Origin of the sequence: Halarcobacter bivalviorum, from assembly GCF_003346815.1 — a bacterium.
In the GTDB taxonomy this organism is placed as follows: Bacteria; Campylobacterota; Campylobacteria; order Campylobacterales; family Arcobacteraceae; genus Halarcobacter; species Halarcobacter bivalviorum.
The window spans coordinates 288,358-346,028 of record NZ_CP031217.1 but is presented as its reverse complement, the minus strand read 5'-3'; the positions used below and the strand labels follow the sequence as shown (position 1 = coordinate 346,028).

The window sequence follows — 57,671 nt, the reverse complement described above, 5'->3', positions numbered from 1 at the left end:
GACATTGTCCTGAATGAGGATAACTCATCCCAGTTAGTAACTCAAATATTCAAGGGTGGTATCTCAAGGATGGCTCCACTAGTACTGGCGTCCTAGTATCAAAGCCTCCCACCTATCCTGCACATGAATATCCAAGCTACAGTGTCAAGCTGTAGTAAAGGTGCACGGGGTCTTTCCGTCTTTCCGCGGGTAGGAGGAATTTTCACCTCCACTACAATTTCACTGGATCCCTGGTTGAGACAGCTCCCATCTCGTTACGCCATTCATGCAGGTCGGTATTTAACCGACAAGGAATTTCGCTACCTTAGGACCGTTATAGTTACGGCCGCCGTTTACTCGGGCTTCAATCAAATGCTTCGCTTACGCTAACATCATCAGTTAACCTTCGAGCACCGGGCAGGCGTCACACCTTATACATCCACTTACGTGTTAGCAAAGTGCTGTGTTTTTGGTAAACAGTCGGGAGGGACTCTTTGTTGCAACCTCTTCCGCTTTTGAGAGCAAGTCTCTATACAGAAGTAGGCACACCTTATACCGAAGATACGGTGCTAGTTTGCAGAGTTCCTTAACCAGGGTTCTTCCACGCGCCTTAGAATACTCATCCCACCCACCTGTGTCGGTTTACGGTACGGGCAACATATAATATACTTAGTGGCTTTTCTTGGCACGACAGTATCATCGATTCCGAATCTTCCCCGGAGGGCGTCAACGGCCTGTAAGATCTCGGTCTAACGTTACCCGGATTTGCCTAAGTAACAACCTACGTCCTTCGACCCACTATTCCATCAGTGAGCTCGATTAACTCTATGCGTCCCCACATCGCGCTTATATGTTGGTATTGGAATATTAACCAATTTGCCATCGTCTACCCCTTTCGGACTCGACTTAGGACCCGACTAACCCTACGATGACGAGCATCGCGTAGGAAACCTTGGGTTTTCGGCGAAGAGGATTCTCACCTCTTTTCTCGCTACTCATGCCTGCATGCTCACTTCTATCCGCTCCAACGCTCCTTACCGGTACATCTTCAACGCTGAATAGAACGCTCTCCTACCACTCAATAAATTGAGTCTAAAGCTTCGGTGTACATCTTAGCCCCGTTATATTTTCCGCGCAGAATCACTAGACCAGTGAGCTGTTACGCTTTCTTTAAAGGGTGGCTGCTTCTAAGCCAACCTCCTGGTTGTCACAGTAACTCCACATCGTTTTCCACTTAGATGTAACTTTGGGACCTTAGCTGTTAGTCTGGGTTGTTCCCCTCTCGACGGTGGATTTTATCACCCATCGCCTGACTCCCTAGATTACACATGTAGTATTCGAAGTTTGATAGGGTTTGGTACCGCGGTGAGCAGCCCTAGCCCAGTCAGAGCTCTACCCCTACATGCTACTACTAGAGGCTATACCTAAATATATTTCGGAGAGAACCAGCTATCACGAAGTTTGATTGGCCTTTCACCCCTATCCACAGGTCATCCGAAGACTTTTCAACGCCTACCGGTTCGGTCCTCCACTGGCTCTTACACCAGCTTCAACCTGCCCATGGATAGATCACTTCGTTTCGGGTCTGCAGCATCTGACTAATTCGCCCTATTAAGACTCGCTTTCGCTACGGCTTCGTACTTGACTTAACCTTGCCAGACACCACAACTCGCAGGCTCATTATGCAAAAGGCAGTCCGTCACCCTGATAAATCATAGGGCTCCGAATGATTGTAAGCTAATGGTTTCAGGTTCTATTTCACTCCCCTCACTGGGGTACTTTTCACCTTTCCCTCACGGTACTTGTTCACTATCGATCTGTAAGTAGTATTTAGGGTTGGAGGGTGGTCCCCCCGGATTCAGACAAAATATCACGTGTTCCGTCCTACTCAGGATACCATTAGAGCTATTGAAAATTTCGATTACAGGAGTATCACCTTCTATGCTGTAGCTTTCCAACTACTTCATCTATCTTCTTTAGTCTCATGTTATGGTCCTACAACCCCCTATGCAAGCATAGGGTTTGCCCTAATCCGCGTTCGCTCGCCGCTACTAACGGAATCTCATTTGATTTCTCTTCCTCTGGTTACTGAGATGTTTCACTTCACCAGGTTCGCCCACTTTCGTGTAACATATATCTCTATATGCTGGGTTGTCCCATTCGGAAATCTCTGGATCAATGCCTCTTGGCGGCTCCCCAAAGCTTATCGCAGCCTAGTACGTCCTTCATCGCCTCTTACAGTCAAGGCATCCACCATTAGCCCTTAATAGCTTATTTATTTGAGATAAAGTAATTTCTTACTTTAACCTTTTTGAATAATTATTCCTTGGCTACTATCTTATTAAATACTTCTGTATTAAATAAGTTAGTTGTGTCTATCTATTTTATTAGATATGAAATTTTTTGTTTTTTAAATCATCTTCATACGAAAGATATTGATTTAAACGAAAAAATTAAAGACTTTAACATTAAATTTTTAAATATCATGCTATCTTAAAAAAATTCTCATTTTTTCAAGGTAACGCATTTTGGTTGTATAAAACCAAATATAAATTCAATCTCTTTTGAACTTATATTTAGCTTTTTAATAGATGGTGGAGATAAGCGGGATCGAACCGCTGACCTCCTGCGTGCAAGGCAGGCGCTCTCCCAGCTGAGCTATATCCCCAACATTTAACCTATAACTTTAACAGATTATTTATAATGGTGGGCCTACCAGGACTTGAACCTGGGACCTCACGATTATCAGTCGAGCGCTCTAGCCAGCTGAGCTATAGGCCCATTTGTCACCTATTTTAAATAACCTTTATAAACCGAACATGAATTACTGCTATCTTTGATAGCTTTGGAAGTTAGAAACGAATCTAACTTCTCTTCTCTGAAAGGAGGTGATCCAACCGCAGGTTCACCTACGGTTACCTTGTTACGACTTCACCCCAGTCGCTGAATCCACTGTGGAGGGTAGCTATCTTAGCATCCCCGCTTCGAATGAGTTCAACTCCCATGGTGTGACGGGCGGTGAGTACAAGACCCGGGAACGTATTCACCGTAGCGTTGCTGATCTACGATTACTAGCGATTCCAACTTCATGCACTCGAGTTGCAGAGTACAATCCGAACTGGGAGATATTTTTGAGATTTGCTCCACCTCGCGGTATTGCGGCTCTTTGTATACCCCATTGTAGCACGTGTGTAGCCCTGGACGTAAGGGCCATGATGACTTGACGTCGTCCACACCTTCCTCCTGGTTGCCCAGGCAGTCTCGTTAGAGTTCTCAGCCGAACTGTTAGCAACTAACGACGTGGGTTGCGCTCGTTGCGGGACTTAACCCAACATCTCACGACACGAGCTGACGACAGCCGTGCAGCACCTGTCCTACAGTTTCTGCAAGCAGACACCAATCAATCTCTTGAAAGTTCTGTAAATGTCAAGTCCAGGTAAGGTTCTTCGCGTATCGTCGAATTAAACCACATGCTCCACCGCTTGTGCGGGTCCCCGTCTATTCCTTTGAGTTTTAATCTTGCGACCGTACTCCCCAGGCGGTACACTTAATGTGTTAACTGCATTACTGCCATGTCTAGCATGGCAACAACTAGTGTACATCGTTTAGGGCGTGGACTACCAGGGTATCTAATCCTGTTTGCTCCCCACGCTTTCGCGTCTCAGCGTCAGTAATGTTCCAGTAGATCGCCTTCGCAATCGGTATTCCTTCTGATCTCTACGGATTTTACCCCTACACCAGAAATTCCATCTACCTCTCCCATACTCTAGGTTACCAGTTTCAAAAGCAGTTCTATGGTTGAGCCATAGGATTTCACTTCTGACTTAATAACCCGCCTACACGCTCTTTACGCCCAGTGATTCCGAGTAACGCTTGCACCCTCCGTATTACCGCGGCTGCTGGCACGGAGTTAGCCGGTGCTTATTCATATAGTACCGTCATTATCTTCCTATATAAAAGGAGTTTACGCTCCGAAAAGTGTCATCCTCCACGCGGCGTTGCTGCATCAGAGTTTCCTCCATTGTGCAATATTCCCCACTGCTGCCTCCCGTAGGAGTCTGGACCGTGTCTCAGTTCCAGTGTGACTGATCATCCTCTCAAACCAGTTAGGCGTCATTGACTTGGTGAGCCATTACCTCACCAACTATCTGATACCATACAGTCCCATCCTCGAGCACTAAAGCATTTCCCCAGCATACTTATGTATTATGGGCATATAGGGCATTAGCAGACGTTTCCATCTGTTATTCCTTTCTCGAGGGCAGGTTAACTATACATTACTCACCCGTGCGCCACTTAGCTGACAACTTAAGCAAGCTTAAGTCCGTTCTCGTTCGACTTGCATGTGTTAGGCACGCCGCCAGCGTTCACTCTGAGCCAGGATCAAACTCTCCATAAAAAAAAGTTTAATTCTCTGACTATTTAGTAACTCTTCAGTTACAAAATAAATCTCATTGTAAAGCATTAGCTTTGTTATTAAGCTCTCTTCGATAATTAATTATCTTAGATTACTTGTTAAATAGACAAGGATATATTTACATATATTCTTGTTTGTTGTAATTTCATATTCGGTTTATAAAAGTTATTCATAAACCTTCTAAATTGTTAAAGATCTCCCATCTCTTCGAAACTCTAGTGACTCTCTTTTTGAGTCGTTCCTCTGAAATTGGACGGGAATTATAATAGATTTTTTTCCCTTTGTCAAGGCTTTTTTCTAAAAGTTTCCTTAAATTTTGAAATTCTTCGGCTTTTACTGTTTTTTTACTATTGTTTTGCCTTATTTAGCCCTATAAAGCCACTTTTTGCTTCTATAAAAATTGTTTTTTCTTTTAAATTTTTATCAATTAGTTTAATTTCACATCTCTTTTTTAATTCAAATTCATTAAAACTATTATCTTTTGTACTTAATTTTGTATAAACTTTTCCATCACTACCAAAAGATATTTGTCCTAAACTATCTGTTGAATTACAACTTATATCTACTTTTACAATATCAAACTCTTTTGTAAGTAATACATATTTGCTTCTTTTACTATTATATTCACAACTGTTTGTTGCATAAACTCTTTTTTTTGTTAAAGGATCTAGTAAACTTTCATTTTCATTTGGATGACCTAATTTATTTGTATCACTATATATAACATAATAAAGTCCACTATTGTTACTACATCTAAAAAACTTCATTGTCCATCTTTGTTTATGCCATTGATTATCACTAAGATTTTTTTTATCATCAATTAGAGCTTGATATCTTGTTTGTTTTAAATATAGTTCTATTCTTTTTGTAGCTTCTTGAAGTTTATTGTTTGTTGGGGTAAAATAAAAATATGAGGAAATTAATATTAATAAGAAGATGGCAAAGATTAACTCTAAAAGAGAAAAACTATTTTTCATCTTCTTTTATTATGTATGCTGTTAATAAAACTTTACTGAAATATTCAACATCTAGTTTTAAATCATAATAATATTGTTCTCTTGTAGTAAGATAATATTCATTACCTGACTCAATACCATAATATCTCAATCTTAATAGAAGTTCTTTATCTTCTGAGTCAATATAATTGATATTTCTACTCTTTAATAAAGAAGCTAACTCTTTTGCACAATTATAATCATAGGCAAAATGTTTTTTTGGTTCTTCTATTAATAGATATAGTGGTTTATAAAATAGTGTTAAACTTACATTTAATACTAATACGAATAATGTTGCAAAAGTTAAGTAATAGTGTTTGATTCTAAATTGAGGAAGTCTTATTCTTAAATTATGAAAAAATAGTTTTACCATATATGGTAAAAAGATTACAACAAAGGGTGCATAATCTTCTATATATATTCTTTGTCTAAATGATAATAATAAAGAGAAAAATAAAGAAGTTGTAGAAACATACCATGTTAGTGTTTTATTCTCTTTTATTCCTGTTCTATATATAGAGTAGAAAAAGAAGATAAAAAGTAAAGGAGAAAAAATAGAAGCATAGATTGCAAAAGTATCAATTAAGAACCCTTTAGGTTTTCCTCCTGTGTCAAAACCATATATCCCCATTGAAAGACCAAAAAGTAATAAAGAAACAATAAGTAGATTGTTATCTTTCTTTTTTAATGAATAAAAAAACAGTGCTAAAAAGAAAATCGCATATGAGTTATCTAAAAATAAAAATAAAAATAGAAGTATATATGAGTGTTTACTTGTTACTTTATAAATGTATATATATAAAAGAGTAAAGAAAGTAACTATCACTGCACTATTTACAAGAAGTGAAGCACTTAAAAGACCAGGTAAGATAGAAAAAATTGCTAAGTTTATATATCTATCTGACTCTCTTTTAAAAAAGCCTTCAGTAATTTTATACATTAATACTACTGATAAGATATAAAGTAGTAAAAAAGGAAATCTTAATGCAAAATCACTTTGTCCTAAGATTGTTGTTGAAGCATTTGTAATAATAGACAATAAAGAGTTGTTTACAAAAAAGTTCAATGCCTCTTTATATGAGATACTAAGAGTTGAAATATTATAAGCTAGTGCACTTAATACTAAAAAGAAAAAAAGTAAGAATATATATTTATATGCACTAGTCAGAGTTTTCATATTTTCAAGAAGTTATCTATAATCTTATGTCCATGTTCACTCATGATTGATTCAGGGTGAAATTGTACTCCATAAATCTCTTTACCTTTAATTTCTAAAGACATAATCTCTTCATCATCTGTACTATAAGAAGTTGGTACAATAATATTAGGTAAATCATCTTTTTCAACAGTTAATGAATGGTATCTTGTTTGAATAAATTCTTCAGGTAAATCTTTAAAAATTTTAGTCTCTTTTATTTGTTTTATATTTGAAGTTTTTCCATGCATCATATTTTTTGCTTTTATAACTTTTGCTCCAAATACTTGTGCAATACTTTGATGCCCTAAGCAAATTCCTAAAATTGGTTTTTTATCACTAAAATATTTAATTGCTTCTAAGCATATACCTGCATCATCAGGAGTTGCAGGCCCTGGAGAGATTATAATTTTTTCGGGATTTAGTTTTTCTATCTCTTCTATAGTTAATTCGTCATTTCTAATTACTTTTAAATCAGCACCTAATTCTAAGCAGTACTGAACAATATTATATGTAAATGAATCGTAATTATCAATCATTAAAATCATTAATTTGCTCCTATTTTTAGAATAGGCATTATAGCAACATATATATTAAATACATATGGATTATATTTTAGATTATTTTGATATACTTCCCAAATGTATAAATATAAAGTCATTTTCTTATTACTTTTCACTGTTATTTCTTCTTTATCTGCCAAAGAAAAAGTCTCTTTACAACTTGATTGGTTACATCAATTTCAGTTTGCAGGATACTATATTGCCAAAGAAAAAGGATACTTTGAAGAAGAGGAATTAGAGGTATCTATTAAAGAGTTTAACTTTGATGTTGATTTAGTAAATGATGTCTTAACTTCAAAGTCAGAATATGCCGTAGGAAAATCCTCTTTAATAATTGATAGATTAGAAGGTAAAGAGATTATTCTTTTAGCTGCTATTTATCAAAATTCTCCCATGGTTTTAATCTCTTTAGATAATTCAGATGTTAAGACTATAAAAGATTTAAAAAATAAGAAAATCATGCTAACTCCTGATGCAAGATCAGCAGCAGCAATAAACTCAATGCTTATCTCTCAAGGTTTAAATTTAAATGATATTAATTTTCAAACACACTCTTTTAAACTTGAAGATTTAATTTCAGGAAAAACAGATGCAATGGGTTGTTATCTTTCAAATGAGCCCTATATTTTAAAATCAAAAAATATTGATTTTACTATTCAGAATCCAAGTGACTATGGTTTTGAATTTTATGGAGGTTTACTTTTTACTTCAAAAAAAGAGCTTGAAGAAAATCCTGTTCGTGTAAGAAAAATGCATAAAGCTATAATCAAAGGCTGGAAATATGCTTTTGAAAATATTGAAGAGACAGCAAAAATCATTTTTGATAAATATAATACTCAAAATAAAAGTTTAGACTCTTTGATTTATGAAGGAAATATCTTAAAAGAGCTTGCTCAAGTAGAACAAAATAAATTAGGAAATATTAGTACAGAAAAAGTTGAAGAGATCAAAAGATTATATCTCTTATTAGGTTTAAGTAATAGTGTTATAAATTTTAAACTTGAAGATATTATTTATGATTCTAAAAAGATTAATTTATCATTAGAAGAAAAAAACTATATTAGCAATAATCAAGTAAGGCTAATTTCTAATTCAACATTTCCACCTTTTACCTTTGAAAATAACAATAAACTTTCTGGAATTGAAATAGACTATTGGAATCTTTTAATTAAAAAGCTTAATCTACATGGAAATATTGAAGTAATAAATAATAATAAAAAAGCAAATAGTAGTATAGATAAAAATTTAAACAATGTAAAATATGCTTTTGGAAACAGTGATTATGAAAATTTAGATTCTAACTTAACTATAAAAATAGATGATATAAAACTTGCTTTAACAACTTTAGTGGATAAACCTTATAGTTTATCAATAGATGAACTTAAAGGTAAAAAAATTGCTATTACTAAATATGCTTCTTATTATAAGGATTTAAAAAAGAAGTATTCAAGAATTGAGTTTGTAGAAGTAAAAAATATAAATGAAGCTTTTGATTTACTTCAAGATAAAAAAGTATATGGAATATTAGGTAAACTTCCTGCTCTATCGTATAATATTACAAAAAAATCTATCTCAAATACTAAAATATCTGGGATTTTTAAAGAAGAATATGAGATAAAACTTCATGTAAATAAAGAAAATGAAGTCTTATTAAATATTTTAAATAAAGCTATTTCTACAATTACAGATGAAGAGAGAAAAACAATTAGGGATAAATATAACTCTATAATCTATGAACCAGAAAAAGACTACTCTTGGGTTTATAAAGTTATCTTTTTTCTAATTACTATTATTTTTATAATTGTATTTAACAATAGAAAATTAAATAGAGAGATAAAAAAAAGAAAACTAGCAGAGAAAGAGCTTTTTAAAATTGCTAATTTAGATAGTTTAACAAATATTTACAATAGAAGAAAACTTGAATTTATTTTAAATACTGAAGTACAAAGAGAACAAAGATATAAAAGAGGTCTATCTTTAATCTTTTTTGATGTTGACAATTTTAAAAAAATAAATGATGAATTAGGTCACTCGATAGGAGATGAAGTTCTTGAAAAAATCTCTTCTATTGTTAAACAAAGTGTTAGAAAAACTGACTTCTTTGGAAGATGGGGAGGAGAAGAATTTATTATTATCCTACCTGAAACAAATAAAACACAAGCAAAAAATATTGCTTATTTATTAAAAGAGAAAATTGCAACTTTTGATTTTCAAATAAATAGAACAGTAACTTGTAGTTTTGGAGTATCTCAATTTGAAGAGACAGATTGTGTAGATTCTTTATTAACAAGAGCAGATAATGCCATGTACTTCGTAAAAAGAAATGGTAAAAATGAAGTTAAAGTAGTATAAAACTACTTTAACATAATTGGAATTTCTTTATAAACTCATCAGATATATCTAAAATTCCTCTATCTCTTAAACTTTCAATAACCTCTTTTGTACAATCTACATCATCAGGCCATCTTCTTTTAAAATTATCAAGATTATTTTTATTTGTTCCATCTAAACAAATAGTATTATTTTCTATATATAAATCTCTATTTGAATCAATATTATTTACAACTCTCCATAAAAGCATATATGGATTATTTACATCATTTTGATTTGAAGCATCTACAATTATCAAAATTTTGATATTCTCATAAAGAGGTTTTAAATCATCAAAAAGTGCTTTTTGATTTCTTTTTTTGTCAACTGTAATAACTGTTACTGGATTTTTTGTATTTGTATAATATTGTTTTAAATCTTTAACCTCATCAGTAATTTCTTGTATTTTTGCTAATAATTCTTCATCACTTAGTAGAGTAATTCCTAACTTAGATACTTCTTCTCCTGTACAATCAAGTCCTAATTTTCCACCTACAGCAAATTTTGGGCTTGTATGGTCAAGTGCATCGACAACTCCTCTTGAAATAAGAAGTTCATCAATATCAATTCTATTTAAAATATATTCAGTAACTGATTCATAATCTGTTAATTCAGGTGCATCTTCATTTACAAAAATAGCATGTTTTACAAATGACATTTGCCCTACTCCCCAAAAGGCATGCATCATTTGAGAAGCATGACCAGGATATAAAGTTTTAATTTTTGCAATAATTAGATTATGGAATACTCCATTTTCAGGCATACAATAATCAATTAGATCAGGAGCGGTTGTTTTTAGAAGTGGTAAAAATATTCTCTCTGTTGCATGTCCCATATATTTATCTTCTAATGGTGGTTTTCCAACTACTGTTGCTAAATATGTTGGCTGTTTTTTATGAGTAATAGCTGTTACTTCCATAAAGGGATACTCTTCTTCTAATGTATAATATCCTGTATGGTCTCCAAATGGTCCTTCTATTCTTAGTTTACTTGTATCAACAAAACCTTCAATTACAAAATCATTATCTCTTGGAACATATATATCATTTGTAATTGATTTCACAAGTTGTGCATTTTTATTTTTTACAAATCCATAAAGCATTAGTTCAAAAATACCAATAGGAAGAGGAGCTTGTCCACACCAAATATACATAGGGTCACCACCTATTCCAATTGAAACAGGCATCTTCTTTCCAGCTTTTTTATATTCATGGAAAAAGTGATTAGAGTCTTTATGAATTTGCCAGTGCATTCCTAAAGTATTATCTTCATACACTTGCAGTCTATACATACCTAAGTTTTTCATTTCACCATTTAATGAAGTTGTATAAACTTGTCCCATTGTAATAAATGGTCCTCCATCTTGTTCCCAAGTTGTTAGAATTGGTAAATCAGAAAGTTTAGCTTCACTTCCTAATTTTATTACTTCTTGACACTCCCCTTTTCCTCTATTTTTCTTTGGAATTGTATTTTTAAGAGCAAATAATTTTCCAAAAGTTGAAAGTTTCTCACTTAATGTTGTTGGTGGTTTCATTTTTAGTAAAGATTCTATCTCTTTTCCTATTTTATCTCCATCACCTATGAAAAGTTTTACAGCTTTTTCATTACAAAATACATTCATTAATACTGGAATATCAAATTTTTTATTGTTTTTTCTATCCACTACATTTGTAAATAATAGTGCTTTAGAATCCTCTTTTTTAACTTCGACATATGCTATATGTGGTATCTCTAAGTAAATATCTAATTCATCATCTATAACTTTTAGTAAGTCATTTTTCTTTAATAGTTCAATAGCTTCTTTCATTTCTTCCTCGTAGTAAACCAATTATTAGTATAAGTTTTATATCATTTTATCATTAAAGAATAGTTTATAGTAGAGGTAATATATATGTTTGATGAAATTGTAAATAGAAAAGGAACATCTTGTGCAAAGTATGATGCACTAGAAACATACTTTGGATATTCTGATTTACAACCACTTTGGGTAGCTGATATGGATTTTAAAACTCCTGATGTAATAAATGAGGCAATTATAAAAAGAGCCCAACATGGAGTTTATGGGTATGCAAAACCTTCTACGAAAACATATAATCTAGTAAAAGAGTGGATGCACAAAAGACACTCTTGGCAGATAGATACGTCTTGGATTTCATTTTGTAATGGAGTAGTACCCGCATATAGTGCAGCAATTGAAGCTTTAAGTGAAGAAGATGATGAAATTATTGTTCAAACTCCTGTTTATTTCCCCCTATTTAACTCTATTAAAAACAATAATAGAAAAATAGTTAGAAATTCACTAAAAGAAAATAATGGTTACTATACTATGGATTTAGAAGATTTAAAAAATAAAATAACTTCTAAGTCTAAAATCTTAGTTTTATGTTCTCCACATAATCCAGTTGGAAGACTTTGGAAAAAAGAGGAGCTTGAAGAGTTAGCAAAGATTTGTCTTGAAAACAATCTTATTATTATAAGTGATGAAATTCATGCTGATTTAGTTTTTGATAAGTTTACTCCTATGGCATCTTTATCAAAAGAGATTTCAAATATTACTCTAACATTAAATTCTGCTGGAAAAACTTTTAATATTGCAGGTCTAAATTGTGCTTATACTATTTGTGAAAATAAAGAAATTAAAGAAAAACTTGATAAAGAACTTGCAAAAAGAGAATTAAATTCTATAAATGTATTTGGATTTACTGCTTTAGAAGCTGCATATGAATTTGGAGAAGAGTGGTTAGAGGAATTAAAAATATATCTAAAAAAGAATATAGAATTTACAAAAAATTATCTATCAAAATGTAACTCAAAAGTACAATTTTTCGAGCCAGAAGCAACATATTTGTTATGGCTTAACTTTAAAAACACAGGCCTAAAACATAAAGAAATAAAAAATATGTTATTCGAAAAGTCACAAATTGCACTTAATGATGGGAGAAGCTTTGGAGTAGAGGGAGACTCGTATTTTAGGCTAAACTGTGCACTTCCAACAAGTGAATTAGAGAAAGGTCTGAGTAAAATAGTTACATATTTTTAGCCTTGTTTACCCTATAGTATTACAAATCTTCTCACTAAATTTTAAACTTACAAGAATTTTTAACATATGACCAAATAGTAACACAATTTATAGTACAATTTCTTAAACATTCTAATAAATGGGATAGATTATGTCGACACATTTAGTTCTTTCATCTGTGATATTTGTCTCTATTGCTTTTATCTTAGTAGGAGTATTTCTACTAACAAAGTACTTAGGGCCAAACAATACACAAGATAAATTAAAAAACACAGTTTACGAGAGTGGTGTTTCCAACCCTGTTGGAACTACGAACATTAGGTTTTCTATTAAGTTTTACTTAGTAGCGATTGGATTCTTATTATTTGACGTAGAAATAATCTTTATGTTTCCATGGGCTGTTAATATAGTTGACCTTGGCTATGCAGGTTTAGTAAAAATGTTTATTTTTATTGGACTACTTTTTGCTGGTCTTATTTATATGTATAAGAAAAAGGCGTTATCATGGGATTAGGAGCTGAAGCTAACTTAGGTGATTCAATAATCACTACTAAACTTGACGAAGCAATTAACTGGGCTAGATCATACTCAATGTGGCCAATGGCATTTGGTACTGCATGTTGTGGTATTGAGTTCATGTCAGTTGCAGCTGCGAAATATGATATATCAAGATTCGGAGCAGAGGTTGTAAGATTCTCGCCAAGACAGGCAGACTTACTTATTGTTGCAGGAACTATTACTTATAAACAAGCTCCTGTTTTAAAGAAAATTTGGGACCAAATGTGTGAGCCTAAATGGGTTATCTCTATGGGAGCATGTGCTTGCTCTGGTGGATTTTATGATAACTATACAACACTACAAGGAATTGATGAAGTTATTCCAGTAGATGAATATATTTCTGGATGTCCTCCAAGACCAGAAGCTGTTTTAGATGCAATTATGAATATTCAGAAAAAATCTTATAATGAGTCTATTATCAAAGATAGAGAAAGAAACTTCAAAGGGATTTTAGATGCTTAAAACAGATATGCTTATTGATGCAAAAGATATAAAATCAACAATTTCAAGATTAAAAAACGAAGAAGACTTTACACTTTTACTTGATATTACTGCTGTAGATTATATGGAATATCCAGATGTTACTCCATCAAGATTTGCAGTTATTTATATTTTAAGAACAAGTAACTTTAAAAAACAAATTTCAATTAAAGCTTATGTAGATGATAACACTTTAGAAGTAGACTCTATTACTGACCTTTATTTTGCAGCAGATTGGGGAGAAAGAGAGACTTTTGACCAATATGGAATTAGATTTAAAGGTCACCCTAACTTAAAAAGAGTATTAAATCACCACCAATTTGTTGGACATCCATTAAGAAAAGATTATCCAGTAACAAAAGGTCAAATTTGTACTGAAACTGAAGATTTAATGGATGAGATGATTCCTCTATTAAAAAGAAAAGGTTATACTGAAGCTGATATGGAAGACTTAATGATGTTAAACGTTGGTCCTTCTCACCCTGCTTCTCATGGTACAATTAGAAACTTCGTTGCAATGGAAGGTGAAACAATCACTGCTTGTGTAACTGAAGTTGGTTACTTACATAGAGGTTTTGAAAAGTCTTGTGAAACTCATACATACTCACAAATTATTCCTTATACTGATAGACTTAACTATTGTAGTGCTATTTTAAATAATATTGGATATTCAAAAGCTGTTGAAGATATGTTAGGAATTGATATTACTCCTCGTGCAAAAATGATTAGAGTTATCATTGGTGAGCTTTCAAGAATCACTGACCATATTGTTTGTAATGCTGCAAATATGGTTGACCTTGGTGGTCTTACAAACTTCTGGTACATCTTCGCACCAAGAGATAAAGCTTATGATTTATTATCAAAACTAACTGGTGCAAGACTTACTAACTCTTATACTAGAATTGGTGGATTAGAATTCGACCTTTATGATGGATTTGCTGAAGATTTAGATGCAGTTATCAAAGATGTTGAAAAAGCTATTGAAGATTCATTATCTTTAATTGAGCACAACAGAATCTTCCATGATAGAACACAAGATGTTGGTGTTATTAAACAAGATTTTGCAATTAGTGCAGGTATTACAGGACCAAACTTAAGAGCAACAGGAGTTGCATTTGACTTAAGAAAAGATGCTCCATATTATGGATATGAAAACTTTGATTTTGATGTAGTTGTTGGTTCTCATGGTGATGTATATGACAGAATCATGGTTAAGTTTGAAGAGATGAGACAATCAATTAGAATCATTAGACAAGCAATGAAAGAGCTTCCAGATGGACCACTTAATGTTGATCATCAAGGAATTTTCTTACCAGCTAAAAAAGATGTATATGGAAATATTGAAGGTTTAATGAACCAATTTAAATTAACTTTTGAAGGTATCAAAGTTCCTAAAGGGGAATATTACGGATACACAGAAGGGGCAAATGGAGAGTTAGGTTTCTATATTGTTAGTGATGGTTCAGGAACTCCATATAAAGTTAAATGTAGACCACCATGCTTCTACTCTTTAGGTGCTTATGCAAGAATTGTAGAAGGTAATATGTTAGCTGATGCTGTTGTTACAATGGCAAGTATGAACTTTATTGCAGGGGAGTTTGATAGATAATGGGTAAATTTAAATATACAGAAGAGAATGAAAAAGAGTTCCAAAGAATTGCTAAAAAATATCCAAAAATTGATGCAATGATGTTACCTGCTTTATGGCTTGTTCAAGAGCAAGAAGGTTGGGTAAGTCCAGATGCAATGGTTTTTGTAGCTGATAAATTAGGGAAAACTCCAATTCAAGTTTATGAATTTGCAACATTTTATACAATGTTCAACTTAAAACCAATTGGAACATACCATATTGAGTTATGTAAAACTCTATCTTGTATGGTTATGGGTGCTCCTGAACTTAAAAAGTTTATTAAAGATACTTTAGGTATTGGACCAGGAGAGACTTCTGCTGATGGTAAATTCCATTTTAGTGAAGTTGAATGTCAAGGGGCTTGTGGTGGTGCACCAATGATTGCTTTAAATAATCAGTACCATGAAAACATGTCAATTGAGAAACTTGAAAAGATTATTAAGGAGTGTAAGTAATGGCAGTTGAATTAGTAAAAATTGTTAGTAAAAACTTCGACATTCCTGATTCTCATAAATTAGAAGTTGCTTTAAAAAATGGAAGATATGAGTCTATTGATAAAGCATTCTCAATGCAACCTGATGAAATCACAGAAGAAGTTTGTAAATCTGGATTAAGAGGAAAAGGTGGTGGTGGTGCTGCTTGTGGACCAAAATGGAAATTGATGCCACCTATTGATGAAAGACCAAGATACTTAATCGTAAATGGAGATGAATCAGAGCCTGGAACATTTAAAGATAGACAAATTTTCCAATATGATCCACATTTATTAATTGAAGGTATTATTTGTTCATCATATGCAATTGGTGCACATGATGCATATATCTATATTAGAGGTGAATATAAATGGTTCATCGATAGACTAAATGAAGCAATTGATGAAGCATATGAAGCTGGAATCATTGGTGAAAAAGTAATGAACAAATATGATTATAGAATTGACATTACTGTTCACAGAGGTGGTGGAGCTTATATTTGTGGTGAAAAATCTGCTTTAATTGAATCAATTGAAGGTAAAAGAGGACACCCAAGACTTAAACCACATGGTAAAGAGTGTGAGTGGTTTTATGGAATGCCTGCAACAGTAAATAATGTTGAGACAATTTCATCTGTTCCAAATATAGTACTAAATGGTTATGAATCATATACTAAATGGGGAACTGAAAGAGCACCTGGAACTATGCTTTTTGCGATGAGTGGTCCAGTAAAAAATCCTGGAGTTTATGAACTTCAATATGGTGAAAAGATGCTTGATGTTATCAATGATATTGGTGGTGGTATGAGAGATGGACTTAAGTTAAAAGCAGTAATTCCTGGTGGAGCTTCTTGTCCTATTTTAACTGCTGAAGAAGTTGAAAAAGCACAATTAGATTATGAATCTATGTGGGATATTGGTTCAACCCTTGGTACTGGTGGAATGATGATTATTCCAGAAGGTACTTCAATGGTTGAAGTTGCAAAAAACTTAATTGAATTTTATCACCATGAGTCTTGTGGACAATGTACTCCTTGTAGAGAGGGAACTGGTTGGATTGATAAAACTATCAAAAAGATTTTAGAAGGTAATGGTTCAGATGCAGATCTAGACACTATTATAGATGTATGTGGAACAATGAATGGAAAAACTATTTGTGTATTTGCACCTGCAGTTAAAGACATTATCCAAAGCATTGTTGAAAAATATAGACATGAATTTGTTGAATACTTTAAAAACTAAAATATAAGGAGATATGAAAGATGGGAAAGAATACTTTTACACTAACAGATAACAGAAATGGTAAATCTTATGAGTATGATGTTTTAAGTGGGACAAGAGGACCAGACGTATTAGATATTAGAACTTTTTATAAAGATTCTGGAATGTTCACTTATGACCCAGGATATACTTCAACTGCATCTTGTGAATCAAAAATCACATTTATTGATGGTGAAAACTCTGAGTTAAGATATAGAGGTTACCCTATTCAAGAACTTGCAGGTAAGAAATCATACCTAGATGTATGTCACCTTCTTATGATGGGAAGACTTCCAAATGAAGAAGAATCAAATGCTTTTGATTTAGAAATTAGACATAGATCTTTTTTAAATGAAGGTATTATTAGATTATTTGATGCATTACCAGATGGAGCTCACCCAATGGCAACTATGGGTGCTGCAACTATGGCATTAGCAGCATTCTATAAAGATCACTTACATTTAGAAGATGAAGAACAATTCAAAACTATGAGAAGAAGAATCCTAGCTAAAATGCCTACTATCGCAGCTATGGCTTATAGAAACTCAATTGGTACTCCACTAATTTATCCAGACGTAAATAAATACTTCACTGAAAACTTCTTATATATGTTAAGAGCATATCCAGGTGGAAGTATGAAGTACCTTGGAAATGGTAAAAATGATGAAATCAAGCAAGTTGAAGTTGATGCATTAGATGCAATTTTAACTTTACATGCAGATCATGAACAAAATGCTTCTACAACTACTGTTAGAAATGTTGGTTCTACTGAGGCTCACCCTTATGTTGCGATTGCTTCTGGTATCTCTGCTTTATGGGGATCTGCTCACGGTGGAGCAAATGAAAAAGTTATGGACCAATTAAAATTAATTGGTGATGTTAAAAATGTACCAACTTATATTGCAAAAGCAAAAGATAAAAATGATCCATTTAGACTTATGGGATTTGGACATAGAGTTTATAAAAACAGAGACCCAAGAGCTGAAACATTAAAAGGATTACAAGATAAATTAAGAGAAGAATTAAACTTAGATTCTAAATTATTAGATATTGCTGCAGCAGTTGAAGAAGCTGCATTAAGTGATGATTACTTCAAAGATAGAGGATTATATCCAAACATTGACTTCTACTCAGGTGTAATTTTAACTGCACTTAAAATTCCAGTAGAGATGTTTACTCCTATTTTTGTTATTGGAAGAATTCCAGGATGGATTTCTCAATGGTCTGAATTAAAGCAAGATCCTACTGCAAAAATTGCTAGACCAAGACAGCTATATACAGGTAAGTAAGAAGTGTCAAAAAAAGGAGATGACGCACTATGAGTGAATTAGTTAAATTTTCAGTAAATGGGGAAGAACACGAGGCAAAAAAGGGTAGTCTTTTAATAGACACTCTTTTAGACCGAGATATTCATATCCCTCATTTTTGCTACCATCAAGCCTTAGGTAAAGATGGTAACTGCAGAATGTGTATGGTAGAAATAGAAGGTCAAAAAAGACCTCAAATTGCGTGCGATACTCCAGTTAAAGAAGGAATGGTAGTAAGAACAAAAGGTGAGAATATCGAGAAAGTTAGAAAAGATATTCTAGAACTTGAACTTATTAACCACCCTATTGACTGTCCTACGTGTGATCAAGCAGGAGAATGTAAACTGCAAGATTATTACATGGAATCAGGTTTCTATGAATCAAGAGTAAATGTAAGCCAAAAAGTAACTGCAAGAAAAAGAGTAGATTTAGGTTCTAATGTAATGTTAGACCAAGAAAGATGTGTACTTTGTACAAGATGTGTTAGATTTTGTTCTGAAATCACGGGTACTAACGAACTTGGAGTAATTTCTAGAGCAGACCACTCTGTAATTGGTACATTCCCAGGAAGACCTCTTGATAATCCATATGCAATGAATGTTGTAGATTTATGTCCAGTTGGAGCATTAACATCTAAAGATTTTAGATTTAAACAAAGAGTATGGTTTATGGAATCTTTTGATGCTATTTGTAATGGTTGTTCAATGGGATGTAATATTCATGTAGACCATAGAAAAGAGAAATATAAAGATGACCAAATCTTTAGATTTAGACCAAGAGTAAACAAAGATGTAAATGGTTGGTTTATTTGTGATGAGGGTAGATTATCTTACAAAAATGAAGAAGAAAATAGATTTGTAACTCCTTTAGTAAACTCAACAGAAACTGAGTTTAGTAACACTGTTACAGGAATGTATAAAACAATTACAGAAAAGAATGATACTCTTTTTGTTTTAGACCCTTCATTATCTTTAGAAGAGATGCAAAATATTTGTAAATTAGCTGAAGCTGTTAAAGGTGAAGTTACTGGTTATTCACCACAATATATTGATGAAACTTTTGGTGATGATTATTTAAGAAAAAGTGATAGAAGTGCGAATAGAGCTTCATTCAAAGAGTTAAATATTGATGAAACAGAAGAAGGATTCAATAAAAAGATTGCAAAAGCTAAAGTTGTGGTTATTTTAAATAACAACTACTTTGATCAAAATTTAGATGCTTTAGAAGGTAAAACTGTTATTGGTTGTTTTTCACATAACTGTTTAACTATCTCAAAAGCTACTATTGCTATACCAATTGCATCTTTCTATGAGAAAAGTGGTACTTATATTAACTTTGAAGGTAAAAAACAAAAAGTTATTTCAAAACTTAAAAAAGATAACCCAATGGAATCAATATCTTCACTTATTGAACATATTAAATCTATGGTTAACAAAGGTAGTCTATGAGTACAGCTGCAATAGTAATTATAATCGTAAACATTCTACTTGCTAAAATTTTATCAGTTGGAACAACTCCAATTATGGTTTGGTGGGAGAGAAGAGTAGCTGGTTTTATTCAAGATAGAACTGGTCCAAATAGATGTGATATCGGGGGAATTAGACTTGGAGGATTAATCCAAGCAATCGCCGATATGTTAAAGCTTGTATTTAAAGAGGATTTTACTCCTGCACATATTAAAGAAAAATTTCTTTATACAATTGCTCCTGCTCTTGTATTTATATGTTCATTTTTAACAATGGCTGTTATTCCTTTTGCTGATAACTTAGTTGTTGATGGTGAGAGTTTTATGATGCAAGCTATTCCAACTCAACTTGGAATTATGTGGTTCTTAGCATTTGCTGGTTTATCTGTATTTGGTATTATCTTAGGTGGATATTCATCTCAAAATAAATATGGTCTATTAGGTGGGATTAGAGCTTCTGCACAAGTTATTTCTTATGAAGCAGCAATGGGATTATCAATTATTTCTGTTTTATTAACATATGGTTCAATCAACTTAAATGATATGGTACAAGCTCAAGGTGGAACAATCTTTGGTGTTATTCCAGCATGGGGTATTTTTATGCAACCATTAGCTGCCTTAATCTTTATTGTTACAGCATTTGCTGAAACAAATAGAACACCTTTTGATATTGCGGAGGGTGAATCTGAGATTGTTGCAGGTTACCATACTGAATATTCTGCTATGAGATTTGGTCTTTTCCAAGTTGGGGAATATGCTGCAATGAGTGCTTCTTCTGCAATTATTGTAACTTTATTCTTAGGTGGATATCAAATTCCTTGGATGGATACTGCTACTATTCAAAATAATATCAACTATGTTATTTTAGCTATTGTTATTTTATTACCAATAAAAGCTTACCTTTTTGGTAAATGGATGAGCAAAAACTATGACTGGCTAGATAAAAATGATAAGAGACAAAGAGAAAAGAATATTTTAATTAGAGGATTCTGGTTAATTGCAATTGTTATTTGTGCTGTTTTAATTATGTTCTTAGTTACAGGACTTGGTGAAAATGGTGTTAATATTGCAACAGCAGTTATCCAAATTGGTACATTTGTAGCTAAATTCTTATTTATGAACTTTGTATTCATCTGGATTAGATGGACACTTTTAAGATTTAGATATGACCAATTACAAATGTTAGGATGGAAAGTTCTTATTCCATTAGCAATATTAAATATTGTAATAACAGCAACATTTGTTGTAGTAACAGGAAGTTAATATGGGAATTAAAATTGTAGAAAGACACGGAAAGTCTCTAAAAGATAGATTATATATCCCTGCAATTGTAGGTGGGATGAAGACTACTTTTAGACACTTTAGAGAAAATTTAAGTGATGTATCAAATCTTAAAACAATGCAGTACCCTGAAGTTCAACCTGATGATATTACAGATAGATATAGAGGTGTTCACAGATTAACAAAGTGGGACGATGGTAGTGAGAAGTGTGTTGCTTGTTATATGTGTGCAACTGCTTGTCCTGCACAATGTATCTTTATTGATGCAGAAGAGAGATTTGACGAGGTTGCTGAGAAAAGACCTAAAGAGTTTAAAATCGACCTTCTTGAGTGTGTATACTGTGGGTATTGCGTAGAAGCTTGTCCTTGTGATGCAATTAGAATGGATACGGGAATTTTTAGTTTCACAGGAAGTAAAAGAGAAGACTTCGTAGTTGATAAAAAATACCTAATGTCTAATGAACGTTCAAAGGATTTTGATAATGAGTGATTTAATATTTGTAGCACTTAGTATCTTTGCTGTACTTGGTGCAGTTATGATGCTAGTATATAGAAACCCAATGTACTCAGCACTTGGACTATTAGTTTCTATTTTATCTGTGGCAGGTCTGTTTGCTTTATTAAATGCAACATTCCTTTTCATGGTTCAAATTATAGTTTATGCTGGTGCAATTATGACACTAATTCTATTTTTACTTATGTTTCTTAATATTAAAGAAGAGCATCTTCCTAAAGAGCCTAAGAAATATATGTTAATTGCAGTTGGTGCAATAATAATGATACCTTTTAATATGGTTATTTTAAAAGCTGTATCAAATCTTCCTGATGCTGACATGAATATCATGGCAAACTCAGATTTTGGAGATATCAAACCAATTGGTATGCTTTTATATAATGATTGGATTTTAGCATTTGAATTAATTTCTATTCTTCTATTAGTTGCACTTGTTGGTTCAATTGTTTTAGCAAAAAGAAAAAAATCTAAGAAGGAGAATGCATGATTAGTTTAACATCTTATGCTTTTGTCTCTATGATTCTTTTTTCTATTGGTGTTATAGGTGTAATTGCTAGAAGAAATATTTTCGTTATTTACATGTCAATAGAACTTATGTTAAATGGAATTGCACTTTTCCTTATAACATTTGCAAGATATCATTTTAATATGGACCCACAAATTATTACAATTATGGTTATTTCAATTGCAGCAGCAGAAGCAGCAATTTTCCTATCTGTAATAATCCTATTATTTAGAACGAAAAAGTCATTAGATACTGATATCTTTACAACACTAACACAAGGAGAAAAATCATGATAGATACTTCACTGTTAGTTTGGATTATTCTTGCTCCATTAATGGGTGCAATTTTAAATGGTGGATTATATTTTTACCATGTAAAAAGAAAACCAGTATCTGAAACACTATTTTCAATCATTGGAACAGGTACTCCACTTATTGCCTTTTTAATTACACTAAGTCTATTTTTAGATATGGTAGATGGTGGTGTAACTTTTAAACAACAACTTTTTACTTGGGTAAATATTGGTGATTTAAATATTACTATGGCATTTTTAGGTGATAACTTAGCTATCTTTATGTCTATGTTCGTAACTTTTGTTGGATGGTTAATTCACATCTATGCAATTGGATATATGACAGGAGATAATGGTTTTGGTAAATTCTTTGCTTACTTTAACCTATTCTTAGCATCAATGTTAATCCTTGTACTTGCAGATAACCCAGTTATTCTTTTCATTGGATGGGAAGGTGTTGGAGTTTGTTCATACTTACTAATTGCATTTTATTATGGTGATAAAGAGAATGTTATCGCTGGTAATAAAGCATTTATTGCAAACAGAGTTGGTGACTTTGGATTTATCTTAGGTATTGTAACTCTATTCTTTGCTCTTGGACAAGTAGATTTAAGCTTCTCTTCACTTGAAGCAAATATCTCTAATGCTTCTACTGGTTTATTAGCATTAGCAGGTTTCTTACTATTTGTTGGTGCTATGGGTAAATCAGCTCAGGTTCCATTATATGTTTGGCTTCCAGATGCAATGGCAGGACCAACACCAATTTCTGCACTTATTCACGCAGCAACAATGGTAACAGCTGGGGTTTATATGGTTGCAAGATTTCATTTCCTATATTCTGGAATTGAAGATATTGGTATCTTTATTGCTTATATTGGTGCATTTTCTGCTTTACTTGCAGCTGTTATTGCAACAAGACAACAAGATATTAAGAAAATCCTTGCATATTCAACAATGTCTCAATTAGGATATATGTTTATTGCTGTAGGTTTAGGTTTTTATAGTTCAGGTCTTTTCCATGTATTTACACACGCTTTCTTTAAAGCAATGTTATTCATGGGTGCAGGTGGTATTATCATTGCACTTCACCACGAACAAAATATCTTCAAAATTGCACAACATAGAGCACAATTACCAATTATTAAGTTTACTTTTCTAATTGGTGTTATCGCTATTGCTGGTATTCCTCCATTTTCAGGTTTCTTCTCTAAAGATGCTATTTTAGCAGCAGCTTTTCAAGAGGGTCAATATTTAATCTGGGGAATTGGAATGTTTACTGCATTTTTAACAGCATTCTATATGTTTAGATTATATTTTATTGTATTTGTTGCACCAACTAAAGATACAGTACCTTATGTATATACATCAAAAACAATTACTTTCCCACTTATGATTTTAGCAATTGGGGCAGTATTTGCAGGGTTCTTAAACTTCCCAGCAATTTTTGGTGGTTCACATCTAGTTGATACTTGGTTAGCACAAACAAATTCAATTAAAATTCATATGTCTCATACAACTGAGTACATTTTAATGGCTGCATCTATTTTAGTAGCAGCAACAGGTATTTTTGTTGCATATAAAAAATACGCAAACTTCGATGTTTATAAACCAGAAGATGAAAAAGGTATTATTGCTAATAAATTCTATGTAGATGAGTTCTACGATTTAGTATTTGTTCAATTCTCTAAAAAAATCTCTGTAATGATTGACAAAATTTTAGATATGAAAATTATCGATGGATTTATTATGTCAACTTGTGAACAATTTGTTGAGTTTGGTAAAAAAGTTGCAACTATTCAAAATGCTAATGTAAGATTTTATGCTGCGTTCATGCTTGTAGGTATGAGTGCTGTATTTATCTATTTATATATTTCTTTAGGATTGTAATATGAGTGCAGATATTTTATCGTTTATTATATTTTTACCAGCCGTAGTAGCATTTGGATTAATGATTACTACTAAGCATGTAGAAACTGTTAGAAACATTGCGTTTCTAACAACTACAGTTATCTTAGCACTTGTATTAAAACTTTATATTGAGTTTGAACCAAGTGCAGGAATGCAGTTTGTTACAAATGTTCCATGGATTGCTTCTTATGGAATTAACTACTACATTGGTGTTGATGGTTTCTCTTTAACTATTTTAATGATGATTGCTATTTTAATTCCTACTGCATATCTTCTATTATGGGAAGGTAGAACTAAAGGTTACTGGATTAATATGTTATTAGTACAAGCTGGTGTTACTGGTTCACTTTTAGCATTAGATGTAATTCTGTTCTATTTCTTCTGGGAAGTTATGTTATTACCAGTATTCTTAATGATTGGTATTTATGGATTTGGAGATAAAGTATTCACAACTATTAAAGTAACAGTATATACTATGCTTGGTTCACTTTTAATGTTTGTTGCAATGTTATATCTTGGAGTTGCATATCATGCTGAGTTTGGTTCTTGGTCATTTCAATATGATAACTTAACTCAAATCACATCATTATCTTATAATGAAAGAATCTGGTTATTTTTAGCATTCCTTTCTGCGTTTGCTATTAAGATTCCTATTTTCCCATTACATACTTGGATTATGGAAACATATAAAAATGCTCCTACAGGTGCAGTATTTTTATTATCATCAATTATGGCAAAATTAGGTGTTTATGCAATCGTTAGATTCTTAATTCCTATTTTCCCTGAGATTTATGTTGAATTCTCAGCTTGGTTTGTATTTATTGGATTATTTGGTCTTGTTTATTTTGGTGTTGCGGCACTTATGCAAGATGATATTAAAAGAATGTTTGCCTACTCTTCTGCATCACACTTAAGTTTTATTGCAGCAGGTATTTTCTCATTAAATGCTTTTGGTATTAATGGTGCTTTATATTTAATTATTGCTCACGCAATTGCAACAGGTGCCCTATTCTTACTTGTTGGTATTATCCATGATGAAACAGGATATAAAACAATTAAAGATTTAGGGGGATTAGCAAAACAGTCTCCAATCTTTACTACAATTTTTGCAATTATGTTATTTGCAAACGTTGGACTTCCAGGTACAAATGGTTTCGTATCAGAATTATTAATTATTTTTGGTATTTATGAATTCAATCATACACTTGGTTATATTTCTGCTCTTACAGTTATTATTGGTGCATCATATATGTTATGGATGTTCCAAAGAGCAATTCTACAAGATAGAGAGGGTGAAACACTTAAATTCAGAGATTTAAAAATCAAAGAAATTGTTGGTTTAGCTCCTTGGGTTGTTCTTGTATTTTTAATGGGTATTTACCCAGATATTTTTATCGATAAGTTTGAGCCTACTGTAACTCACTACTTAAATGATATTTTACATATTGGAGCAGCAAAATGAATGAATTAATACATATATTACCAGTTTCATTAATTTTAGTATCAGCTGTTGGTTTAATGTTTATGAGCATGTATGAAAATAAATTTAGTACAAAACAGTATATTACTGTTTCATCTGTGTTACTAATTTTAGCTCTAATTTTAACATTAATTCCTCTAGGTGAATCATATGCACTTAGACCATATAACAATATATTCAATGATGTTTTAATTTTTGACTCGTTTTCGAACTTCTTTAATATTTTACTTATTTTAGGTACTTTATTAACTCTATTAATTGGTGAAAACTATTTTAGATCAAGAGAGTATTTTAAAGGTGAGTTCTTCTCAATCCTTTTATTTGCTCTATTTGGTATGATGTTATTAGCAAATGCTAATGAACTTGTGACTGCATTTATTGCTTTAGAGATTGCTTCTTTTGCTGTATATGTAATGGTTGGTTATCATAGTGAAGATAGTAAAAGAGTTGAGGCAATTTTCAAATATTTAGTTCTTGGTTCATTTATTGGAGCATTTTACCTTTTAGGTGTTGTTTTAGTTTATGGTGCAACTGCAACTACAAACTTAAGTGAAATTGCAGCATATATTGCAAGTAATTCAAGTGAAGATATGTCTTTATTATATATCGGTTTAACGCTAATTTTATTTACATTCCTATTTAAAATTGCTGCGTTCCCATTCCAATCTTGGGTACTAGATGTATATAGAGGTGCACCTATGATTATTACTGCATATATGGCATCTACATTTAAAATTGCTATATTCTCTTTCTTCTTAAGAGCAGTATTACAAGATATCGCACCTATGATTGATTTCTGGGATTCAATCATGTATGTTATTATTATCTTTACTCTTGTATTTGGTACATGGCTGGCAATTACACAAAAAATTGTTAAAAGAATGCTTGCAGCATCTTCAATTGTACATACAGGTTATCTATTATTAGCATTTATTGCACTTGGACAAAATATTCATGCAGCATATGCAACAGTATTTTATCTAATTGCTTACTTATTATCAGCACTTGGTTCATTTGGTATTATTTCTCATATTATTTCTGAAACAAAAGTAAGAGTTACTTATGATGATTTTAAAGGTTTAGCAAAAGAGAGACCATATTTAGCAGCAATGATGACAATTTTCTTATTCTCACTTGCTGGTATTCCTTCTACTATTGGATTTATCGGTAAATTTTATGTATTTACAGAGGCTATCAATGCTGGATTTATTCTTTTAGCAGTATTAGCAATTATTGCTACTTTTGTATCTGTATACTACTACTTCAAGCTTATTGCAATGATGTATTTTTACCCTACAAAAGAAGAATGTTTAGAAAATGATTTTAATGATAAAAGAGTTTCAACTTATGCAATTGCATTCTTAGCAATTATTACAATTGTTGGGGGTATTGGTTCGGCAATCGTATTCTTTATACCTGCTTTAAACATCGATACACTAATAAATATGACGCAAATTGCTATTCAATCTTTATTTATTAAATCATGATGTGTTAATATGTAACATACTCGTATGATTTTTTAAAATTCAATCTAATCAACCAAAAAAACTAAAAGCCCTAGAAATAGGGCTTTTTTATTTCTATCATATATATTTTGCACAATAATTGTACATAAGTTTTAACTACTGTATACCCCTTTATAAGGACATTTTTGCTATTATATTGCTATTCATATAAAATCAAAATCACTAGAAAGGATGTCAAATGAGTGACCTAATCGAAGGTTATTTAGGGAAGACTGTAGAGAGAAAAAAAAGTAGAGTTCCAGCAAAGCTTGATTATATTCAAAGTGCAACTGGACTTTTTTTAGGTCTTTTTATGTGGGGACATATGTTACTTGTGTCTTCAATTTTAATTAGTAAAGACTTTATGTACTCTGTAACTAAATTTTTAGAGGCTAGCTTTATCTTTGATGGAGGAAACCCACTATTAGTTACAATTGCGGCACTAGTAATATTTATTGTATTTATTACACACGCAGCTTTAGGTATGAGAAAATTACCTGGTAACTTTAAGCAATACCAAGTTATGAAAGCTCACGCTGATAACATGGGTCATGAAGATACAAAACTTTGGTTTATTCAAGCATTTACTGGTTTTGCAATGTTCTTCTTAGGTTCTGTTCACTTATATATTATTATGACAAACTCTGCAGAAATTGGTCCTTACGCATCTGCTGATAGAGTATGGTCTGAATGGATGTGGCCTTTATATATTCTTTTATTATTAGCAGTTGAATTCCATGGAACAATTGGATTATATAGACTTGCTGTTAAATGGGGATGGTTTGATGGGAATGATCCAAAAGCAACAAGAAAAAAACTTAAAGCATGGAAAAAAGCATTAACTTGGTTCTTCCTAATTTTAGGATTTGCAACACTAGCAGCATATATGAAAATTGGTTACGAAAATGCACAAGCTGGTAAAGTTGGTGAAAGATATGTTCCAACTGCAAAAGTAATGCAATTAGATAATACAGGGAGGCTAGCATAATATGAAAATTAATTACTGTGATTCATTAGTTATTGGTGGAGGATTAGCTGGACTTAGAGCTGCTGTTGCTGCACAAAAAAAGGGATTAAGTACTATTGTTTTATCATTAGTTCCTGTTAAAAGATCTCACTCAGCTGCTGCTCAAGGTGGTATGCAAGCTTCTTTAGGTAACTCAAAGATGTCTGATGGAGATAATGAAGATTTACACTTTGCTGATACAGTAAAAGGTTCTGACTGGGGATGTGATCAAACTGTTGCAAGAATGTTTGTACATACTGCACCAAAAGCAATTAGAGAATTAGCATCATGGGGTGTGCCTTGGACTAGAGTTAAGGCAGGTTCAAGAGAAGCTATTATTAATGCTAAGAAAACTACAATTGTTGAAGAAGAAGAGAGACATGGATTAATCCACTCAAGAGATTTTGGTGGTACTAAAAAATGGAGAACATGTTATACAGCTGATGCAACAGGACATACAATGTTATTTGGTGTTGCAAATGAAGCTTTAAAACATGATGTTGACATTAGAGATAGAAAAGAAGCATTATCATTAATCCACGAAGATGGAAGATGTTATGGTGCTATCGTTAGAGATTTAATTACTGGTGAATTAGAAGCATATGTTGCAAAAGGAACTTGTATTGCAACTGGTGGATATGGAAGAGTATTTAGACAAACAACAAACGCTGTAATTTGTGAAGGTACTGGTGCTGCTATTGCACTTGAAACTGGTATTGCAACACTTTCTAATATGGAAGCTGTACAATTCCACCCAACTCCAATCGTTCCATCTGGTATTTTATTAACAGAAGGTTGTAGAGGTGATGGTGGTATCTTAAGAGATGTTGATGGTCACAGATTTATGCCTGATTATGAGCCAGAAAAAAAAGAGCTTGCATCAAGAGACGTTGTTTCTAGAAGAATGATTGAACATATTAGAAATGGTAAAGGTGTACCTTCTCCTTATGGATATCACGTATGGTTAGATATCTCAATTTTAGGTAGAGAGCACATTGAGAAAAACTTAAGAGATGTTCAAGAGATTTGTCAAATCTTTAATGGTATTGACCCTGCTGATGAAGGTCCTCAAGGATGGGCTCCTGTACTTCCAATGCAACACTACTCAATGGGTGGTATTAGAACTAAACCAACTGGTGAGTCTACAAGATTAAATGGTTTATTTGCTTGTGGTGAAGCTGCTTGTTGGGATATGCATGGATTTAACAGACTTGGTGGAAACTCAGTATCTGAAACAGTTGTTGCTGGTATGATTATTGGTAACTACTTTGCTGATTACTGTTTAGCTAATGATGTTACAATCCCTACTTCTACAGTTCAAAGATTCTTAGATGCACAAGATGCATACTTAGATGAAATCTTAGCTTACTCTGGAAATGAAGACATCTTTAAAATTAAAAGAAGAATGCAAGAATTAATGGATGAAAAAGTTGGTATCTTTAGATCTGGTGGACCATTAAGCGAAGCAGTAGAAGAGTTAAAAGATTTATTAGTTAAAACAAAACAAATTACTGTTAAATCTAAAGAAAGAGCTGGTAACCCTGAGCTAGAAGAAGCATATAGAGTTCCAAAAATGTTAAAAGTTGCATTATGTGTTGCTAAAGGTGCTAGAGATAGAACTGAATCAAGAGGTGCACACTATAGAGAAGATTTCTTAAAAAGAGATGATGCAAACTGGATGAACAGAACACTTTGTACTTGGCCAAATAGTGATGACCTTGAACCAACAATTGAATATGCTGACTTAGACATTATGACAATGGAAATGCCTCCAGCATTTAGAGGATATGGTGCTAAGGGAATGATTATTGAAAATGACCTTTCTGCAAAAAGACAAGCTGAAGTAGATGAAATCAGAGAAAAAATGGAAGCAGAAGGTAAAGATAGACATGATATTCAAGATGCATTAATGCCATTTGAATTACCTATGAACTATAAAGAAAGAAACGAAAGATTAGGAGATAAATAATGAGCGTTGAAAAAGGTAGAGAAATAACTATATCAGTTCTTAAATTTAATCCAAGAAGTAAGGTTTCAAAACCTCACTTCGTAGATTATAAATTAGAAGAGACACCTGGAATGACTCTTTTCATTGCTCTTACATATATTAGAGAAAATCTAGATCCAGATTTATCTTTTGACTTCGTATGTAGAGCAGGAATTTGTGGTTCTTGCGGAATGGTAGTAAATGGTAAACCTGCACTTGCTTGTAGAACACTTGTTTCTAACTATCCAGAGGGAACACTTAAATTAATGCCTATGCCAGCATTTGAATTAATCAAAGATTTATCAGTTAATACTGGTAAATGGATGGATGGTATGTCAAAAAGAGTTCAATCTTGGATTGTAAATAATGGTGAAGAGATTGATATTTCTAAGATGGAAGAAAGAGTTGAACCAGAAGTAGCACAAGATACATTTGAATTAGATAGATGTATTGAATGTGGTATTTGTGTTGCATCTTGTGGAACAATTCTTATGAGACCAAACTTCGTAGGACCTGTTGGAATGAACAGAGTTGCTAGATTTGAAGTAGACCCTCACGATAAGAGAACTGCTGAAGATTTCTATGAACTAATTGGTGATGATGATGGAATTTTTGGTTGTATGTCATTAATGGCGTGTGAAGACCATTGTCCAAAACACTTACCATTACAAAATAAAATTGCTTACTTAAGAAGAAAACTAGTAGCGCTAAGATAAGAAAAAAGAGGGTCTTCCCTCTTTTTTAAGCATATATATAAAAAGTTAATTATTCCTTGGAGTAATTAACTTTTTATATTTAGGGAGATATGCAATGGGTTTAGCGAATGATTATTTCTTACTTTATCATGGGAAACATATAGAACAAACTACTACTTTTGGAACTATAGATAATAAAAGTCAAGATGATTTCTTTGATATAAGTGCACTTATTTTATGTGTTACTAGAAAAGATTATGAAAAATATATTTCGTTAAAAAGTTTTAATGACTTAGTAACTAAAGTTACAAATAAAGAAGTTAAAAACTTAGATGATATTTATCAACTTCAACATTGTATACTTGATTCATTAAAAGTAGATACTAAAAACATTCACTTAGAGAAATTACATAGTGCTTTTGAATATTTAAAAGATGAAAATATTATTGAGAACTCTGCTTTTAAAATCTTAATCTCTTTATTTGATCCTGAAGAATTAACTGCAATAAATACTCTTGAAGCAAAAGAGGAAAATAATAATCTAAACATCTCTTTCCAAGAAGCAAAAACAAATCTTGAGAAAACAATAAAAGAGTTAAAAGAGCTTTTTAAAACTGCTGATTTTATTGAAGAGTTAGAAGAGACTAATAACTACTTAGGAAATCAAAAATTCTCAATTGGAATTACGGGTGTTATGAATGCTGGGAAATCTACAATGCTAAATGCTCTTATGGGACAAGAAATCTTAGGAAGTGCAGTAGTTCCTGAAACAGCAAACTTAACAATAGTAAAACATGGTAAACCTGAAGCAAATGTATTTTACTGGAATAAAGAAGAGTGGAATAGAATTGAGTCTTCAGCAAGTGAAATTGAATCAATTGCTGAATTTGTAAAAGAGACAAAAGCTATTTTCAAAGAGGACTTAGATAATTTAATCAAAGAAGAATCTGTAAGTGAAAAAGTTGATATTAATAATTTAGCTGCTTTCACATCAGCAGAAGCAAGTGGGAAAAAATGTAATCTTGTAAAATATGTTGAATTAAAATCAAATCTTGATTTCTTAAAAGATGGTATAGAAATTGTTGATACTCCAGGATTAGATGACCCTGTTATTCAAAGAGAAGAGATTACAAAAGAGTATTTATCTGCTTGTGATTTAATGATTCACTTAATGAATGTCTCTCAAAGTGCTACACTAAAAGATGTTGAATTTATTATTGATGCCCTACTTTATCAAAATATTACAAAGTTACTAATTGTAATTACAAGAGCAGATACTGTTTCAAAAGAGCAACTAGAAGAGGTAATTAACTATACAAAGACTTCAATAGAAAATCAATTAAAAAATCAAAATAAAGATAGTAAATTAGACTATATTCTAAACAATATTAAGTTTATTCCAATCTCTGGAAAAATGGCTTTACTTCATAGAACCAAACGAGAACAAGAAGCAATTGATGCTGGATATACCCTTGAAGACACTGGTATTTTAGAGATTGAAAACTATCTACATGAAACTCTATTTGGTAAGGGTTCTAATAAATCTGAACTTATTATTAAAGGCGCAAAAACACAAATTCAAAAGGTTATAGAAAAAGAGACTAAATCATTTAACTATGAATTAGTTTTATTATCAAAATCTAAAGATGAGCTTGAAGCTGACCTTGAAGAGTTTAATCAAAAGAAAGATACGAATAAAAGAATATTTACAAGTTTAAAAGAAGATATAAATCTATATAAAACTGATGCAAAGAGCTATTTAGAAACACTTGAAAGTTTTTTAAATACAGAGCTACTAGAACTTCAAAATATAATAAGACAAAGAGTTTACAATGATGTAAAATACTCTTTTGAAAAAACTAAAAAAAGACCTGCTAATTCAAGAATTAAAACAATAGTTGAAACAGCAATAAAAGATGGAATTATAGACATAATTAGAGACTACAGATATAAATTTATTAAAAAATCTCAAAGTATTGGTGAAGTTTGTGAACAGAAATATCAAGATTTAGGTTTTGTAATTGGACACAAAAATGATAACTTTGATGCAAGAGGATTTTTTCAAGATGATTTTAAAGCAGGTTTTTTAACTTCTTCAAATGAAGTACTTGTTTCTAAAATTACAAATGAAGTTTCAACAACTAAAGCAAATAAATTAAATGACTTAAATAGTAGTTTAGAAAAATTTATTAAAGAAGAGTTTAATTCTATTGAAAAAAATATTCTTCAAAAAGCAAAAACCGTATCTGAGATTTTAATTGAAAACTTTTTTGCTCAGATTGAAGAACCATTAAAAGTTTTTGAACATAAACTAAAAAAAGATGAAAAAACTCTACAAGAGAGAATTGCAAACTTTGAAGAGAATGAAGCAAATAAAGATGAACTAACAATAGAAATTCACAAAAAAATTAAAAAACTAGAAGCAATCAACAAAGGACTTAAATCATGAGTATATTAAGTAGTTTTGTAAAAGAGTTTAACGAAACATACAATAAAACAATTGAGATTGAATATGAAGAGGGTCTAGTTGGTGATATTAAAAAAGTTAAAGATAGACTTTTAAATGAAAAATTTCATCCTTCAATTCAATTAAAAAATATTTTAGATAAACAAATTAGAAGAGCAAGATATCCAATGGAAGTTGCTATTACTGGACAATTCTCTTCTGGTAAATCAACATTTTTAAATGCCCTGCTTTCAAGAAATATTTTACCTACAGGAATTACTCCTGTTACTTCTAAAGTAAACTTTATCAATTATGGGGATGAATACAAGTTAAAAATAACTTATCACTCAGGAGCTCATGAATACGCACCTATTGAAACAATTGCAGACTTTACAGACCAAAGACAACATGAGATGGCAGATATTAAATATCTAACACTTTATGCTCCAATGGATATTTTAAAGGACATCTCTTTTGTTGATACACCTGGTTTAAACTCACAATCACAAAGTGATACAGATACTACAAGAAGAGTACTAAGAGATGTAGGTGGAATTATTTGGCTTACACTTATAGATAATGCAGGGAAAATGTCTGAAGCAGAGGTACTTGAAGAGTATATGGAACACTTTAAAAATAAATCACTTTGTGTTCTTAACCAAAAAGATAAATTTACACAAGAGCAAATTGAAACTACAACAAAATATGTAAAAGAAAAATTCTCTAAATATTTTGCTCAAGTAACTCCTATTTCTGCAAAAATGGCTTTAGAGTCAAGAGCTGCACATAAAGATATTTTAATTGATACAGAACATGATAAATTAATTGAAAGTTTCAAAAAGGAGTTAAAGAAAAATAGAATTGAAACTTTAGAAAGCTTTGAAAAAGAGTTTAATAAATATCAAGAAGCAATCAATAAAATTAATGCAATTGATAATACAGATAATACAAAATTACTTCAAGAGTCAAATATTCAAGAGGTTTTAGATTTTATTGAAAATACAATTAGACCTCAAGCAGCTGAAGCAAAAGAGTATGCAATTAAAAAAGATTTAAAAGGTATTTGTGATATTTTAGTAAAAGAGTATGAGACTATTATTGGAGTATATGACTCTTTATGTGAAATTCTAAAAGAAGCTGAAGAGGATATTTTACAAGCCTTTGAAGATATTCATAAAACTTACTCAAAAGAGCTTTTCACTATTTACAACTCTTTAGAGAGCATTATGGAAAAAATGGCTCATGAAACTTTTAAAAGTGTAAAAAAGCAAAAAGCTTATAGATATGAAAAAAAAGGTGGTTTTTTAAATAAAGACTCTTTTGAAAAAGTTGAATATGAGACTTATTGGATAGATAGTGATAATGTTTATAAAAACCTATTTTATGATGACCAGACAGTAGATAAAATGTTTAAAAGAGCTATTAAACAACTAAAAGAAGTAGAACTTGAAAGTGCAGAAGCTTTTAGAAATGTTTATAGAGAGATAAAACAAAGAGTTCATAGATGGCAAGAACCTTATGAACTTATAAAAAAACATAGAGAAATTGCTTCTGATTCTGAGTTTTCAACAACTAGACACTTTGCTGCAAAAGTATATGAAAATGTATTAAGATCGTTCCACCGTGCTATTTTAGAAAATATTTCAGCTCTTAGAAAAAAATTTGCATACTTTAATGGAGCTTTATCTTACTCATATATTCAAACAACTCAAGCAACTATTGCTCATTTTGAACAACAAATTGCTGAGTCAGTAGCTTTATATGAAAAAGAGCCTGCAAAGTTTAATGTATATCATCCAAGAGAAGATGAAATTCTTACAAAATTAAAAGCAAATTTTGGATTTGAAAAAATTGAAGATTTCTTAACTTCAAAAAGAAATTATTTATATAAAATTATTCAATATTCAAAAAATCAATATTTAGAGATAAATGAAGATAGAATTAACTTTGTTAGTTCTAAAAAAGCTAATTACTTAAACAAGATAGAAGACCTTAAAAACATTAAAGATGAGATATAAAATCTTATCTTTTTAATGTTTTTCCTCCAAAGAATTATAATACTATTCTAATCTCTTTGTTTAAAGTTATTATAATAATACAGAAACGATTGTGTCGAATATTCGCACTTATTAAAAAAATCAAAAAACTTAAGAAATAATCATAATGATTAACAACGATTTAAATCAAAATGTGTGAAACTTGCATAAATATTTATATAAAAAAAATTGGAGATAAAATGAACGCATCAGATTTATTTATTAAAGCGTTAGAAAATGAAGGTGTTGAGTACATATTTGGTATCCCTGGGGAAGAGAATCTAGACTTACTAGAAGCGCTTAGAAAATCAGATAAAATCAAATTAATCTTAACTAGACATGAACAAGGTGCAGGATTCATGGCTGCAACTTATGGTAGATTAACTGGAAAAGTTGGAGTATGTGTATCTACATTAGGGCCTGGTGCTACTAACTTTGCTACTGCTGCTGCATACGCACAACTTGGAGCTATGCCAATGCTTATGATTACTGGTCAAAAACCAATTAAAAAATCTAAACAAGGTAGATTCCAAATTATTGATATCGTTAGAATGATGAGACCAATGACAAAATATGCTAAGCAAATTGTAAATGGTAACAATGTTCCTTCAGTAGTAAGAGAAGCATTTAAAATTGCTACAACAGAAAGACCAGGTGCAGTTCATATCGAATTCCCTGAAGATATTTCTGCTGAAGAAGATGTAGAAAATAACATCTATCCAGTTCAAGCTTTCCAATATCCAACAGCACACAAAAAAGCTATTGCTGATGCAGTTAAAATGATTGAAAAAGCAAAAAGACCATTATTATGTATTGGTAATGCTGCAAATAGAGGTGAAATTTCTACTGCATTAACTGATTTCGTTAATGAAACTGGTATTCCATTCTTCTCTACTCAAATGGGTAAAGGTGTAATTGATGAAAACCACAAATTATGTTTATCAACTGCTGCATTATCTAAAGATGACTTTATTCACTGTGCAATTGAAAGAGCTGATTTAATTATTAATGTTGGTCATGATGTAATTGAAAAACCACCATTCTTTATGGAAAATGAAGAGGGAGCTGCAAAAGTTATTCACGTAAACTTCTTCCCATCTGAAGTTGATGATACTTATTTCCCACAACTAGATGTTGTAGGTGATATTGCTTCAAGTATGGAAAAAATTACAAATGCTATTTCTAAACAAGACCATTGGGATTTTGATTACTATGTAAGATTAGCAGATGAAATCAGAACTAGACTTTCTAAATACTTTGGTGATACAAGATTCCCAATCTTACCTCAAAGAGCAGTTAGAACTATTAGACAAACATTAACTAGTGATGATGATATCGTAACACTTGATAATGGTGTTTATAAAATCTGGTTTGCAAGAAACTATAGATGTGCTAAACCTAACACACTATTATTAGATAATGCTCTTGCTACTATGGGTGCTGGTCTTCCATCTGGTATGGCAGCTAAAATGGTAAACCCTAACTCTAAAGTTGTTGCTGTTTGTGGAGATGGTGGATTCATGATGAATGACCAAGAGATGGAAACTGCTGTAAGACTTGGATTAGACTTAACAGTTATTATCTTAAATGATAATGCATACGGAATGATTAAATGGAAACAATCTGGTATGGGATTCGATAACTTCGGACTTGATTTAGGTAACCCTGATTTTGTTAAATTTGCTGAGTCATTTGGAGCAAAAGGATACAGACCTGAGTCTTGTGAAGAGTTTGAAGAAGTTTTAGAAAAATGTGTAAATAGTAAAGGTGTTCACTTAATTGACCTTGCTGTTGATTATTCACTAAACCATGCAATTTTAAATGAGTTATTAGCTAATAAAACTTGTATGCTATAATAAACAAAAACCAAAGTAAAGGAAGAAAATGAGTACAATCGAAGTAACATCACCATTTGATGGTAGAGTAGTTGGAGAGGTTCCATTTACAAGTGTAGAGGGTGTAGAAAAAGCAATTGACCTTGCATATGAAAAATTTTTAGATGTTGATAACTGGATTCCAAAGTACAAAAGAATTGAAATTTTAGAAAACTTAATGAAGATTATGTCTTCACAAGTAGAAGAATTAACAATTCTTTGTGCTAGTGAAGGTGGAAAACCATATATAGATTCAAAAGTTGAAATCCAAAGAGCTATCAATGGTGTAAAAATTGCTATTGAGCAATTAGGTATTCAAGAAGGTCAAGAGATTGCAATGGGTCATACAGCATCAAGTGCTAATAGAATGGCTTACACTATGAAAGAACCTATTGGAGTAGTTGCTGCTATTTCTGCATTCAACCACCCATTTAACTTAGCAGTTCACCAAGTAATCCCTGCATTAGCAGTTGGTTGCCCTGTAATTATTAGACCTGCTACACAAACTCCAATGTCTGCTGTTAAATTAGTTGAGTTACTAAAAGAGGCTGGACTTCCTGATGGTTGGGCACAAGCTGTAGTTTGTGATAGACAAGGAGGAGAGTTATTAGTAACATCTCCTAAAACTGCATTCTTTACATTTATTGGTTCAGGACCTGTTGGTTGGTACTTAAACTCTAAATCAAGCCCTGGTACAAGAGCTGCATTAGAGCATGGTGGAGTTGCACCAGTTATCGTAGAACCAGATGCAGATATTGATGCAATGATTCCAGACTTAGGAAAAGGTGGTTTCTACCATGCTGGTCAAGTTTGTGTATCTGTACAAAGAGTATATGTACATGAATCAATTGCCAATGAAGTAGCTGCTAAATTATCTGATTATGCTTCTAAATTAGTTGTAGGAGATCAATTAGATCCTAAAACTGAAGTTGGTCCACTTATTAACCACAACGAAGTAAACAGAGTTGAAGAGTGGGTTAATGAAGCAGTTCAAAAAGGTGGAAAAATTTTAACTGGTGGAAAAAGAATCTCTGATTCTTGTTTTGAGCCAACAGTAATTTTCAACCCTGCTGATGATGCTTTAGTATCTACAAAAGAAGTATTTGGACCAGTAGTAATTGTTTACTCTTACTCAAATATTGATGAAGCAATTAAAAGAGCAAATGCACTTGATGTTTCTTTCCAAGCAGCAGTATTTACAAAAAATATTGATACAGCTTTAAAAGCAGTTAAAAGATTAAATGGTACAACTGTAATGGTTAATGACCATACTGCATTTAGAGTTGACTGGATGCCATTTGGTGGTGCAAAAACTTCAGGACTTGGATTAGGTGGTATTCCTGATTCTATGAATGAGATGCAAAACCAAAAAATGATGGTTATTAAATCTCCAGTATTATAGTACTTTTATAGAAAGAGTTTATACTCTTTCTATATCCTTTCAAACACACTTCTTTAAAATCCCTTAAGCCCGTTTATATGATTATTTTGGTATAAGTTTCCATTCAAAATTATTTTAATAAAAAAAGAACACATCTGTGTTCCCCTTTAGATTTTGCTACTTTTAGGATTTTTTATAAATCCTTTTAAAAAGTAGATCAATATTAAAATAGGTCCCTTTTAAATGGGACTATTTAAAAGGAAACCTATGAATTTACACGAATATCAAGCAAAAAACCTTTATAGAAAATATGATATTCCAACTACAAAAGGTAAACTGCTTACTCACCCTTCTCAATTAGATGATATTTTAAGAACTATTGGGGAAGATAAATGGGTAATTAAAGCTCAAGTTCATGCAGGTGGAAGAGGAAAAGCTGGTGGAGTTGTTGTAGTTGAATCTAAAACAGAAGCAAATGATGAAGTTAGAAGATTACTAGGAAGTAGACTTGTAACACACCAAACAACAAAAGAGGGTCAACCAGTAAACTCAATTTTTATTGAAGAGCCTTGTGAAGTTGTAAATGAAATCTATTTAGCTTTTGCAGTTGATAGAACTACTCAAAGAATTATGATTATCACATCAAGTGAAGGTGGTATGGAAATTGAAGAAGTAGCAGAAAAATTTCCAGAAAAAATTCTAAGAAATCCTATTAATCCTGTTGTTGGAATTATGCCTGCACAATGTAGACAAATTTGTGATGACTTAAAACTAGATAGAACTCTTTCAGCACAAATGATTGACTTAATGCAAAAAATGTATAAAATGTTTATTGAAAATGATTTATCACTTGTTGAAGTAAACCCTTTAGTTGTTACAAAACAAGGATATTTAGTATGTCTTGATGGAAAAATTCAAGTTGATAATTCAGCACTTTATAGACAGCCTAAAATGAATGAGATTAGAGATGAGTCTCAAGAAGATGCAAGGGAATTAAAAGCAGAAAAACTAGACTTAAATTATGTAAGCCTTGATGGAAATATTGGTTGTATGGTAAATGGTGCTGGTCTTGCAATGGCTACAATGGATTTAATTAAAACCCATGGAGGAGAACCTGCGAACTTCTTAGATGTAGGTGGAAGTGTAAATGAAGGAAGAGTTATTGAAGCCTTTGAAATAATTCTTTCAGATGAAAAAGTAAATGGTATTTTAGTAAATATTTTTGGTGGTATTGTAAGATGTGATATTATCGCTTCTGGTATTATTGCAGCCGCTCAAAAAATGGAAATAAAAGTACCCGTAGTTGTAAGACTTGAAGGTACAAATGCCAAAGAGGGCTTAGAACTAATTAAAAACTCAAATATTAAAATCTATGAAGAAGCGGACTTAGATAAAGCTGCACTAAAAATAATTGAATTAGCACAAGGGGCGAACTAATGGCAATTTTAATTGATAAAAATACAAAAGTATTAGTTCAAGGTTTAACAGGAGCACAAGCAAGTTTTCATACAGGAAGAGCAATTGCATATGGAACAACTGTTGTAAGTGGTGTAGTTCCGGGTAAAAGAGGACAAAGACACTTAGATTTACCAATTTATAATACAGTAGAGTGTGCAAAAAGATTAACAGGAGCAAATGCTTCTATTATTTATGTACCAGCTCCATTTTGTAAAGATGCAATTATTGAAGCTAGTGAAAATGGAATTGAAACAATTGTTTGTATCACAGAGGGTATTCCTACTATTGATATGCTTGATGTAAAAGCAGCAGTTGATTTAAATGGTTCAACACTTATTGGTCCAAACTGTCCAGGTATTATCACTCCAGGTCAATGTAAAATGGGAATTATGCCAGAAGCTATACATATGCCAGGAAGTGTTGGTATTGTATCAAGGTCTGGTACTTTAACTTATGAAGCAGTAAATCAGTCAACTTTAGCAGGATTTGGACAAAGTACTTGTGTTGGTATTGGTGGAGACCCTGTTCCAGGAAGTGATTTTATTGATATTCTACAAAGATTTGAAAATGACCCAGAGACTAAAGTAATTGTAATGATTGGTGAAATCGGTGGGGCAAAGGAAGAAGCTGCTGCTGAATTTATTAAATCAAATGTTACGAAACCTGTAGTCTCTTATATTGCAGGAGTTACTGCACCTAAGGGTAAAAGAATGGGACATGCAGGAGCAATCATTGATGGAAGTAAAGGAACTGCTGATGAGAAGTATGCAGCATTAGAAAGAGCTGGTGTTACAACAGTTAGAACAATTACTTCTATAGGTGAAGCCCTAAAGGCTGTTCACCCATAAATTAATAACTTAAAGTAGTAAAATCACTATTTAAAAGTTGTTCTGCAACTTTTGGTGGTTTTGCAACTGTTATTCCCTCAATTAATACAGATACATCTTTCCCTGCATTTGGTAAATATAATGGACAAATTTCAACTTTTGCCCCTTTTTGCATAATTGCTTGAAGCATCATTTTTGGACTTTTATTCATTGGTTTTAAAACTTCACTCTCCATACCAATTACTGCTAAATCCCCTGCTTTTGAACAAAGTGTCATATTTACTTCTTTACCTTGCTTTAGTGTCATCATTGATAAAACCATTGCCATTTGTTGTGTTTGTGCATCAGCAGCAGTTAAAACAACATTTAAACCTTTTTTTTGCTCTGCAAAAGAGTTTGTTACAAGTAATGATAAACAAATACTTACTAAAAAAACTAATTTTTTCATCTTTTCTCCTAATAATAATTCTCATGATTTTTGAGTAAGCAAGTATATTTTTTTTAAACTTATAAGATAATAAAAAATTATAGTTTAAATATTAATAATTCTTATAACATTTATTTGAATAATAAAAGAAAAATAGATTTTGATGTATAATACGAAAAATTTACATGAAAGTAAAAAATGGAACTAACACAAGAACAATTAAACCAGTTCAATGAAGATGGTTTTTTAATAATCAAAAACTTTGCAGATTCAAAATTATGTGATGAAATTTTAGAAAAAGCAAAAGAACATTTAGTAAAAAAACAAGCTCCAATTGAGACTGAACAAGAATATATGAGTCTTGATGAAGATAAAATTACAGTTAGAAGATTAAGACAAGTTTACGATAGAGAAGAGATTTTTAAAAAGTGGATGACAAATAAAGAGATAAGACCTATTTTAAAACAGATTTTAAAAGATACTCCGGTATTAACCCTTGCTCACCATAACTCAATTATGACTAAACTTCCCCATGAAAGTACAAGAACTTATTGGCATCAAGATAGAAGATATTGGAGTTTTGAAAATGATGATTTAGTATCAGTTTGGTTAAGCTTAGGAGATGAATTTTTAGAAAATGGTCTTTTAGAGTTTATTCCAGGAACTCATAAAATGAAATTTGATAAAAGCTCTTTTGATGAAGTAGATAATTTTATTGATGAAAATGAAGAGAATCAAAAAATAATTGAAAAAAGAACTCATCAAAATTTAGCTAAGGGAGATATTGTTTTATTTCACTGTAAAACACTTCATCATGCAAATAAAAACTCAACTGACAATGCAAAAATCTCATTTGTATATACAGTAAGAGCACAATCAAATAAACCACTTAAAAATACAAGAAGTGACTTTAAGGAAATAGTTCTTGACTAATGATTTAATAAATTTATTAAAAGAAAAAACCTCTTTTTCAAAGGTAGTTATTGAAAATATAATTAAACTACTTGAAGAAGGTTGCACAATCCCTTTTATTGCAAGATATAGAAAAGAGTTAACAAATAATGCAAATGATGAAGAGCTTCGTGTTTTTGAAGAAGTTTATGCCTATTCACAAAAGTTTTTAGCAAGAAAAGAGGAGATTATCTCTATTTTAGAAGAGAAAAATTTTTTAAATGATAATGTAAAATCTCAACTAGAAGCAGCCTTGACTATACAAGCTTTGGAAGATATTTATACCCCTTTTAAAGATAAAAAATCTTCAAGAACAACAAAAGCAATTGAGAATGGTTTAGAACCTTTTGCAAATATAATCCAAAGTTTAAAATATACAAAAGAAGAGATTGAACAAAAAGCAAAGCAGTTTTTAAATAAAGAAGTTACTTCTATTGAAGATGCTATAACAGGAGCAAAAGATATTATTGCTCAAAGATATGCAGATGATTTTAAATCAAAAGAGATTATTAGAAACCAAATAGCAAATTGGGGAATACTTGAAATCAAAAAAGCTAAAGAGTATGAAGAAAACGGTTTATACTCTAACTTTGTTGATAAACAAGAGAAAATAAAATATATAAAATCTCACAGAACTCTAGCAATTTTAAGAGCGGCAAATGAGAAACAACTCTCTGTAAAAATTGAGATTGATGAAAAAGCTATTTGTGAAAATATAAAAAAATATAAAATTCCAGAATGGGCAAACTCTTCAAAAGAGATAGTATTTGATGCTTATAAAGATGGATTAAAAAGACTTTTACTCCCTAGTTTAAAAAGAGAAGCCTTAACTACTTTAAAAGAGAAAGCAAGTAGTGAAGCTTGTGAACTTTTTGGTAAAAATTTAAGAGAATTGCTACAAACTGCACCTTTAGTAAATCAAATTATCTTAGGAGTTGACCCTGGATATAGAACTGGTTGTAAATTAGCAGTAATTGATGAAAATGGTTTATATTTAGCTTCAAGTGTAATTTACCCAACAAAACCAAAAGAGGATTTTCTTAACTCTTCTAAAATAGTTTATGATTTAATCAATAAATATAAAATTACTTCAATTGCTATTGGAAATGGTACTGCTTCAAGGGAGACTGCTGATTTTATTGCAAATTTAATAAAAGAAAAGAATCTTAATATAAACTATGCAATTGTTAGTGAAATAGGAGCAAGTGTCTATTCTGCTTCAAAGATAGCAGCCCTAGAATATCCAAATCTTGATGTGACAATTAGAGGAGCTATCTCTATTGCACAAAGACTTCGAGACCCAATGGCAGCACTAGTTAAGATAGACCCTAAATCACTTGGAATAGGACAATATCAACACGATATAAATCAAAAAGAGTTAGGTCAAAAATTAGAAAATACAACTATAGATTTAGTAAATAGAGTTGGAGTAGATTTAAATTCTGCTTCATATAAACTTTTATCTTTTGTATCAGGGATTAGTGAAAAACTTGCAATAAATATTGTGCAATTTAGAGAAAAAATAGGAAAATTCACTTCAAAAGAAGAGCTTTTAAAAGTAAAAGGAATTGGAGCAAAGGCTTATGAACAAGCAGTTGGTTTCTTAAGAATTAAAGATGGAAAATCTATTTTAGATAATACAGGTATTCATCCAGAAGATTATGAAATCACAAAAAAACTTCAAAGTAATTATAAAATTGAAGAGCTTGAAGATAATCAAATTGAAACAATTGCTAAGGAGCTAAATGTAAGTTCTTTAAAACTAAAAGATATTGTATTAGAGCTAAAAAAGCCGGGATTTGATATAAGAGAAAATTTTAACCAAGTAAAATTTGCACAAGATATAACTTCAATAGAGGACTTAAAAGAAGGTTTTGTTTTATCAGGTATTGTTAGAAATATTACTGACTTTGGAGCTTTTGTTGACGTGGGATTAAAAAATGATGCCCTACTTCATATTTCACAAATTTCTAATAAAAGAATTTCACATCCAAGTGAAGTTTTAAGTATCAATCAAAATTTAGAAAATATAAAAGTTCTAAGTGTTGATTTAGAAAAACAAAGAGTAAGTTTGAGTTTAAAATAACTCTTGATTTTCATCAACACAACTACTCCTAATTTTGATTATAATTATCAAAAAGGAGTTTTTATGACTTATTCAATTGTTCTTATTATTCATCTATTTTGTGCAATTATATTTATTGGTTTTGTTTTTGCAGATACAGCAATACTTCCTGCAATGAAAAAAGTTTTAAGTGAACAAGAGTATCAAAAAATCATGCAAGTAATTTCAAATAGAGCAAGAAAAGTTTTCCCTTTTGCTCTTTTAGTTTTAGTTATTACAGGAGGTTTTATGGTATCAAAATTTATTAACTCTTCTTTAGGATATTTTTCTTCAAACTTACAAATCTTACTTATGTTAAAAATATTTTTTGCTTTATTAATTGTTTGTGGAGTTATCTATTCTCTTTTAATGAGAATCTTTAAAAAAACACCTCATCCAAGAATGAAACATTTTCATAAATTTGTTTTAATAAACGGGATTTTTATAATTATTTTGGCTAAATTAATGTTTGTAGTATAAAACTAGAAGAAATTCTTCTAGTTTTTATGTGCTATTACGTCTACTTCTACTAATACATTTTTAGGTAGTGTTTTAACTGCAACAGTAGCTCTTGCAGGTGCTGTTTCAGCTTGAAAATATTGTGCATATACTTCATTAAATGCTACAAAGTTATCCATATCAGATAAATAACAAGTTGTTTTTAAAACATTATCAAAAGATGAGTTAGCTGCTTGCAATACTGCTTTTAAATTTTCCATTACTTGTTTTGTCTGAGCTTGAACATCATCTCCTCCAACTAATTCCATAGTTTTTGGGTCTAAAGGAATTTGTCCTGATAAAAATACAAGTTTTTCAAAAGATGTACCTTGATTGTATGGTCCGATTGCAGAAGGTGCATCAGGTGTTGAGATAATTTCTTTCATTTTATTTACTCCTATAATTATTATTTTTGTGGATTATACTTTAATTTTCTAAAGGAAAGAATAATTCCATTTCCTTTTTTATATGACTAAGAGGTTTATTATCTATTTTAAAACCCTTTGAACTTAAAGCAGCACTTACTATTGCTTTTGAATAAGTAAGTACATTCTCATCAGCTAAATACTCATTTACATCTATCCATTTAGCATCAATTACCTCAGCAGTATCATAAATATTTATCTCTCTTGTTAGAGGCTTTGCTAAACATAAAACATAAAGATTTGATTTATGGAATTGATGAGGATAAAAATGTCCTAAAGAGATAACTGATTCAAACTCTACTTTTACTCCTGTCTCTTCATATACTTCCCTAGCAAGAGCATTTGTTATCATCTCTGCATTGTCTATATGCCCACCTGGTAGTTTATAACCTACAGTTGATATTTTCTCTTTTATTACAAGTATCTCATTATCTTCATTTATTACAACTGCTCCTACTCCTAAAGTATGATTTGCTGCTGTTGGAATAATTGCATTTTGCTTTAATCTCTTTACTACTAAGATATAATCTTTATCACAAGAGTGAAAGAAAAAACCTTTTTTTGTTGCAAGGGGAATATATTCAGAATTTTTTATATCTATATATATCCAAATAAGATTTCTTCTTGTTTTCACTTCATCAATTAAAAGTTCTAAATTTAACTCAAACTCTTCTTTTGTATCTGGAAAATTTTCTTTATTGATTGTTATCCCATTATAAGGGTCTAAGATGGCATTAAAACAGCCAATAGTCTCTACAGAATTTTGTAAGATAGTCTTTACCTTTATATAATATAATTTATATTTAATGGTAACTCTATATAAAATTTTGCTCCAAATTGAGTATTTTTTACATATAGTTTTCCATCTAATTTGTTTACAATTATACCATAGGCAGAGTAAAGACCTATACCTGTTCCTCTTGCTTGATGTTTTGTAGTAAAATAGGGATTAAAGATTTTATCTATTATGCTTTCATCTATTCCACCGGCATTATCTTCTATTGTTATTAATATAGTATATTTTGTCTTTTTTAGACTATATTTAATCCATTTATAATCTAGATCTTTTTTTGTTTCTAAAGCCTCTTTTGCATTATTAAAAATAGTAATTAAAACTTGTAATAAATCTCCCAATACCAGTTTAAAATGTAATCTCTCTTTTTCTACATACTCTTCTATAATATTTATATTTTCTATACTAAAAGAGGATTTTAACATCTCAGTTGCCATTTTTAGTCTTTCTTGAACTATTATCTCTTTTTCTTTATTACTATCTTTTATATAATCTCTGAATTCATCAATTGTGCTTGAAAGATAGTTTGCATTTTCTATAATGCTTTTTGTATATTCTTTGAAATCTTCATCTGTAAGAATATCTAACTCTTTTTTTATTTGCATTCCACTACTTGCAGTTGAGATTATATTTAAAGGTTGTCTCCATTGATGGGCAATATTTCCTATTAACTCTCCCATTTGAGACATTTTTAGTTGTTCAAATAGTTGTTTCTCTTTTTTTAGATTCTCTTTTGTAGCCTCTTCTATTTGTTCTTTTAAATTTTCTACATTTATACAAGATTCAATATTTACTTCTATTTTGTTTTTTAAACTATCTAAAATAGAAGTAATAAAATTAAAATCACTCCTATTTGAATAAAGAAAAATCATACAACCTTTTTGCAGTTTGTAGGCTAATAAACTTATATTTGTATCTACTTCTTCTAAAATAATCTGCTTTTTATAAAGTCTTTTTTTTACAGAATCAATATTAAATAAATTTTTCTTTCCTAAAGATATTAACTCTTCACAGGAGTTAGCAACTCTACTTACATAAAAAGAGCCACTTATTGCATCTGTTTGTTTAATAAAAGTTCTTAAAAACTCTTCCATCATCTCTTTTAAATTTAGGCTATTTCCTATTGAATTTACACACTTATAGGAGATTGATAGTTTTGTTAATGACATATTCCACCTATTACACAACTTTTATTTAATAGGCTTATATAGTCTTCACCTGAGTTTGCTATCTCACCTATACTTATTACTCCAAAGATAGTCTTTATAGAGTTACTATCTAACTTCTTTAACTCTTTTATATAAGTACTTGCACTTAAATACTCTAATCTTGAGACACATTCAAATATCATAAGATGTTTTGCACCATTTTGTAGAACTTTATTTCTAGTCTCAAAAGTTGATTTTAAAAGGTCACTCTGTTTTGCTTTTAAGATATTTATTACACTACTATTTTCAATATCTCCTGCAAGATATATAGTATCTTGTGATACATAAATAGGATCTCTTAATATATATTTATCCTCATTCTTTACAATTCCCAGAGGATAATCTTTCATAAGTGTATAAAAATCTTCCATCTCAAGTTTTCTATTTAAATCTTTTTCTATTATGCTTTTATAAAGTTCTAATGCACTTTTGTAATCAAGCTCTTTAATAGCTTTCCCTTCTGAAGAGGTTACAACAAAAGGACCATCTAATACTTGCCAACCATCACTTACTGCAATATCTATACTATTATTTACCATTACAATTATAGAAGAATCACTAAAAAATCCATTTTTATTAAAAAGATGTTTTCTATTTTTTTTAAAAGAACCTGCTCCTCCACCAATAATACTAGAGTTTAAATTTGTATATTCAAACATATTTTCTAAGAAAGAGACATTATATTCTGATAGGCCATCAATAATTGTAATCAATGTATTGTAATTATTTAAAGTAGTATTTTTAAAATCATAAAAGTGCATATTCTCTATAAACTCAATGTGAGAATCTGCTTTTAATATAAAAATTAAATATCCATTTTCTACTATTTTATCTTTAAAAATTAGTTTTGGAAAAATAGCACCATAATATTCCATAGCTTTTTTATTTAATATCTCTATATCTATTTTAGTATTTTCTGTACATAAAATTAAATATTTATTTTTTGAAGAGAAGTTGAAGTTTTCTAATTGTTCAAAAGTTTCTAAGAGAGCAACTGTTACACTCATAACTCTATCTCACTTTTTAATAATATTTAAAATTGCTAATAAAGTTCTATATTTTGGATATTTTTTATTAGGTAAAGAAGATTATAATTTCTTATATTAAGTTTTTTTGTTAAAAATAATTTTAATTGACCAATTTAATCTAAACTTAAAAATTGCTTATTTGATTAAATCGATAAGAGAGTATGCTATTAGAAGCATTAAGATACCAATTGATATATCTAATATCTTCCAAGTAATTGGCTTTTTAAATAATGGAATTAATAATCTTGCTCCAAAACCTAAAGAGACAAACCAAGTGGTTGAAGCTAATAATGCACCTAAAAGAAAATATAGCTTTAAATTATCCTCTATATTTGCTCCAATTCCACCTATTAAAAGAATTGTGTCTAAATAAGTGTGTGGATTTAAATAAGTAAAGATAAAAAGTAAAGATATTACTTGTTTTAATGGGTTTGTTTTTACTTCATCATCAATTTTTAAACTCTCATTTTTAAGTGCAGATTTAAAAGATAAAAAAGAGTAAAAACATAAAAAAACAATTCCAAAAATTGCAATTGAGTTTATTAGGATTTGATTATCTTTTATAAAAAACCCTAAACCTAAAACCCCAAGTGAAATTAAAAGTAAATCTGAAAGAATACAAAAAAGAACTGCTTTAAAAACATGTTGTCTTAAAAGTCCAAGCTTTAAAATATAAGCATTTTGCGCTCCAATTGCAACTATTAAAGAGATAGTTACAACAAAGCCTTTTAAGATAATATCTAAAATCATTGTAGGTAAAATTTTGTAAGACTAACAATACCTGAGATTATAAATTGAACAGCTATTGCCCCAACAATTAATCCCATAAGTTTTGTAACTACATTTTGACCTGTAGCACCAAAAAGTTTTCTAATATAAATAGAGTTTTTTAAAATTAAATAGAATAAAAAGGCATTTACACAAAAAGCAATAGTAATAGAAATCAAATCAACAAAAGTCTCTGCTTCATGTTTAAAAATAATAATCGTTGTAAAAAGTCCTGCACCAAAAGCAATAGGAATTCCAATTGGAATAACAGAAAGTTCTTCATCACTTTTGTTATCATCTTTTTTACCCTCTTTTGCACTTCCATTTACCATTGAAATAGCCATCATAAGAAGAATAATTCCACCCATAACTTTTAAAGAGTTTTCTCCTATACCAAAAATTTTCAGTATAGTATCCCCTGTAATAAGTACTACAAAAAAAGCAATAATAATAGTAAGAGTTGATTTTCTAGCAATAGTAGAGATTTGTGTTTTTGTAATATTTGGACTCAATAAAGAAAGAGCTAATGCACTAATTCCTATTGGGTCCATAATAGCAAAGATAGTAATAGTTTGTTGAAGAAAATTAGATAGAAGTTCCAATTTAACTCATTCCACCTTTTAATGCCATTCTTTTTTCAAGTCTATGTCCAATAAGACTTAAAAGTGAAGTTATTGACAGATAAACTAAAGCAACTACAATCCATGTTTCAAATGGAGAAAATGTATTTGCAACAATCTCTTTACCTACTTTAGTTAAATCTGTAATTGCAATAACAGAAACTAAAGATGAATCTTTTACTAAAGCAATCATCTCTCCAACTAAAGTTGGCAATGCTCTTTTGAAAGCTTGAGGTAAAATAATATATCTCATAGCTTGTGTTTTTGAAATACCTAAAGAACTAGCAGCTTCAAACTGCCCTTTATCAATAGATTGAATTGCACCTCTTAAAACTTCAGCCATATAAGCACCGAAGAAGATACCAAGAGCTAAAACTCCAGCAATAAATCTATCTAATTCAAAAATATTTGCAACAATAAAATAGAATAAAAATATTTGTACAAGTAGAGGTGTCCCTCTAACTAAAGTAATATAAACTGTTGCAATATCTTTTAAAAACTGATATGAAGATAACTTCATAAGTGCTACAATTATACCAATTATAAAAGTAAGTATTGCAGCAAAGAAAGAGATTTTAAGTGTTACCCAAAGTCCTTGTAAAACAGGTCCTACTTTAGTCTCACTTTTTGAAGCAAGAGTATCAAATTGATAAACTTCATCCCCTACTTTATACTCTAATGAAAAACTACTATCTAAATCTTTTATTTCAACTGTAGTATCAGTCCCTTCTAAAAAGTATTTTCCCTCTTTTAATACTAGTTTTCCATCTATGCTAGCCTCAATATTTTTAGTCTCTTCATAAAGAAAATATTTAGGAATAGAGTTCCACTTCCATACATAGTTCATATTAGCCGCAGCTAAATAGAAAAAGTATCCAACTGCTATATAAAAAACTAGGGCAATAAAATGCCCTAAATTTTTATTTTGTGCCCAAGATTGATCTCTTCTACCCATTTACTATTGAACTCTTTTTAACCAGTCAGTATCTTGTAGCCATTTTTTATTTAGTTTTCCATGGAAATCTACAAGTTTATCTTCTTTTGTTTGTCTTAAGAAGTTATTTAACCAGTTAAGGAAATCAGGGTCACCTTTTCTAATAGCCCATCCTAATGGCTCATATGTTAATGGTGTATCTAAATGAACTAATTTACCTTTACCTTTATCTGTCATAAACAGAATATTATATGGTTGGTCATAAATAAATGCATGAGCTTTTCCATTTAATACTTCAGCAGCTGCATCAGCTTCTGTTTCAAAAGTAATAACTTTTGCATTTTGGAAGAATTTTCTAGCAACGATTTCACCAGTTACTCCAAGTTTAGTAACAATTGTATATCCTGGTTTATCTAAATCTTTTGCTTCTTTGATTTTACCTTCTAAATTTTTATCAATTAAAACTGTTTGACCAATTACAACATATGGGTCAGCAAAATTAATTTTTAAATTTCTTTGTTGAGTAATTGTCATAGCAGACATGATAATATCACATTTTCCAGTAATTAATGCTGCAATAATTCCATCCCAAGCTGTTGAAACTGGTGTAAATTTAACACCCATCTCTTTTGCCATTTTTTTACCAAAGTCAATATCATAACCGATAATTCTACCTTTTTTGTCTTTCATTTCAAAAGGCATATAACCTGGGTCTAAACATGCTCTTAACTCACCTCTTTTTAAAATCTCATTTAATGTAGACTTCTTCCAAAGGTTAATATCATCTGCAAGTAAATTTATAGTTGCAAATACCATTAAAGCCAATACTAATTTTTTCACTTTCTCTCCTTATTAATGTGTAAGAATTTCTTTTAAAAACTTTTTTGCTCTCTCACTTTTTGGGTGTGCAAAAAATTCATTTGGAGTATTCTCTTCAACGATTACTCCATGATCCATAAAAACTATTCTATCCCCTACTTCTTTTGCAAACCCCATTTCATGTGTTACACAAACTAAAGTAAAGTTCTCTTTTGCTAAATCTTTCATTACGGCAAGTACATCACCAATTGTTTCTGGGTCAAGAGCAGATGTAGGTTCATCAAAAAGTATAACTTTTGGTTTCATTGCTAAACTTCTTGCAATTGCAACTCTTTGTTTTTGTCCACCACTTAAATCAGCTGGATATGAATTTGCTTTATCTTTTAGTTTTACTTTATCAAGTAATTCTAAAGCAATTTTTTCTGCTTCATCTTTTTTTACATTTTTTACTAAAGATGGTGCTAATGTGATATTTTCTAAAATAGTTAAATGAGGGAATAGATTAAAGTGTTGAAAAACCATTCCAACTTCACCTCTAATTTTTTGTAAATCTTTTTCGTTTTTACAATCTATTTCATCTACAATTATTTCACCACTATCTATCTTTTCTAAGCCATTAATACATCTAATTAAAGTTGACTTTCCTGAACCACTAGGTCCACAAACTACAACGATTTCACCTTTTTTTACATAAAAATTAATATTTTTTAAAACGTGAAAATCATCATAATATTTATTGATTTTATTCATATTAATAATGTTACTACTATTACCCATCATCTCTCTTTTTTTAGAATGAAGCTATTATATTATAATAATACCAATTAAATAAAAATTAATGTATAACTTTTGTACAATTTAGAACTTAACTTTCATCTTGTTTAGCCCAATATCCGGCAATTATTGAACCAGAAATATTATGCCAAATACTAAAAATTGCTCCAGGAAGTGCGCTTAAAGCTGTAAAATATTTCATTGATAAAACAACTGCTAAACCAGAATTTTGCATTCCAACTTCTATTGCAACTGTTTTACACTCTTTTTTGTTATATCCAAAAGCTTTAGAAATATAATATCCTGATACTAAACCAGAGAAATTATGAAGCATAATTGCTAACATTAAAGGTAAAGCAATAGTTGCTATTTTACTTTGATTAAGACCTATTATAATCCCTATTATAAAGACAATAGAAACAATAGATAAAAAAGCAAATAAGTCATCTCTTTTTTCAATATGTTTATGGAAAAAGTGATTTAAAATAATTCCAACTACAACTGGTACAAATACTATTTTTAAAATACTTAAAAGCATACTTAATGCAGGTACAGGTACAGTTTGTCCTACGTAAAGTAAAGTTAAATATGGAGTTATAATAATAGATAAAAGTGTTGAAACAATAGTCATTGTAATAGATAAAGCCACATCTGCTTTTGCTAAATATGCTATTACATTTGAAGCAGTTCCACCTGAAACAGCACCAACTAAAACCATACCCACAAGCAATTCATCTGAAAGATTAAAAAGTTTTGAAATAAGAAAAGCAGCAAGGGGCATAATCAAAAACTGCAAAGCAACAGTTAAAGCTATAATTTTAGGTTTTTTCAAAACCCTTTTAAAGTCATCTACTCTTAGAGTAATTCCCATGCAGAACATTATTAAAATAAGTAAAGGGATAATCCAAGATTTAAAATCAATTACTAAACTAGGTTGCAAGTAGGCAATTATCGAAAAAATAATTGCCCAAATAGGGAAAAGAGCGGTTATTTTCTTAAGCATTTACTTAATCTTTTTTAACCCAAACTTTGAACTTCCAAGCTGGTGATTTAACTTTATCCCCCTCTTTTATCTCTTCATACTCTTTTTGCTCAACTAAATCCCAAGAAGAGAAATCAATCTCTTTTAGAAAAGCGTCAGCTTCACCATCAAAATCAACTTCACTTAAATACATTTTATCAACATAGTCAAACATAGTTTCATAAATATTTGCTCCACCAATTACAAATAGTTCTTCTTCCCCATTTGCCCTTGCAAAATCTAAAGCTTTTTGAATCTCATTAAAAGAGTAAACACCCTCTTGCTCAAAGTCATTTCTACTTAATACAAGTGAAGTTCTATTAGGAAGAGGTTTTCCAATTGACTCAAAAGTTTTTCTTCCCATTAGGATATGATGACCTGAAGTAATTGTTTTAAAGTTTTTAAAATCTTCACTTATATGCCAAAGCATTTGATTATTTAAACCTATTTCCCAATTTTTTCCATATGCTACAATCATTGAAATCTTCATACTAAATATTCTCCTGTTTATACTGCCATTTGTGCTTTAATTGGCTCATCACAGACATAATCAACTAATTCAAAATCTTCCATTTTAAAATCATTTATATCTTTAATATCAGGATTGATTTTCATAGTTGGTTTTTTATGTGGAGTACGGCTAAGTTGTAAGTTTACTTGCTCCATATGATTTGAATAGATATGTGCATCACCAAAAGTGTGTACAAAATCTCCAACTTCTAAATCACAAACTTGTGCAATCATCATTGTAAGTAGTGCATAAGAAGCGATATTAAAAGGTACTCCTAAAAATACATCTGCACTTCTTTGATATAGTTGACAAGATAATTTTCCATTTGCTACATAAAATTGGAAAAAAGTATGACAAGGAGGTAGAGCCATGTTTTCAATTTCTGCTACATTCCAAGCATTTAAAATAATTCTTCTGCTATCTGGATTATTTTTAATTTGATTAATTACAGTTGTAAGTTGGTCATGGGGTTTTCCATCAGCACCCTTCCAAGATCTCCATTGAGAGCCATATACAGGACCAAGTTCTTTTATAGTATCTGTATTTGTATAACCTAAATCTTTTCCTTGGGCATCTGCATTTGCAGTCCAAACTGTCTTTTTACCAATAATATTTTCTCTTTTATCGCCATAGTGAATTTCAGCAAGTCTTCTTTCATCTGTACTTCCTTCAATAAACCATAATAATTCAGAAATAATAGCCTTAAGGTGAGTCTTTTTTGTAGTTACAAGGGGGAAACCTTCACTTAAATCAAATCTCATTTGATAACCAAAAACAGAAGTTGTTCCAGTACCAGTTCTATCCTCTTTAAGAGTTCCCTTGTCTAAAATGTGTTGTAAAAGTTGTAAATATTGTTTCAATTATATTCCTTATATAATTTTAATATGACATTCTATCATGTTGATACTTTTTTCTTCTTTTTAACATTAAAATAAAAAAATGAATATTACTATTTTGTAGAATTCTAATAAAAAGAACTTTCGTTCTTTTTATTAGGCTAATGCTTTTAAGCAAATATCATAAACTACAAAAATGTAGTTTGGATAAAGAGTAGATTGAAGTTCCATATATTTATGAGAACTAAATCGGGGGAAGGGTTGACCATATAGCCAAGTCATGGACACAAAAAAAAGGGACATGACTATTTAGTCAAAAAAATTATATCACACTTTGACTATTTAGTCAAGAGTTTTTATCACTTAATCTTATGAAAATTACTTTTTTCTAATTGACTCAAAAAAAAGCTTCAATTGTTTCATACAAGTTTCAAAATGCATTCCATCTTGAGACTTCTTTGCAGTTGACAAAGCACCTTCAATTGTTGCAACAACAAATACTGCTAAACCTTTGATATCTTCATATTCAATTTCATTATTTGCTTTAGCTTTTAAAAATACTTTTTCTAAAATACCTTCAAAGTGAGTATATACTTTTTCCAGTGCAACTTTAAAATCTTTATCTTGGTGTGAAAGTTCTTGCACTAAAGTATTTAGTCTGCATCCAAAAGTAAAGTTAAATGACTCTTTATTGTTTAAAACCTCAAACATAGCATCAATATAGTTACCTTGTGTATTCAAAATTGCCCCATACTTTTTATCAATATAATCAAAAATATGAGCATCTATAACAGCTAACATTAACTCTTTTTTTGATTTAAAAAAGTGATACATACTTCCTTTATTCATCTTTGCTTTTTTCAAAATTTTATCTACAGAAGTTGCATAATATCCATTTTCATAAATCTCATCAAAAGTGACTTTTAATAATTTATCTTTACTACTCATATTATTCCTTATTTACTAAGTGCTATTTTTAACCCTAATGCAATTAATACTACACCCACTGTTCTATCAAACCAAACTCCAAACTTATTGAAAAATCTTCTTACACTATCTTTAGTTAAAAATAGTGAAGTAATTACAAAATATAGTGTTGCTATTAAGACACAAAATAGTCCATAAATAGCTTGAATAAAAATTGGAGTATCAATACTTATAACAACTGTAAACATTGATAGGAAAAATAGTGTTGCTTTTGGATTTAATGCATTACATAAAAATCCTACCATAAAAGATTTAAAATCACTCATGTTTTTATCACTAATACTATTATTTTTATCAATTTTGAAACCTTTTGACCTCAAACTTGATATTCCAAGGTAGATTAAATATGCAGCCCCTAAAAATTTTATAATATTAAAAAGAATAATTGATTTTGAAATAATAAGCCCTATTCCTAATATGCAATATATAATATGAATAGAACTTCCTAAACCTATTCCAATACTTGTAAAAATAGAGGCTCTTCTTCCATATGTAATACTTTGTTTAAACACCATTGCAAAATCTGGACCAGGAGCAATTAGTGCAATAAGCAAAGCTGTCATTAAAATCATAAACTCATTTATATATAGAGTAAAATCCATAATTTACCTTTAATTTCTTTTTTGTCCAGGTTTTGGTTTACTTACTTGCTTTTGTAAATCTATACTAAGATTATTGTAAAATAGCTCCCCATAATCTGTAGTTCTATTAATTGTTTCATAGGCTTGAAGAATACTATTGTTGTATCTTACTGCATCTTTTAAAATATTGATAATATTAATTGATTCTAAAAAGTTTACATGAGAAGGTGCTTCAACTGGAGATGAATAATATTTATGCATTCTTTCAACTAAGTTTTTATTTCTAATTTCAATAAATACAGATTCAATAGGAGATTTAAAAAATAGAATCTTCTGTTTTACATTGATAGATATATATGTTGTTTCCATTCCATAGATTTTTCTTGAAAAAGAATCAAATAAAAAAAGCTTCTTATTATAGTTGTTATTAAATAATTCATAAATAAGTTCTAAAATCTTTATTTTTTCCTCTTTTGTATAGAAGTTACCAAAGTTAGCAAAACAAAAAGATAATACTGATTTAATAGAGTACCACTCAGTAGTATCATAATCATATCTAAGCATCTGTTCAATTCTTGCTTGTTTTAACTCTTCTATTTCAGTAGAGGTTTTTGTTCTATATACTTTTTTTACTGCTGTATCTCTATACATTGGACCAGGGAATTGTGCTTGAATTACAAACCTTCTATTTTTCTCAATATCCATTATATATTTTAATCTACCATAATAATCTTCATCAATAATTCTTACTTCTTTTTGAGGAATTTGTGTAATTGACTTTACAAACTCATCTCCTGTGCACCCCTCTTCCCAAATGAAGTCTGGGTATCTAAAGATATTACAGATTTTATGTTTTACATCATCATTTGGTTCTATATCAGAGATATTATCTATCCACGAAGTTACTGTTCTTCTATCTTTTTGAATTAGTGAAGCAAATTTAGATATACTTAGATTAGACCTTTTAAAAATTTCTATAAACTTCTCAATTCCATTCTTATACATCATTTTCCAAACCTTAAACAATTATTTAACGAATATTGTACCAAAACAATACATAAGAACAAATATTGTACATATTCATTTTTTTATAAAAAAAATTGCAAATTCCAAAACAAAAAATATACATTGCCTAAATATAAATCTCATGTATAATAAAACTCAATTAAAATTTATGAAGGATTAACATGAGCGCAGGAAAAAGATTTAGAGAAGCTTTAAAAGAAGAAACTCCTTTACAAATTGTAGGTACTATTAATGCTTACCAAGCATTACAAGCTACAAAAGTAGGACACAAAGCTATCTACCTTTCAGGTGGTGGTATTGCAAACGCTTCTTACGGATTACCTGATTTAGGTATGACTATGATTGAGGATGTATGTATTGACGTTAGAAGAATTACTTCTATTTGTGATACTCCATTAATCGTAGATGCTGATACAGGTTGGGGACATGCATTTAACGTTGCAAGAACTGTTAAA

Annotated in this window: 49 protein-coding genes, 2 tRNA genes and 2 rRNA genes (2 of these 53 only partly in view); 29 read left to right on the top strand and 24 right to left on the bottom strand. The window is 30.8% G+C overall.

Annotated features, from left to right (window positions below):
• From ABIV_RS01745 to ABIV_RS01715, 7 genes are all read right to left on the bottom strand, one after another.
• A 23S ribosomal RNA gene (locus ABIV_RS01745) occupies window positions 1-2,256 on the bottom strand (it extends 655 nt beyond the left edge of the window).
• 315 nt (window positions 2,257-2,571) lie between these two features.
• Window positions 2,572-2,647: transfer RNA gene (locus tag ABIV_RS01740), tRNA-Ala, on the bottom strand.
• A 36-nt stretch (window positions 2,648-2,683) separates the two neighbouring features.
• A tRNA-Ile gene (locus tag ABIV_RS01735) sits at window positions 2,684-2,760 on the bottom strand.
• 100 nt (window positions 2,761-2,860) lie between these two features.
• A 16S ribosomal RNA gene (locus ABIV_RS01730) occupies window positions 2,861-4,378 on the bottom strand.
• The 16S and 23S rRNA genes sit together here with 2 tRNA genes alongside, the layout of an rRNA operon.
• 365 nt (window positions 4,379-4,743) lie before the next feature.
• Complete coding sequence (locus ABIV_RS01725; protein ID WP_114838256.1) at window positions 4,744-5,373, bottom strand: type II secretion system protein; 630 nt, start codon at window positions 5,371-5,373, stop codon at window positions 4,744-4,746.
• Complete coding sequence (locus tag ABIV_RS01720; RefSeq protein ID WP_114838255.1) at window positions 5,363-6,568, bottom strand: glycosyltransferase family 39 protein; 1,206 nt, start codon at window positions 6,566-6,568, stop codon at window positions 5,363-5,365. Before ABIV_RS01720 ends, ABIV_RS01725 begins: the two co-directional genes overlap by 11 nt.
• Window positions 6,565-7,134, bottom strand: coding sequence for an aminodeoxychorismate/anthranilate synthase component II (locus ABIV_RS01715; RefSeq protein WP_114838254.1), 570 nt, complete (start codon window positions 7,132-7,134; stop codon window positions 6,565-6,567). Before ABIV_RS01715 ends, ABIV_RS01720 begins: the two co-directional genes overlap by 4 nt.
• Window positions 7,135-7,227: 93 nt before the next feature.
• Here ABIV_RS01715 and ABIV_RS01710 point away from each other — a divergent pair, with 93 nt between their 5' ends.
• Window positions 7,228-9,501, top strand: a complete 2,274-nt coding sequence (locus ABIV_RS01710; RefSeq protein ID WP_114838253.1) for a transporter substrate-binding domain-containing diguanylate cyclase — start codon at window positions 7,228-7,230, stop codon at window positions 9,499-9,501.
• A 7-nt stretch (window positions 9,502-9,508) separates the two neighbouring features.
• Here ABIV_RS01710 and ABIV_RS01705 read toward each other — a convergent pair whose 3' ends face one another.
• Window positions 9,509-11,326 (bottom strand): menaquinone biosynthesis decarboxylase, encoded by a 1,818-nt coding sequence (locus tag ABIV_RS01705; RefSeq protein ID WP_114838252.1) that lies wholly within the window; start codon window positions 11,324-11,326, stop codon window positions 9,509-9,511.
• Window positions 11,327-11,410: 84 nt separating this feature from the next.
• Here ABIV_RS01705 and ABIV_RS01700 point away from each other — a divergent pair, with 84 nt between their 5' ends.
• From ABIV_RS01700 to sucD, 24 genes are all read left to right on the top strand, one after another.
• Window positions 11,411-12,559 (top strand): MalY/PatB family protein, encoded by a 1,149-nt coding sequence (locus ABIV_RS01700; protein ID WP_114838251.1) that lies wholly within the window; start codon window positions 11,411-11,413, stop codon window positions 12,557-12,559.
• Between the two features lie 130 nt (window positions 12,560-12,689).
• Window positions 12,690-13,052, top strand: a complete 363-nt coding sequence (locus tag ABIV_RS01695) for an NADH-quinone oxidoreductase subunit A (RefSeq protein ID WP_114838250.1) — start codon at window positions 12,690-12,692, stop codon at window positions 13,050-13,052.
• Window positions 13,043-13,558, top strand: coding sequence for an NADH-quinone oxidoreductase subunit B (locus ABIV_RS01690; RefSeq protein WP_114838249.1), 516 nt, complete (start codon window positions 13,043-13,045; stop codon window positions 13,556-13,558). Before ABIV_RS01695 ends, ABIV_RS01690 begins: the two co-directional genes overlap by 10 nt.
• On the top strand, window positions 13,551-15,185 hold the full coding sequence (locus tag ABIV_RS01685) for an NADH-quinone oxidoreductase subunit D (protein ID WP_114838248.1): 1,635 nt from the start codon (window positions 13,551-13,553) through the stop codon (window positions 15,183-15,185). The genes ABIV_RS01690 and ABIV_RS01685 overlap by 8 nt, the downstream gene beginning before the upstream one ends.
• Complete coding sequence (locus tag ABIV_RS01680) at window positions 15,185-15,661, top strand: NADH-quinone oxidoreductase subunit NuoE family protein (RefSeq protein ID WP_114838247.1); 477 nt, start codon at window positions 15,185-15,187, stop codon at window positions 15,659-15,661. Before ABIV_RS01685 ends, ABIV_RS01680 begins: the two co-directional genes overlap by 1 nt.
• Window positions 15,661-16,920: an NADH-quinone oxidoreductase subunit NuoF gene (nuoF, locus tag ABIV_RS01675; protein ID WP_114838246.1), complete on the top strand. Its 1,260-nt coding sequence runs from the start codon at window positions 15,661-15,663 to the stop codon at window positions 16,918-16,920. The genes ABIV_RS01680 and nuoF overlap by 1 nt, the downstream gene beginning before the upstream one ends.
• Before the next feature lie 20 nt (window positions 16,921-16,940).
• A complete protein-coding gene (locus ABIV_RS01670) occupies window positions 16,941-18,227 on the top strand; it encodes a citrate synthase (protein ID WP_114838245.1) in 1,287 nt (428 codons plus the stop codon).
• 29 nt (window positions 18,228-18,256) lie between these two features.
• Window positions 18,257-19,693 (top strand): NADH-quinone oxidoreductase subunit G, encoded by a 1,437-nt coding sequence (locus ABIV_RS01665; protein WP_114838244.1) that lies wholly within the window; start codon window positions 18,257-18,259, stop codon window positions 19,691-19,693.
• Window positions 19,690-20,973 carry a complex I subunit 1/NuoH family protein gene (locus tag ABIV_RS01660; protein ID WP_114838243.1) on the top strand — a complete coding sequence of 428 codons (1,284 nt, stop codon included), beginning with the start codon at window positions 19,690-19,692 and terminating at the stop codon, window positions 20,971-20,973. The genes ABIV_RS01665 and ABIV_RS01660 overlap by 4 nt, the downstream gene beginning before the upstream one ends.
• Window position 20,974: 1 nt before the next feature.
• Window positions 20,975-21,481 carry a NuoI/complex I 23 kDa subunit family protein gene (locus ABIV_RS01655; RefSeq protein WP_114838242.1) on the top strand — a complete coding sequence of 169 codons (507 nt, stop codon included), beginning with the start codon at window positions 20,975-20,977 and terminating at the stop codon, window positions 21,479-21,481.
• Window positions 21,474-21,992, top strand: coding sequence for an NADH-quinone oxidoreductase subunit J family protein (locus ABIV_RS01650; RefSeq protein ID WP_114838241.1), 519 nt, complete (start codon window positions 21,474-21,476; stop codon window positions 21,990-21,992). Before ABIV_RS01655 ends, ABIV_RS01650 begins: the two co-directional genes overlap by 8 nt.
• A complete protein-coding gene (gene nuoK, locus ABIV_RS01645; RefSeq protein ID WP_114838240.1) occupies window positions 21,989-22,303 on the top strand; it encodes an NADH-quinone oxidoreductase subunit NuoK in 315 nt (104 codons plus the stop codon). The genes ABIV_RS01650 and nuoK overlap by 4 nt, the downstream gene beginning before the upstream one ends.
• Window positions 22,300-24,189: an NADH-quinone oxidoreductase subunit L gene (gene nuoL / locus ABIV_RS01640; protein WP_228254325.1), complete on the top strand. Its 1,890-nt coding sequence runs from the start codon at window positions 22,300-22,302 to the stop codon at window positions 24,187-24,189. The genes nuoK and nuoL overlap by 4 nt, the downstream gene beginning before the upstream one ends.
• 1 nt (window position 24,190) lies before the next feature.
• Window positions 24,191-25,672 carry a complex I subunit 4 family protein gene (locus ABIV_RS01635; RefSeq protein WP_114838239.1) on the top strand — a complete coding sequence of 494 codons (1,482 nt, stop codon included), beginning with the start codon at window positions 24,191-24,193 and terminating at the stop codon, window positions 25,670-25,672.
• Window positions 25,669-27,177 (top strand): NADH-quinone oxidoreductase subunit N, encoded by a 1,509-nt coding sequence (locus ABIV_RS01630; protein ID WP_114838238.1) that lies wholly within the window; start codon window positions 25,669-25,671, stop codon window positions 27,175-27,177. Before ABIV_RS01635 ends, ABIV_RS01630 begins: the two co-directional genes overlap by 4 nt.
• Before the next feature lie 217 nt (window positions 27,178-27,394).
• The gene (locus ABIV_RS01625; RefSeq protein ID WP_114838237.1) at window positions 27,395-28,183 is read left to right on the top strand and encodes a fumarate reductase cytochrome b subunit; all 789 of its coding nucleotides are present in this window, start codon (window positions 27,395-27,397) and stop codon (window positions 28,181-28,183) included.
• Window position 28,184: 1 nt separating this feature from the next.
• The gene (locus tag ABIV_RS01620; RefSeq protein ID WP_114838236.1) at window positions 28,185-30,170 is read left to right on the top strand and encodes a fumarate reductase flavoprotein subunit; all 1,986 of its coding nucleotides are present in this window, start codon (window positions 28,185-28,187) and stop codon (window positions 30,168-30,170) included.
• The gene (locus ABIV_RS01615) at window positions 30,170-30,904 is read left to right on the top strand and encodes a fumarate reductase iron-sulfur subunit (RefSeq protein WP_114838235.1); all 735 of its coding nucleotides are present in this window, start codon (window positions 30,170-30,172) and stop codon (window positions 30,902-30,904) included. Before ABIV_RS01620 ends, ABIV_RS01615 begins: the two co-directional genes overlap by 1 nt.
• Window positions 30,905-30,998: 94 nt before the next feature.
• On the top strand, window positions 30,999-33,332 hold the full coding sequence (locus ABIV_RS01610; protein ID WP_114838234.1) for a dynamin family protein: 2,334 nt from the start codon (window positions 30,999-31,001) through the stop codon (window positions 33,330-33,332).
• Window positions 33,329-35,347 (top strand): dynamin family protein, encoded by a 2,019-nt coding sequence (locus ABIV_RS01605; RefSeq protein WP_114838233.1) that lies wholly within the window; start codon window positions 33,329-33,331, stop codon window positions 35,345-35,347. The genes ABIV_RS01610 and ABIV_RS01605 overlap by 4 nt, the downstream gene beginning before the upstream one ends.
• Window positions 35,348-35,565: 218 nt before the next feature.
• Window positions 35,566-37,221 carry an acetolactate synthase large subunit gene (locus tag ABIV_RS01600; protein ID WP_114838232.1) on the top strand — a complete coding sequence of 552 codons (1,656 nt, stop codon included), beginning with the start codon at window positions 35,566-35,568 and terminating at the stop codon, window positions 37,219-37,221.
• A gap of 28 nt (window positions 37,222-37,249) precedes the next feature.
• On the top strand, window positions 37,250-38,641 hold the full coding sequence (locus ABIV_RS01595; RefSeq protein WP_114838231.1) for an aldehyde dehydrogenase family protein: 1,392 nt from the start codon (window positions 37,250-37,252) through the stop codon (window positions 38,639-38,641).
• A 246-nt stretch (window positions 38,642-38,887) separates the two neighbouring features.
• The gene (sucC, locus tag ABIV_RS01590; RefSeq protein WP_114838230.1) at window positions 38,888-40,057 is read left to right on the top strand and encodes an ADP-forming succinate--CoA ligase subunit beta; all 1,170 of its coding nucleotides are present in this window, start codon (window positions 38,888-38,890) and stop codon (window positions 40,055-40,057) included.
• Window positions 40,057-40,926 carry a succinate--CoA ligase subunit alpha gene (sucD, locus tag ABIV_RS01585; protein WP_114838229.1) on the top strand — a complete coding sequence of 290 codons (870 nt, stop codon included), beginning with the start codon at window positions 40,057-40,059 and terminating at the stop codon, window positions 40,924-40,926. The genes sucC and sucD overlap by 1 nt, the downstream gene beginning before the upstream one ends.
• A gap of 1 nt (window position 40,927) precedes the next feature.
• Here the strand turns inward: sucD and ABIV_RS01580 are convergent, their stop codons facing one another.
• The gene (locus ABIV_RS01580; protein ID WP_114838228.1) at window positions 40,928-41,353 is read right to left on the bottom strand and encodes a DsrE family protein; all 426 of its coding nucleotides are present in this window, start codon (window positions 41,351-41,353) and stop codon (window positions 40,928-40,930) included.
• A 177-nt stretch (window positions 41,354-41,530) separates the two neighbouring features.
• Between ABIV_RS01580 and ABIV_RS01575 the strand changes: the two genes are divergently transcribed.
• The 3 genes from ABIV_RS01575 to ABIV_RS01565 all read left to right on the top strand — a co-directional run bounded on the left by ABIV_RS01575 (window position 41,531) and on the right by ABIV_RS01565 (window position 44,867).
• Window positions 41,531-42,265, top strand: a complete 735-nt coding sequence (locus ABIV_RS01575) for a phytanoyl-CoA dioxygenase family protein (RefSeq protein ID WP_114838227.1) — start codon at window positions 41,531-41,533, stop codon at window positions 42,263-42,265.
• Window positions 42,258-44,369: a helix-hairpin-helix domain-containing protein gene (locus ABIV_RS01570; RefSeq protein ID WP_114838226.1), complete on the top strand. Its 2,112-nt coding sequence runs from the start codon at window positions 42,258-42,260 to the stop codon at window positions 44,367-44,369. The genes ABIV_RS01575 and ABIV_RS01570 overlap by 8 nt, the downstream gene beginning before the upstream one ends.
• Before the next feature lie 63 nt (window positions 44,370-44,432).
• Window positions 44,433-44,867, top strand: a complete 435-nt coding sequence (locus ABIV_RS01565; protein ID WP_114838225.1) for a hypothetical protein — start codon at window positions 44,433-44,435, stop codon at window positions 44,865-44,867.
• A 17-nt stretch (window positions 44,868-44,884) separates the two neighbouring features.
• On the opposite strand, the gene ABIV_RS01560 is transcribed toward ABIV_RS01565, so the two are convergent.
• The 15 genes from ABIV_RS01560 to ABIV_RS01490 form a co-directional block, all read right to left on the bottom strand.
• Window positions 44,885-45,271: a RidA family protein gene (locus tag ABIV_RS01560; protein WP_114838224.1), complete on the bottom strand. Its 387-nt coding sequence runs from the start codon at window positions 45,269-45,271 to the stop codon at window positions 44,885-44,887.
• A 40-nt stretch (window positions 45,272-45,311) separates the two neighbouring features.
• The gene (locus tag ABIV_RS01555; RefSeq protein WP_228254352.1) at window positions 45,312-46,040 is read right to left on the bottom strand and encodes an NUDIX hydrolase; all 729 of its coding nucleotides are present in this window, start codon (window positions 46,038-46,040) and stop codon (window positions 45,312-45,314) included.
• A gap of 53 nt (window positions 46,041-46,093) precedes the next feature.
• On the bottom strand, window positions 46,094-47,272 hold the full coding sequence (locus tag ABIV_RS01550) for a sensor histidine kinase (RefSeq protein WP_114838222.1): 1,179 nt from the start codon (window positions 47,270-47,272) through the stop codon (window positions 46,094-46,096).
• On the bottom strand, window positions 47,263-48,318 hold the full coding sequence (locus tag ABIV_RS01545; RefSeq protein WP_114838221.1) for an FIST C-terminal domain-containing protein: 1,056 nt from the start codon (window positions 48,316-48,318) through the stop codon (window positions 47,263-47,265). The genes ABIV_RS01550 and ABIV_RS01545 overlap by 10 nt, the downstream gene beginning before the upstream one ends.
• Window positions 48,319-48,474: 156 nt before the next feature.
• On the bottom strand, window positions 48,475-49,089 hold the full coding sequence (locus ABIV_RS01540) for a LysE/ArgO family amino acid transporter (RefSeq protein ID WP_114838220.1): 615 nt from the start codon (window positions 49,087-49,089) through the stop codon (window positions 48,475-48,477).
• The gene (locus ABIV_RS01535; protein WP_114838219.1) at window positions 49,086-49,709 is read right to left on the bottom strand and encodes a MarC family protein; all 624 of its coding nucleotides are present in this window, start codon (window positions 49,707-49,709) and stop codon (window positions 49,086-49,088) included. The genes ABIV_RS01540 and ABIV_RS01535 overlap by 4 nt, the downstream gene beginning before the upstream one ends.
• A gap of 1 nt (window position 49,710) precedes the next feature.
• Window positions 49,711-50,682, bottom strand: a complete 972-nt coding sequence (locus tag ABIV_RS01530; RefSeq protein WP_114838218.1) for an amino acid ABC transporter permease — start codon at window positions 50,680-50,682, stop codon at window positions 49,711-49,713.
• A gap of 3 nt (window positions 50,683-50,685) precedes the next feature.
• The gene (locus ABIV_RS01525) at window positions 50,686-51,501 is read right to left on the bottom strand and encodes a transporter substrate-binding domain-containing protein (RefSeq protein WP_114838217.1); all 816 of its coding nucleotides are present in this window, start codon (window positions 51,499-51,501) and stop codon (window positions 50,686-50,688) included.
• Between the two features lie 12 nt (window positions 51,502-51,513).
• A complete protein-coding gene (locus ABIV_RS01520; protein WP_114840425.1) occupies window positions 51,514-52,239 on the bottom strand; it encodes an amino acid ABC transporter ATP-binding protein in 726 nt (241 codons plus the stop codon).
• Between the two features lie 106 nt (window positions 52,240-52,345).
• On the bottom strand, window positions 52,346-53,257 hold the full coding sequence (locus ABIV_RS01515; protein WP_114838216.1) for a bile acid:sodium symporter family protein: 912 nt from the start codon (window positions 53,255-53,257) through the stop codon (window positions 52,346-52,348).
• Between the two features lie 4 nt (window positions 53,258-53,261).
• The gene (locus ABIV_RS01510; protein ID WP_114838215.1) at window positions 53,262-53,765 is read right to left on the bottom strand and encodes a dihydrofolate reductase; all 504 of its coding nucleotides are present in this window, start codon (window positions 53,763-53,765) and stop codon (window positions 53,262-53,264) included.
• Between the two features lie 17 nt (window positions 53,766-53,782).
• Window positions 53,783-54,646 (bottom strand): thymidylate synthase, encoded by an 864-nt coding sequence (gene thyA / locus ABIV_RS01505; protein ID WP_114838214.1) that lies wholly within the window; start codon window positions 54,644-54,646, stop codon window positions 53,783-53,785.
• A 354-nt stretch (window positions 54,647-55,000) separates the two neighbouring features.
• Window positions 55,001-55,570: a TetR/AcrR family transcriptional regulator gene (locus tag ABIV_RS01500; protein ID WP_114838213.1), complete on the bottom strand. Its 570-nt coding sequence runs from the start codon at window positions 55,568-55,570 to the stop codon at window positions 55,001-55,003.
• An 8-nt stretch (window positions 55,571-55,578) separates the two neighbouring features.
• Window positions 55,579-56,211: a LysE family translocator gene (locus ABIV_RS01495; RefSeq protein WP_114838212.1), complete on the bottom strand. Its 633-nt coding sequence runs from the start codon at window positions 56,209-56,211 to the stop codon at window positions 55,579-55,581.
• Between the two features lie 9 nt (window positions 56,212-56,220).
• Complete coding sequence (locus tag ABIV_RS01490) at window positions 56,221-57,198, bottom strand: hypothetical protein (protein WP_114838211.1); 978 nt, start codon at window positions 57,196-57,198, stop codon at window positions 56,221-56,223.
• Between the two features lie 179 nt (window positions 57,199-57,377).
• On the opposite strand from ABIV_RS01490, the gene prpB reads away from it, so the two are divergent.
• Window positions 57,378-57,671, top strand: partial view of a methylisocitrate lyase gene (gene prpB / locus ABIV_RS01485; protein WP_114838210.1) — the 5' portion only. It continues 591 nt past the right edge of the window; the window shows 294 of its 885 coding nt (coding positions 1-294); it begins with the start codon at window positions 57,378-57,380; its stop codon lies beyond the right edge, outside the window.

What these genes read in the sequence shown, in the direction of transcription:
- ABIV_RS01575 (WP_114838227.1), top strand. Translation starts at nt 41,531, where the DNA reads ATGGAACTAACACAAGAACAATTAAACCAGTTCAATGAAGATGGTTTT.
- sucD (WP_114838229.1), top strand. Translation starts at nt 40,057, where the DNA reads ATGGCAATTTTAATTGATAAAAATACAAAAGTATTAGTTCAAGGTTTA.
- ABIV_RS01655 (WP_114838242.1), top strand. Translation starts at nt 20,975, where the DNA reads ATGGGAATTAAAATTGTAGAAAGACACGGAAAGTCTCTAAAAGATAGA.
- ABIV_RS01495 (WP_114838212.1), bottom strand. Translation starts at nt 56,211, where the DNA reads ATGGATTTTACTCTATATATAAATGAGTTTATGATTTTAATGACAGCT.
- ABIV_RS01685 (WP_114838248.1), top strand. Translation starts at nt 13,551, where the DNA reads ATGCTTAAAACAGATATGCTTATTGATGCAAAAGATATAAAATCAACA.
- sucC (WP_114838230.1), top strand. Translation starts at nt 38,888, where the DNA reads ATGAATTTACACGAATATCAAGCAAAAAACCTTTATAGAAAATATGAT.
- ABIV_RS01650 (WP_114838241.1), top strand. Translation starts at nt 21,474, where the DNA reads ATGAGTGATTTAATATTTGTAGCACTTAGTATCTTTGCTGTACTTGGT.
- ABIV_RS01595 (WP_114838231.1), top strand. Translation starts at nt 37,250, where the DNA reads ATGAGTACAATCGAAGTAACATCACCATTTGATGGTAGAGTAGTTGGA.
- ABIV_RS01630 (WP_114838238.1), top strand. Translation starts at nt 25,669, where the DNA reads ATGAATGAATTAATACATATATTACCAGTTTCATTAATTTTAGTATCA.
- ABIV_RS01670 (WP_114838245.1), top strand. Translation starts at nt 16,941, where the DNA reads ATGGGAAAGAATACTTTTACACTAACAGATAACAGAAATGGTAAATCT.
- ABIV_RS01545 (WP_114838221.1), bottom strand. Translation starts at nt 48,318, where the DNA reads ATGAGTGTAACAGTTGCTCTCTTAGAAACTTTTGAACAATTAGAAAAC.
- ABIV_RS01490 (WP_114838211.1), bottom strand. Translation starts at nt 57,198, where the DNA reads ATGATGTATAAGAATGGAATTGAGAAGTTTATAGAAATTTTTAAAAGG.
- ABIV_RS01690 (WP_114838249.1), top strand. Translation starts at nt 13,043, where the DNA reads ATGGGATTAGGAGCTGAAGCTAACTTAGGTGATTCAATAATCACTACT.
- ABIV_RS01660 (WP_114838243.1), top strand. Translation starts at nt 19,690, where the DNA reads ATGAGTACAGCTGCAATAGTAATTATAATCGTAAACATTCTACTTGCT.
- ABIV_RS01695 (WP_114838250.1), top strand. Translation starts at nt 12,690, where the DNA reads ATGTCGACACATTTAGTTCTTTCATCTGTGATATTTGTCTCTATTGCT.
- nuoK (WP_114838240.1), top strand. Translation starts at nt 21,989, where the DNA reads ATGATTAGTTTAACATCTTATGCTTTTGTCTCTATGATTCTTTTTTCT.
- ABIV_RS01515 (WP_114838216.1), bottom strand. Translation starts at nt 53,257, where the DNA reads ATGCTTAAGAAAATAACCGCTCTTTTCCCTATTTGGGCAATTATTTTT.
- ABIV_RS01635 (WP_114838239.1), top strand. Translation starts at nt 24,191, where the DNA reads ATGAGTGCAGATATTTTATCGTTTATTATATTTTTACCAGCCGTAGTA.
- nuoL (WP_228254325.1), top strand. Translation starts at nt 22,300, where the DNA reads ATGATAGATACTTCACTGTTAGTTTGGATTATTCTTGCTCCATTAATG.
- ABIV_RS01705 (WP_114838252.1), bottom strand. Translation starts at nt 11,326, where the DNA reads ATGAAAGAAGCTATTGAACTATTAAAGAAAAATGACTTACTAAAAGTT.
- ABIV_RS01550 (WP_114838222.1), bottom strand. Translation starts at nt 47,272, where the DNA reads ATGTCATTAACAAAACTATCAATCTCCTATAAGTGTGTAAATTCAATA.
- ABIV_RS01625 (WP_114838237.1), top strand. Translation starts at nt 27,395, where the DNA reads ATGAGTGACCTAATCGAAGGTTATTTAGGGAAGACTGTAGAGAGAAAA.
- ABIV_RS01530 (WP_114838218.1), bottom strand. Translation starts at nt 50,682, where the DNA reads ATGGGTAGAAGAGATCAATCTTGGGCACAAAATAAAAATTTAGGGCAT.
- ABIV_RS01610 (WP_114838234.1), top strand. Translation starts at nt 30,999, where the DNA reads ATGGGTTTAGCGAATGATTATTTCTTACTTTATCATGGGAAACATATA.
- ABIV_RS01665 (WP_114838244.1), top strand. Translation starts at nt 18,257, where the DNA reads ATGAGTGAATTAGTTAAATTTTCAGTAAATGGGGAAGAACACGAGGCA.
- ABIV_RS01680 (WP_114838247.1), top strand. Translation starts at nt 15,185, where the DNA reads ATGGGTAAATTTAAATATACAGAAGAGAATGAAAAAGAGTTCCAAAGA.
- ABIV_RS01500 (WP_114838213.1), bottom strand. Translation starts at nt 55,570, where the DNA reads ATGAGTAGTAAAGATAAATTATTAAAAGTCACTTTTGATGAGATTTAT.
- ABIV_RS01720 (WP_114838255.1), bottom strand. Translation starts at nt 6,568, where the DNA reads ATGAAAACTCTGACTAGTGCATATAAATATATATTCTTACTTTTTTTC.
- ABIV_RS01560 (WP_114838224.1), bottom strand. Translation starts at nt 45,271, where the DNA reads ATGAAAGAAATTATCTCAACACCTGATGCACCTTCTGCAATCGGACCA.
- ABIV_RS01725 (WP_114838256.1), bottom strand. Translation starts at nt 5,373, where the DNA reads ATGAAAAATAGTTTTTCTCTTTTAGAGTTAATCTTTGCCATCTTCTTA.
- ABIV_RS01620 (WP_114838236.1), top strand. Translation starts at nt 28,185, where the DNA reads ATGAAAATTAATTACTGTGATTCATTAGTTATTGGTGGAGGATTAGCT.
- ABIV_RS01605 (WP_114838233.1), top strand. Translation starts at nt 33,329, where the DNA reads ATGAGTATATTAAGTAGTTTTGTAAAAGAGTTTAACGAAACATACAAT.
- ABIV_RS01510 (WP_114838215.1), bottom strand. Translation starts at nt 53,765, where the DNA reads ATGAAGATTTCAATGATTGTAGCATATGGAAAAAATTGGGAAATAGGT.
- ABIV_RS01710 (WP_114838253.1), top strand. Translation starts at nt 7,228, where the DNA reads ATGTATAAATATAAAGTCATTTTCTTATTACTTTTCACTGTTATTTCT.
- ABIV_RS01700 (WP_114838251.1), top strand. Translation starts at nt 11,411, where the DNA reads ATGTTTGATGAAATTGTAAATAGAAAAGGAACATCTTGTGCAAAGTAT.
- nuoF (WP_114838246.1), top strand. Translation starts at nt 15,661, where the DNA reads ATGGCAGTTGAATTAGTAAAAATTGTTAGTAAAAACTTCGACATTCCT.
- ABIV_RS01600 (WP_114838232.1), top strand. Translation starts at nt 35,566, where the DNA reads ATGAACGCATCAGATTTATTTATTAAAGCGTTAGAAAATGAAGGTGTT.
- ABIV_RS01715 (WP_114838254.1), bottom strand. Translation starts at nt 7,134, where the DNA reads ATGATTTTAATGATTGATAATTACGATTCATTTACATATAATATTGTT.
- ABIV_RS01565 (WP_114838225.1), top strand. Translation starts at nt 44,433, where the DNA reads ATGACTTATTCAATTGTTCTTATTATTCATCTATTTTGTGCAATTATA.
- ABIV_RS01540 (WP_114838220.1), bottom strand. Translation starts at nt 49,089, where the DNA reads ATGATTTTAGATATTATCTTAAAAGGCTTTGTTGTAACTATCTCTTTA.
- ABIV_RS01580 (WP_114838228.1), bottom strand. Translation starts at nt 41,353, where the DNA reads ATGAAAAAATTAGTTTTTTTAGTAAGTATTTGTTTATCATTACTTGTA.
- ABIV_RS01615 (WP_114838235.1), top strand. Translation starts at nt 30,170, where the DNA reads ATGAGCGTTGAAAAAGGTAGAGAAATAACTATATCAGTTCTTAAATTT.